Annotated in this window: 55 protein-coding genes, 1 rRNA gene and 1 pseudogene (1 of these 57 only partly in view); 21 read left to right on the forward strand and 36 right to left on the reverse strand. The window is 51.5% G+C overall.

The annotated features are described in order from the left end of the window. Window positions 1-3 precede the first annotated feature (3 nt). Window positions 4-119: ribosomal RNA gene (gene rrf, locus CWI83_RS06735) — 5S ribosomal RNA — on the forward strand. A 62-nt stretch (window positions 120-181) separates the two neighbouring features. Here rrf and CWI83_RS06740 read toward each other — a convergent pair. The 5 genes from CWI83_RS06740 to cyaY are packed head-to-tail and all read right to left on the reverse strand — an operon-like array spanning window position 182 to window position 4476. Then, window positions 182-1333: a heme biosynthesis HemY N-terminal domain-containing protein gene (locus CWI83_RS06740; protein ID WP_126827438.1), complete on the reverse strand. Its 1152-nt coding sequence runs from the start codon at window positions 1331-1333 to the stop codon at window positions 182-184. Next, on the reverse strand, window positions 1330-2448 hold the full coding sequence (locus tag CWI83_RS06745) for a uroporphyrinogen-III C-methyltransferase (protein ID WP_126827440.1): 1119 nt from the start codon (window positions 2446-2448) through the stop codon (window positions 1330-1332). Before CWI83_RS06745 ends, CWI83_RS06740 begins: the two co-directional genes overlap by 4 nt. After that, window positions 2423-3196: a uroporphyrinogen-III synthase gene (locus CWI83_RS06750; protein WP_126827442.1), complete on the reverse strand. Its 774-nt coding sequence runs from the start codon at window positions 3194-3196 to the stop codon at window positions 2423-2425. The genes CWI83_RS06745 and CWI83_RS06750 overlap by 26 nt, the downstream gene beginning before the upstream one ends. 12 nt (window positions 3197-3208) lie before the next feature. After that, window positions 3209-4150 (reverse strand): hydroxymethylbilane synthase, encoded by a 942-nt coding sequence (gene hemC, locus CWI83_RS06755; protein ID WP_126827444.1) that lies wholly within the window; start codon window positions 4148-4150, stop codon window positions 3209-3211. Between the two features lie 2 nt (window positions 4151-4152). Next, window positions 4153-4476, reverse strand: a complete 324-nt coding sequence (gene cyaY / locus CWI83_RS06760) for an iron donor protein CyaY (protein ID WP_126827446.1) — start codon at window positions 4474-4476, stop codon at window positions 4153-4155. Window positions 4477-4607: 131 nt separating this feature from the next. Between cyaY and lptM the strand changes: the two genes are divergently transcribed. Genes lptM through uvrD form a run of 6 tightly spaced genes read left to right on the forward strand, consistent with a single transcriptional unit; the run spans window position 4608 to window position 10124 of the window. Next, window positions 4608-4727, forward strand: coding sequence for an LPS translocon maturation chaperone LptM (lptM, locus tag CWI83_RS06765; protein WP_241969902.1), 120 nt, complete (start codon window positions 4608-4610; stop codon window positions 4725-4727). Continuing rightward, a complete protein-coding gene (gene dapF, locus CWI83_RS06770; protein WP_133306996.1) occupies window positions 4724-5551 on the forward strand; it encodes a diaminopimelate epimerase in 828 nt (275 codons plus the stop codon). Before lptM ends, dapF begins: the two co-directional genes overlap by 4 nt. Beyond that, window positions 5541-6236 (forward strand): DUF484 family protein, encoded by a 696-nt coding sequence (locus CWI83_RS06775; protein ID WP_126827452.1) that lies wholly within the window; start codon window positions 5541-5543, stop codon window positions 6234-6236. The genes dapF and CWI83_RS06775 overlap by 11 nt, the downstream gene beginning before the upstream one ends. After that, complete coding sequence (gene xerC / locus CWI83_RS06780; RefSeq protein ID WP_126827454.1) at window positions 6223-7125, forward strand: tyrosine recombinase XerC; 903 nt, start codon at window positions 6223-6225, stop codon at window positions 7123-7125. The genes CWI83_RS06775 and xerC overlap by 14 nt, the downstream gene beginning before the upstream one ends. Beyond that, window positions 7122-7859 carry an HAD-IA family hydrolase gene (locus CWI83_RS06785; RefSeq protein ID WP_126827456.1) on the forward strand — a complete coding sequence of 246 codons (738 nt, stop codon included), beginning with the start codon at window positions 7122-7124 and terminating at the stop codon, window positions 7857-7859. Before xerC ends, CWI83_RS06785 begins: the two co-directional genes overlap by 4 nt. 51 nt (window positions 7860-7910) lie before the next feature. Further along, window positions 7911-10124, forward strand: a complete 2214-nt coding sequence (gene uvrD / locus CWI83_RS06790) for a DNA helicase II (protein WP_126827458.1) — start codon at window positions 7911-7913, stop codon at window positions 10122-10124. Here uvrD and rarD read toward each other — a convergent pair. Continuing rightward, window positions 10100-10999 (reverse strand): EamA family transporter RarD, encoded by a 900-nt coding sequence (gene rarD / locus CWI83_RS06795; RefSeq protein ID WP_126827460.1) that lies wholly within the window; start codon window positions 10997-10999, stop codon window positions 10100-10102. The two genes, uvrD and rarD, sit on opposite strands and share 25 nt — an antisense overlap. A gap of 133 nt (window positions 11000-11132) precedes the next feature. Between rarD and recQ the strand changes: the two are divergent. The 3 genes and pseudogenes from recQ (at window position 11133) to CWI83_RS06810 (ending at window position 16241) form a co-directional block, all read left to right on the forward strand. Continuing rightward, window positions 11133-12950 (forward strand): annotated as a pseudogene (gene recQ, locus CWI83_RS06800) (DNA helicase RecQ). Between the two features lie 154 nt (window positions 12951-13104). Further along, window positions 13105-14445: a HipA domain-containing protein gene (locus CWI83_RS06805; protein ID WP_126827888.1), complete on the forward strand. Its 1341-nt coding sequence runs from the start codon at window positions 13105-13107 to the stop codon at window positions 14443-14445. Window positions 14446-14549: 104 nt separating this feature from the next. Continuing rightward, window positions 14550-16241: a methyltransferase domain-containing protein gene (locus tag CWI83_RS06810; RefSeq protein ID WP_126827462.1), complete on the forward strand. Its 1692-nt coding sequence runs from the start codon at window positions 14550-14552 to the stop codon at window positions 16239-16241. Here the strand turns inward: CWI83_RS06810 and CWI83_RS06815 are convergent. After that, the gene (locus CWI83_RS06815; protein WP_126827464.1) at window positions 16238-16915 is read right to left on the reverse strand and encodes a HEPN domain-containing protein; all 678 of its coding nucleotides are present in this window, start codon (window positions 16913-16915) and stop codon (window positions 16238-16240) included. The genes CWI83_RS06810 and CWI83_RS06815 overlap by 4 nt on opposite strands. A 183-nt stretch (window positions 16916-17098) precedes the next feature. On the opposite strand from CWI83_RS06815, the gene CWI83_RS06820 reads away from it, so the two are divergent. Both CWI83_RS06820 and CWI83_RS06825 read left to right on the forward strand, forming a co-directional pair. After that, the gene (locus CWI83_RS06820; RefSeq protein WP_126827466.1) at window positions 17099-17515 is read left to right on the forward strand and encodes a hypothetical protein; all 417 of its coding nucleotides are present in this window, start codon (window positions 17099-17101) and stop codon (window positions 17513-17515) included. Continuing rightward, the gene (locus CWI83_RS06825; protein WP_157980376.1) at window positions 17508-18551 is read left to right on the forward strand and encodes a helix-turn-helix transcriptional regulator; all 1044 of its coding nucleotides are present in this window, start codon (window positions 17508-17510) and stop codon (window positions 18549-18551) included. The genes CWI83_RS06820 and CWI83_RS06825 overlap by 8 nt, the downstream gene beginning before the upstream one ends. Here the strand turns inward: CWI83_RS06825 and CWI83_RS06830 are convergent. Further along, window positions 18548-19171, reverse strand: a complete 624-nt coding sequence (locus CWI83_RS06830) for a LysE family translocator (RefSeq protein ID WP_126827470.1) — start codon at window positions 19169-19171, stop codon at window positions 18548-18550. The genes CWI83_RS06825 and CWI83_RS06830 overlap by 4 nt on opposite strands. Before the next feature lie 97 nt (window positions 19172-19268). Here CWI83_RS06830 and CWI83_RS06835 point away from each other — a divergent pair, with 97 nt between their 5' ends. Further along, complete coding sequence (locus CWI83_RS06835; protein WP_157980377.1) at window positions 19269-20342, forward strand: transporter substrate-binding domain-containing protein; 1074 nt, start codon at window positions 19269-19271, stop codon at window positions 20340-20342. Here the strand turns inward: CWI83_RS06835 and CWI83_RS06840 are convergent. From CWI83_RS06840 to trhP, 6 genes are all read right to left on the reverse strand, one after another. Continuing rightward, window positions 20339-20722 carry a diacylglycerol kinase gene (locus tag CWI83_RS06840; protein ID WP_126827474.1) on the reverse strand — a complete coding sequence of 128 codons (384 nt, stop codon included), beginning with the start codon at window positions 20720-20722 and terminating at the stop codon, window positions 20339-20341. The two genes, CWI83_RS06835 and CWI83_RS06840, sit on opposite strands and share 4 nt — an antisense overlap. A gap of 9 nt (window positions 20723-20731) precedes the next feature. Next, the gene (locus CWI83_RS06845; RefSeq protein ID WP_126827475.1) at window positions 20732-21778 is read right to left on the reverse strand and encodes an ACP S-malonyltransferase; all 1047 of its coding nucleotides are present in this window, start codon (window positions 21776-21778) and stop codon (window positions 20732-20734) included. Then, entirely contained in the window at window positions 21775-23982 is a 2208-nt protein-coding gene (locus CWI83_RS06850; protein ID WP_126827477.1) for a thiamine pyrophosphate-dependent enzyme, read from the reverse strand. The genes CWI83_RS06845 and CWI83_RS06850 overlap by 4 nt, the downstream gene beginning before the upstream one ends. 36 nt (window positions 23983-24018) lie before the next feature. After that, complete coding sequence (locus tag CWI83_RS06855; RefSeq protein WP_126827479.1) at window positions 24019-25194, reverse strand: acyl-CoA dehydrogenase; 1176 nt, start codon at window positions 25192-25194, stop codon at window positions 24019-24021. An 84-nt stretch (window positions 25195-25278) separates the two neighbouring features. Beyond that, window positions 25279-25473, reverse strand: a complete 195-nt coding sequence (locus CWI83_RS06860; protein WP_126827481.1) for a YfhL family 4Fe-4S dicluster ferredoxin — start codon at window positions 25471-25473, stop codon at window positions 25279-25281. Beyond that, window positions 25457-26785 carry a prephenate-dependent tRNA uridine(34) hydroxylase TrhP gene (trhP, locus tag CWI83_RS06865; RefSeq protein ID WP_126827483.1) on the reverse strand — a complete coding sequence of 443 codons (1329 nt, stop codon included), beginning with the start codon at window positions 26783-26785 and terminating at the stop codon, window positions 25457-25459. Before trhP ends, CWI83_RS06860 begins: the two co-directional genes overlap by 17 nt. Window positions 26786-26883: 98 nt before the next feature. Here trhP and CWI83_RS06870 point away from each other — a divergent pair, with 98 nt between their 5' ends. Beyond that, window positions 26884-27510 carry a class I SAM-dependent methyltransferase gene (locus tag CWI83_RS06870; RefSeq protein WP_126827485.1) on the forward strand — a complete coding sequence of 209 codons (627 nt, stop codon included), beginning with the start codon at window positions 26884-26886 and terminating at the stop codon, window positions 27508-27510. Here the strand turns inward: CWI83_RS06870 and hemN are convergent. The 4 genes from hemN to CWI83_RS06890 all read right to left on the reverse strand — a co-directional run bounded on the left by hemN (window position 27507) and on the right by CWI83_RS06890 (window position 30559). After that, window positions 27507-28883 carry an oxygen-independent coproporphyrinogen III oxidase gene (gene hemN, locus CWI83_RS06875; RefSeq protein WP_198677262.1) on the reverse strand — a complete coding sequence of 459 codons (1377 nt, stop codon included), beginning with the start codon at window positions 28881-28883 and terminating at the stop codon, window positions 27507-27509. The two genes, CWI83_RS06870 and hemN, sit on opposite strands and share 4 nt — an antisense overlap. Before the next feature lie 68 nt (window positions 28884-28951). Beyond that, a complete protein-coding gene (locus CWI83_RS06880) occupies window positions 28952-29335 on the reverse strand; it encodes a YbaN family protein (RefSeq protein WP_126827488.1) in 384 nt (127 codons plus the stop codon). Next, entirely contained in the window at window positions 29332-30036 is a 705-nt protein-coding gene (fnr, locus tag CWI83_RS06885) for a fumarate/nitrate reduction transcriptional regulator Fnr (protein ID WP_126827490.1), read from the reverse strand. The genes CWI83_RS06880 and fnr overlap by 4 nt, the downstream gene beginning before the upstream one ends. 76 nt (window positions 30037-30112) lie before the next feature. Then, a complete protein-coding gene (locus CWI83_RS06890; RefSeq protein ID WP_126827492.1) occupies window positions 30113-30559 on the reverse strand; it encodes a YaiI/YqxD family protein in 447 nt (148 codons plus the stop codon). An 86-nt stretch (window positions 30560-30645) separates the two neighbouring features. On the opposite strand from CWI83_RS06890, the gene CWI83_RS06895 reads away from it, so the two are divergent. From CWI83_RS06895 to CWI83_RS06910, 4 genes are all read left to right on the forward strand, one after another. Then, window positions 30646-31365, forward strand: coding sequence for an SGNH/GDSL hydrolase family protein (locus CWI83_RS06895; RefSeq protein ID WP_157980378.1), 720 nt, complete (start codon window positions 30646-30648; stop codon window positions 31363-31365). Then, window positions 31353-31838, forward strand: coding sequence for a protein disulfide oxidoreductase (locus CWI83_RS06900; RefSeq protein ID WP_126827496.1), 486 nt, complete (start codon window positions 31353-31355; stop codon window positions 31836-31838). The genes CWI83_RS06895 and CWI83_RS06900 overlap by 13 nt, the downstream gene beginning before the upstream one ends. Before the next feature lie 17 nt (window positions 31839-31855). Continuing rightward, the gene (locus CWI83_RS06905) at window positions 31856-33085 is read left to right on the forward strand and encodes an NADH:flavin oxidoreductase/NADH oxidase family protein (protein WP_126827498.1); all 1230 of its coding nucleotides are present in this window, start codon (window positions 31856-31858) and stop codon (window positions 33083-33085) included. 482 nt (window positions 33086-33567) lie between these two features. Then, window positions 33568-35139, forward strand: a complete 1572-nt coding sequence (locus CWI83_RS06910; RefSeq protein ID WP_126827890.1) for an LTA synthase family protein — start codon at window positions 33568-33570, stop codon at window positions 35137-35139. A 7-nt stretch (window positions 35140-35146) separates the two neighbouring features. On the opposite strand, the gene CWI83_RS06915 is transcribed toward CWI83_RS06910, so the two are convergent. The 11 genes from CWI83_RS06915 to pilM all read right to left on the reverse strand — a co-directional run bounded on the left by CWI83_RS06915 (window position 35147) and on the right by pilM (window position 44937). Beyond that, window positions 35147-36328: a BaiN/RdsA family NAD(P)/FAD-dependent oxidoreductase gene (locus CWI83_RS06915; protein ID WP_126827500.1), complete on the reverse strand. Its 1182-nt coding sequence runs from the start codon at window positions 36326-36328 to the stop codon at window positions 35147-35149. Next, window positions 36315-36992, reverse strand: coding sequence for a class I SAM-dependent methyltransferase (locus CWI83_RS06920; protein ID WP_126827502.1), 678 nt, complete (start codon window positions 36990-36992; stop codon window positions 36315-36317). The genes CWI83_RS06915 and CWI83_RS06920 overlap by 14 nt, the downstream gene beginning before the upstream one ends. Continuing rightward, entirely contained in the window at window positions 36989-37435 is a 447-nt protein-coding gene (locus CWI83_RS06925; RefSeq protein WP_126827503.1) for a GNAT family N-acetyltransferase, read from the reverse strand. The genes CWI83_RS06920 and CWI83_RS06925 overlap by 4 nt, the downstream gene beginning before the upstream one ends. After that, window positions 37432-38298 (reverse strand): Dam family site-specific DNA-(adenine-N6)-methyltransferase, encoded by an 867-nt coding sequence (locus CWI83_RS06930; RefSeq protein WP_126827505.1) that lies wholly within the window; start codon window positions 38296-38298, stop codon window positions 37432-37434. Before CWI83_RS06930 ends, CWI83_RS06925 begins: the two co-directional genes overlap by 4 nt. Before the next feature lies 1 nt (window position 38299). Then, complete coding sequence (gene aroB / locus CWI83_RS06935) at window positions 38300-39409, reverse strand: 3-dehydroquinate synthase (RefSeq protein ID WP_126827892.1); 1110 nt, start codon at window positions 39407-39409, stop codon at window positions 38300-38302. 44 nt (window positions 39410-39453) lie between these two features. Continuing rightward, on the reverse strand, window positions 39454-39972 hold the full coding sequence (aroK, locus tag CWI83_RS06940) for a shikimate kinase AroK (RefSeq protein ID WP_126827507.1): 519 nt from the start codon (window positions 39970-39972) through the stop codon (window positions 39454-39456). A gap of 127 nt (window positions 39973-40099) precedes the next feature. Then, window positions 40100-42181 carry a type IV pilus secretin PilQ gene (locus tag CWI83_RS06945; RefSeq protein WP_241969903.1) on the reverse strand — a complete coding sequence of 694 codons (2082 nt, stop codon included), beginning with the start codon at window positions 42179-42181 and terminating at the stop codon, window positions 40100-40102. Next, window positions 42181-42723, reverse strand: a complete 543-nt coding sequence (locus CWI83_RS06950) for a pilus assembly protein PilP (RefSeq protein WP_126827509.1) — start codon at window positions 42721-42723, stop codon at window positions 42181-42183. Before CWI83_RS06950 ends, CWI83_RS06945 begins: the two co-directional genes overlap by 1 nt. After that, window positions 42720-43316, reverse strand: coding sequence for a type IV pilus inner membrane component PilO (locus CWI83_RS06955; RefSeq protein WP_126827511.1), 597 nt, complete (start codon window positions 43314-43316; stop codon window positions 42720-42722). Before CWI83_RS06955 ends, CWI83_RS06950 begins: the two co-directional genes overlap by 4 nt. Beyond that, entirely contained in the window at window positions 43313-43879 is a 567-nt protein-coding gene (locus CWI83_RS06960; protein ID WP_126827513.1) for a PilN domain-containing protein, read from the reverse strand. Before CWI83_RS06960 ends, CWI83_RS06955 begins: the two co-directional genes overlap by 4 nt. After that, the gene (gene pilM, locus CWI83_RS06965; protein WP_126827515.1) at window positions 43867-44937 is read right to left on the reverse strand and encodes a type IV pilus biogenesis protein PilM; all 1071 of its coding nucleotides are present in this window, start codon (window positions 44935-44937) and stop codon (window positions 43867-43869) included. Before pilM ends, CWI83_RS06960 begins: the two co-directional genes overlap by 13 nt. A gap of 205 nt (window positions 44938-45142) precedes the next feature. Between pilM and CWI83_RS06970 the strand changes: the two genes are divergently transcribed. Then, entirely contained in the window at window positions 45143-47602 is a 2460-nt protein-coding gene (locus CWI83_RS06970) for a penicillin-binding protein 1A (RefSeq protein WP_126827517.1), read from the forward strand. Here the strand turns inward: CWI83_RS06970 and metL are convergent. Beyond that, on the reverse strand, window positions 47599-50070 hold the full coding sequence (gene metL / locus CWI83_RS06975) for a bifunctional aspartate kinase/homoserine dehydrogenase II (RefSeq protein WP_126827519.1): 2472 nt from the start codon (window positions 50068-50070) through the stop codon (window positions 47599-47601). The two genes, CWI83_RS06970 and metL, sit on opposite strands and share 4 nt — an antisense overlap. Before the next feature lie 207 nt (window positions 50071-50277). Here metL and metJ point away from each other — a divergent pair, with 207 nt between their 5' ends. Then, window positions 50278-50607, forward strand: coding sequence for a met regulon transcriptional regulator MetJ (gene metJ, locus CWI83_RS06980; protein ID WP_126827521.1), 330 nt, complete (start codon window positions 50278-50280; stop codon window positions 50605-50607). Here the strand turns inward: metJ and argH are convergent. Genes argH through argC form a run of 5 tightly spaced genes read right to left on the reverse strand, consistent with a single transcriptional unit; the run spans window position 50602 to window position 56432 of the window. After that, complete coding sequence (gene argH / locus CWI83_RS06985; RefSeq protein ID WP_126827523.1) at window positions 50602-52443, reverse strand: argininosuccinate lyase; 1842 nt, start codon at window positions 52441-52443, stop codon at window positions 50602-50604. The genes metJ and argH overlap by 6 nt on opposite strands. Further along, window positions 52440-53660: an argininosuccinate synthase gene (locus CWI83_RS06990; RefSeq protein ID WP_126827525.1), complete on the reverse strand. Its 1221-nt coding sequence runs from the start codon at window positions 53658-53660 to the stop codon at window positions 52440-52442. Before CWI83_RS06990 ends, argH begins: the two co-directional genes overlap by 4 nt. Window positions 53661-53662: 2 nt before the next feature. Further along, the gene (gene argF / locus CWI83_RS06995) at window positions 53663-54571 is read right to left on the reverse strand and encodes an ornithine carbamoyltransferase (protein ID WP_126827527.1); all 909 of its coding nucleotides are present in this window, start codon (window positions 54569-54571) and stop codon (window positions 53663-53665) included. Between the two features lie 41 nt (window positions 54572-54612). Beyond that, complete coding sequence (gene argB, locus CWI83_RS07000) at window positions 54613-55395, reverse strand: acetylglutamate kinase (RefSeq protein ID WP_126827529.1); 783 nt, start codon at window positions 55393-55395, stop codon at window positions 54613-54615. Continuing rightward, complete coding sequence (gene argC, locus CWI83_RS07005) at window positions 55392-56432, reverse strand: N-acetyl-gamma-glutamyl-phosphate reductase (protein ID WP_126827530.1); 1041 nt, start codon at window positions 56430-56432, stop codon at window positions 55392-55394. Before argC ends, argB begins: the two co-directional genes overlap by 4 nt. Window positions 56433-56598: 166 nt before the next feature. On the opposite strand from argC, the gene CWI83_RS07010 reads away from it, so the two are divergent. Continuing rightward, on the forward strand, window positions 56599-57033 hold the full coding sequence (locus CWI83_RS07010) for a response regulator (protein WP_126827532.1): 435 nt from the start codon (window positions 56599-56601) through the stop codon (window positions 57031-57033). On the opposite strand, the gene CWI83_RS07015 is transcribed toward CWI83_RS07010, so the two are convergent. Beyond that, a protein-coding gene (locus CWI83_RS07015; RefSeq protein WP_126827534.1) for an ATP-binding protein crosses the window boundary here: on the reverse strand, window positions 56998-57237 show its 3' portion. The gene runs 2184 nt beyond the window's last position; 240 of the gene's 2424 nt are visible here — the last part of the coding sequence; the start codon falls outside the window, past its right edge; the stop codon is at window positions 56998-57000. The two genes, CWI83_RS07010 and CWI83_RS07015, sit on opposite strands and share 36 nt — an antisense overlap.

Below are 57237 nucleotides of genomic sequence, written 5' to 3' on the forward strand. Positions count from 1 at the left end.
TTGCCTGGCGGCCATAGCGAAGTGGAACCACCTGACTCCATTCCGAACTCAGACGTGAAACGCTTCCGCGCCGATGGTAGTGTGGGGATTCCCCATGTGAGAGTAGGTCACTGCCAGGCTCCTATCCTAATCCCTCGTCCTTACGGACGGGGGATTTTTTATTGCCTGTTATTTGGTGTTTCTACTGCTGACTCTTGCGGATAGCTTCAAGGGCGCCCGTTGGGTTCCCGGCGCCTTGTTCAGCGCTGGCAAGGTCGAGCCAAACTTGGGCTGACGGTGCAAGCTCAGCGGCACGTTTTAAGGCACGTTGGGCAAGCGTGAAATCCTTCACTTCAAGTGCCAGCTGACCGAGAGCATGAAGCATTAAGGCATTGTCAGCATTGCGCTTTAAGCCGTCTTGCAAGTAATCTCGGAGCGACTGATCGGCAGCAATCAATTGCCCTTGAATTAACTCGCCTAACTCAAGTTCACCGCGTTTTAACCCCCGCGCTGCGACCTTGCCGGCAACCTCATTTAGGCCAAAACGTTTGAGTGCACCGATATAGGCTTTACGGACGGGGCCTTGGCGACGGAGATCTTTACTGAGGCCGTCCCAGTAATTTTTCAGGTCGTCTTTACGGTTCGCACCAACTTGCAGCATCACTTCTTTATAAGCTCGCTCAGTCAGCTCGGCGACGTCGCTGCTGGTGTAAGTGGTGTAGTCAGCCAAACGCGGCAGGATCTCGATAAGCGGACGCCATTGATGATGTTCAATATAGCTGCGCGCCGCCATCCGCAGGAGTTGAGGATGATGCGGGTATTGCTCCAATAATTTTTTGAGCTGCTGCATTTTGCCAGGACTCAACTCGGCCTGGGCGTTCAGATCAAGCAACACACTTGCAAGTTGTAACTGTTCGGCTTGGCCACCTTTAGCGAGCCAGTCCTTTGCCGCTTTATGATCGCTGACTTGGCCAGCGCTATAGGCCGCGAGTAAGGCATTGGTGCTGGCTTTGTTCAGCTGCCAGGCGCGAGCGAAAGCTTTGTGGGCGGCGTTATAATCCTGCGTGAGTAAGGCTTCAAGAGCGCTCGTTTGAGCTTGTTCAGCTTTGCTTTGCCGACGTCGGCCAAACCATTTAATGCCCCATGAGGTGCCCCGCACCAGCGCCGCGATACCTTGCCCTAGTTTTAATAAAATGAAGCTCACCAGCACCAGTAAAATAACCGCCGCGACCAAACTTAATTCGATACTTGTTTGGCCAAAGGCAATCAGAACATAACCCGTGTTGCCCGACCAAAACGGCCCGATAATAAGCCCGGCAACGATCAATAAGACAATAGATAAAGCCAGCTTCATGGTGTCTCTCCCGCCGCATCATTTAACAGTTTTTCGGCTAATCGAGCGACTAAAGCAGGGCTTTGCAAGCTATCAGGGTAGCTTGCTTGCAAAGTTAAATCGGTTAATGCGTTCAGTTGCGATGCCAGCGTTGTGACGCGAGTATCGTCTATCCCATCGAGTTGAGCGACCAACTCGGTTGCTTCATTTAAACTCAGCACATAAAGCGTCTGATCACCACTTAGCGCGGCTTGTTGGGCCAACTGGAGTTGCAATAAAAGACGTTGCTCCGCCAGCAAAGTGAAGCTGTGCGAGAGCAGTGGTTCAACCGGCTGTTCGTGTGTTTGGATCCGAATAAACTGGTCACTGAGTGCGAGCGCAGAGCGTTTTAAGTTGCTCAGCCAGTCATCCCCAAGGTCACGCTCAACCGGCTTAGCAAATGACGACTGCGGCGTTTGAGTCCAATCAATTTCGCTCACCAAGCTGCGTAAGCTCGCAAGGCTCAGTGCGGCATCCAAGTGTTGCGCAGCAGGTAAGGCGCGGAGGGTCTGGATATCGTTCTGTAGGGCTTGGCGCGCCGTCAAATGAGCTGGATTATTTAACTGCGCAAGCTGGTCATGAGCAAGTTGCAGCAGTTGTTGGGCTGCTTCAGGTTCGCCTTCGACCCATAGTTTAACCGTCGCTCTTTGGGTAAATTGATGTGCTTCGATAATCCGCCAGTTGGCCTGGGCAGATAAATCAAGCAGGCCAATTTCAGTTTGCAGTGCCGCGAGCGCTTGTTGGGTTGCGCGAAGTTCTTGGTAAAGCTGCGCCTGACTTTGTTGCATCGCATCAACTGTTGCATAGCGCGCTTGGTCCGCATTAAGTTGCGACAGCTGCTGTTGCAAACCATTCACACGTTGATCGAGTTGCTCAAGTTTGGCCGTGACCGGGGTTTCAGTAGCTGCGGCAGTGGGTTCATCTTGGAGGAGCTTTTGGAAGCTTGGCCAAACATAAAAATAGGCAGCAGCGATAGCCCCGGCAATCACTAGCAGGATGAAGAGCCCGGCAAACCAACGGCCTGTGCGCGAGGACTCGACAGGAGCTTCGGTGGTGTCCGTTTCAGTTGCTTCAGGAGTGTGCTTTGCCTTCGCCATATTGCTTCCTCTGTACCTGTTGCCATGCCTCAATCAGCGCATGGGGAGTTGCACTGCCAGCGACCGTTGCTCGGCTTTGCAAACCGACCGGCAGTAATGCTTGTAATCTGTCACTTGCCACAATCCATTGGCATCGCTGTAACCAGCTTAGTCCGTCAGCAGGGATAGCGGCAAGAAAATAGCCCAGTTGTTCTGCACTACTGACCATAATGCAATCAACTTCGGCTTGCCAGTTTTGAATCATATCGCTGCCCAGTTGCGTGGGCATCCGGCGATACACGTCAAGGTAATGCACTTTGGCACCCCGCGCTCTGAGGGTGTCGGCAAGAAGCTCACGGCCGCGCTCACCGCGCACAATAAGCCACTCCTGTCCTTTCACATTTTGCAGTGGTTTTAAGCGAAGTAAACCCTCACTATTATGCTCTGAGAGAGGACAGGTGACCGGCCCCTGCACGATTTCAGCGATAGCTCGTGCGCTTGTTGGGCCAACACTAAACCAGTTCATCTTGGGTAAGTGGAGGCCCAGTTGTTGTTGACTTTTCGCCAAAAAGTGCGCCGCATTCACACTGACCATAATGCCGCTGGTAAATGGGATCTCGAGCAATTGTTCGAGCTGCTCAACAGCCGTGTCACTCGGTTCGACGCTTACCATAGAGTGCTGCAACACCTGCGCGCCATGTTGCTGTAACCGATCCAGCAAGGGCTCGGCTTGGTCGGCTGGACGTAATATCAGGGTTGCTTTGCTCATCTAGCAGCGCCGTTAAGAATGTAGTTCATTTTGCGCGTAGACATCCCGCAAAATCACATCAGCACCGCGCTCTAGCAAATACTCCGCGAGTTCGATACCCAGTTGTTCCGCCTCATCGCGATGACCACTGATCTCCCCTTCAAGAATCTCGTTGCCATCTGGGCGACCGACTAAGCCACGCAGGTGCAATTGATCCCCTTTGAGTTCAGCATAAGCCCCGATTGGAACTTGGCAGCCACCTTGTAAGCGCCGATTCATCGCACGTTCGGCTAACACGCAGCTGCGACTGTCAGGACAGATAAGGGTATCGAGTAGTGCTTTGGTTTCGGCATCATCACTGCGACATTCGATCCCCAGCACCCCTTGACCATTTGCCGGCAGACAAATATCGACCGGAATCCGCTGTTTGATGCGCCCTTGTAAATCCAACCGAATCAAACCGGATGCGGCGAGAATAATGGCATCATATTCACCGTCATCGAGTTTCCGTAACCGGGTTTGCACATTGCCGCGTAAGTCATGAATCACTAAGTGCGGATAGCGCGCCAAGAGCTGACACTTGCGGCGTAAACTGCAGGTCCCGACAATTGCACCTTCCGGTAACTCATCAAGGGTATTGTATTGGTTCGAAACAAACGCATCGCGCGGGTCTTCGCGTTCGCAAATGCCATATAATTCGAGCCCATCTGGAAACTCAACCGGCAAGTCCTTCATCGAGTGCACGGCTAAATCGGCACGGCCCTCGAGCATCGCCACCTCGAGCTCTTTCACGAACAACCCTTTACCGCCAATTTTAGCGAGCGGCGTATCTAAAATGACATCGCCACGAGTACTCATCGGCAACAGCTCAACCGTTAAACCGGGGTGCGCTTGCTCGAGCCGAGCTTGGATATGCTCCGCTTGCCACATGGCCAGCATGCTCTTGCGGGTGGCAATCCGTAACAGCTTTTTCATTATTAGGCTCCTGGCGCCAAGTTTAGTGGTTCACCTGCTTGTTTCTCGCCGGCTTCGTTGAGCAGCGCCCAGAGTTCCACCCCAGTGCGGTTATCGATCCAAGCGCCATCGCGGTATTCGAAATGGTGCCCATTAAATTTGGTCGCGACCCAAAGTTGCATCAGAGGAGGCTGCTTATTGATCACCATTTTGGTGTTATTCGGGAAGGTCAATTCAAGAATATCGCCACCGGACTCTGTATCGATATCGACGCCACAATTTTCGACCGCTTCTTCAATTGCTAAAATCGTGTTCTCGGCCAATTCATGGTACTCATGTTCTTGCATAGCAACTCCTAATAATGACATTTGTTCGCAGCGATGCGATGATAAGCGCATATCCGCACTTGGTGCACTTACGCTTGCATATCCACGCTTGCATACATAGGTACAGTTTAACGATGTTTCAACAGAATGTAATGCGAATCGCTGTTTTAATCGCCGCATTAGCGCTATTTGGCTGTGGTCAAAAGGGACCACTGCAACCTCCGGCCGAGCCAGTTGAGCAACAACAGCCAGAGGACGCCCCAGAATCATGAATTTTGCCAAAATGCATGGCTTAGGAAATGACTTTATGGTGCTCGATGGCGTCACCCATAATGTTTACATCAATCCTGAGCAAATTCGTGGCTGGGCAGACCGTCATCGTGGCGTTGGTTTTGATCAAATGCTGGTGATTGAACCACCCTATGACCCCGATTTGGATTTTCATTACCGGATTTTTAATGCCGATGGCAGCGAAGTTGCTCAATGTGGTAACGGTGCGCGCTGTTTGGCAATATTCGCCAAGCGCAAAGGGCTAACCAATAAGAATCACATTAAGGTCAGCACGAAGGCGGGCAAAATGACCCTGCACGTTGAGCGCGATGGACGGGTGACGGTTGAAATGGGGGTACCTCAATTTGCCCCAGATCAGATCCCGTTTCGGGCGAATAAAGAAGAGCAAACTTATTTGTTGCGCGAAAACGACCAAACCTTAATGTTTGCGGCTATGAGCCTTGGCAATCCGCATTGTGTGCTTGAGGTCGACAGCATCGCCAGCGCAAGCGTTGCTGAGACGGGCGCCCTCCTCGCGACCCATGAGCGCTTTCCGGAAGGAGTGAATGTTGGCTTTGTCGAATATCTCGACCGTAGTCATATTAAACTACGGGTGTATGAGCGTGGCGTCGGCGAAACCTTAGCCTGTGGCAGCGGTGCATGTGCAGCAGCGGTGCTTGGCATGCGCCAAGGTAAATTAGATGAGCAAGTCGAAGTCGAGCTGCCAGGCGGTAAATTGACCATTCGCTGGCAACCGGGGCAGACGGTGCGGATGACAGGTCCAGTAGAATATGTGTTTGATGGATATTTAAAACATGAGCGATGAATCAGCAAAAGTCTTAACCGATGCCAAAGTCGATGATGCCTTAATTGCCGAATATCTGGCCGAGAACCCAGATTTTTTTGAGCACCATCCGCAGCTTTTACAACAAATGCGCTTGCGCCATTCAGCCCAAGGGGCGGTGAGCTTAGTGGAGCGACAGCAGCAAATTTTGCGCGATCGGGTGCGTCAGCTTGAAGAAGAAATCACCGACTTAATGGTGACTGCGCGCCGCAACGAAGAGCTATTTAAATGCTACAACGCACTATACAGTGCGCTGCTCGATTGTGGCTCGGTCAGCGCAGTGATGGATACGATCCAAGCGACCTTTGCCGAGCAATTACAGATGCCTGCGGTGACCTTGAAGTTCTTTGATAGCCCCTTGCCATTAGCCGAGCAATACAGCTTTACCGCAGATACCCACAAGCAGTTATTGAGTAAACGCTTCAAAGATAGCCGGATTTATTTAGGTCGCTTGAGTCAAGAAGAGCAGCGCTTACTGTTCCCTGATCAGGCTGTCGCATCGGTCGCTTTACTGTTACTCGGAAAAGACGGCGAGTTAGGAATGCTGGCGATTGGGAATCACGATCCAAGCCACTTTGATCCGGCTATGGATTCGCTCTTGATTACCCAACTGCAAGCCCTGTTAAGCCACCTATTGCCCACCTTGATGGCCCATGAAGCTGGTTGAGGCACTGCCCAAGTTTATTCATCATCTCGCCGGCGAGCGCGGGCTCGCCGAGCACACCCTGAATAGTTATCAACGTATTTTAAGCGAAGACATCGCAACGTTTGCCGAGCAGCACATTACTGATGTTGAACAGGTGCAGTTAGAGCAAATGGAGCGCTTATTTGTTTCGTGGCGTCGCCGTAACCTGGGTGATGCCTCGCTGGCACTGCGGCTAGCCGCTTGGCGGACGTTTGCCAGCTATTGGTTGCGGCAAGGTTGGAGTCACGATAATCCGGCAACCGCGATCAAAGCCCCTCGCAAAGCGAAGCGACTGCCGAAAAACCTCGATGTGGATAGTATTAGTCAATTACTTCAGTTACCCACAGATGACCCGCTAGCGATTCGTGATGCCGCCATGATGGAGCTGCTTTATTCTAGTGGCTTACGCTTGGCGGAGTTGGTGCAACTCGAGGTGGATAGTTTTAACAGTCGTCACCGAGAGTTACGGGTGATCGGTAAAGGCAATAAAATGCGTATCGTTCCATACGGTCGGTATGCCGCAGAGGCGATTGAGCGCTGGCTACCGATACGGGCACAGTGGCTCGGCAGCCGACTAGATGAATTAGCCTTATTTATCAGCCAGCGAGGCCAGCGCATCAGCCCGCGCACAGTACAGCAACGGCTAAATCATTGGGGCAAACTGCAAGGGTTAAATGGCAATTTGCATCCGCATAAGTTGCGTCACAGCTTCGCGTCGCACCTGCTGGAATCAAGTGGCGATTTGCGTGCTGTGCAAGAATTATTGGGCCATGCCAATTTGAGTACCACGCAAGTGTATACCCATCTTGATTTTCAGCATCTGGCCAAGGTTTATGACAGCGCCCATCCGCGCGCTCGGAAGAAGAAATGAGTCTACGTTTGTATCGACGCTGGCGCCCGATTCGCGCCGTGAGTTTTGATTTAGATGACACCCTTTATGACAACGTGCCGGTGATGCGACGCGCGGAACAGGCGGTGCATGCCTATTTAGTCGAGCACTTCCCGCAAACCGCACACTGGACGATTGCTGATTGGTCTGCGCGGCGCAGTGCGATTATGGATCGTGATGCGGAGCTTGCCAGTGACATGAGTGCCCTGCGCGTTGCAACCGTCGCTGAAGGTCTGCGTGAGGTGGGTGTTGCCAATGCCGAGCGCGAAGCCGAAGCGGTCCTTGCGGAGTTTTTACGCCATCGTAACGCCGTCGAAATTCATCCATCGACGTTTGCCGCGCTGGATAAATTGAGTCGTCACCTTCCGCTATATGCCTTAAGTAACGGTAATGTCAGTATTCCTGAAATTGGCTTAAGTCGTTACTTTAAAAAGACTTGGCAGCCGCAAACAGGGCGCCTCGGTAAACCTCATCTGGACATGTTCCATGAAGCACAAGCTGAGCAACCCGAGCTATTGCCACATGAATGGCTGCATGTTGGTGATAGCCCTACTGCAGATATCCTCGGTGCACAGCGCGCCGGCTGGCAAAGTGCTTGGTTTAGTGGTGGCCTATACCAACACCATGACTTACAAATCTTACCGACCTTAAGCTACGATCATTTGAGTGAATTGGTTGACTGGATACTGGTTGCATATACAGTGCCCGACCAGTAAACTTGCCTTATATATCAAAACACCCACAGCTTTAACGCGTAGCGAGATTCTATGGATACCCAGCACCCGCTTTTGGCCAGCCTTAACCCGAAACAGCAACAAGCCGTTGGCGCTGACGAGCGGAATATGCTGGTGTTGGCGGGCGCCGGGAGTGGTAAAACTCGGGTGTTAGTGCATCGTATCGCTTACTTATTGCAGCATGAGCAGCTCTCGCCGTTTAGTATTCTTGCGGTAACCTTTACCAATAAAGCCGCCGCCGAGATGCGTGGACGGATTGAGCAGCTGATCGGCAGTTCCACTCGAGCGATGTGGATCGGGACCTTCCACGGTCTTGCCCACCGTTTATTGCGGGCACATTACCTTGAAGTGGGTTTACCGCAGAGTTTTCAGATCCTCGATAGCGATGATCAGTTGCGCATGGTAAAGCGCATCATCAAAGACATGAACCTTGATGAAAAGCGCTGGCCGCCTAAGCAAGCCATGTGGTACATCAATGCCAAGAAAGACGAAGGCCTGCGCCCTCATCACATCGATGGCTATGACCTGACCGAACAAACTCTCAAAGCGATTTATGATGCCTATCAAGTGGCGTGTGATCGGGCTGGTCTCGTTGATTTCGCCGAATTACTTTTGCGTGCCTACGAACTGCTACGGAATAACCGCTTTGTTCGTGAGCATTACCAACGGCGCTTCCGCCATATCTTGGTGGACGAATTCCAAGATACCAACGCCATCCAGTATGCCTGGATCAAATTACTCAGTGGTGTCGGAGTGCCTGATGTTGACCCAGCCGATCGCAACTATGTCACCATAGTGGGTGACGATGACCAGTCGATTTATGGCTGGCGCGGCGCTCGGGTCGAGAATATTCAGCAGTTTATTAAAGACTACGATGATGTGCTGACCATCCGTTTGGAGCAGAACTATCGCTCGACCGACGTCATTTTGCGCGCCGCCAACCAAGTCATTGCCAACAACAATGACCGGCTCGGTAAAGAGCTCTGGACCGAGGCGGACGGTGGTGAGCTGATTGACCTTTACACCGCCTTCAACGAACTCGATGAAGCGCGCTATATCGCTGGGCAAATCGAGCGCTGGCACGAACACGGTAATGCCTTGCAAGATGTCGCGATTCTTTATCGCAGCAACGCCCAATCGCGAGTACTGGAAGAAGCTATGCTGCATGCGCGTATTCCGTATCGTATTTATGGCGGTTTGCGCTTCTTTGATCGGCAAGAGGTAAAAGATGCGCTGGCGTATTTGCGCTTAATTTCAAACCGCGATGATGATGCCGCCTTTGAGCGTGCCCATAACACCCCAGCGCGTGGCATTGGCAACACCACCTTGCAGAAAATCCGCGATCATGCCCGCAACGAGCAGATTTCGCTGTGGCAAAGTGCCAAGCAGCTGATTCAAGATAAAGTCTTAAATGGTCGCGCCAGTAACGCAGTCCAAGCCTTTCTTGATCTCATTACTGGGCTTGAGGATGAAACCAGCGAATACTCGCTTGGGCGTCAAACCGATACCGTGATCAAGCGCAGCGGTTTGATGGCCATGTATGAATCCGAGAAGGGTGAAAAAGCTCAAACCCGAGTGGAAAACTTAAAAGAATTAGTCAGTGCCTGTGACAACTTCGACAGTTTTGATGACCACGAGGAAGATCTGCCGCCATTACAAGCCTTCCTCGCTCATGCCGCGTTGGAATCAGGCGAGACCCAAGCCGACCAGCACCAAGATGCCGTACAGATGATGACGCTACACAGTGCTAAAGGGCTGGAATTCCCGCTGGTATTTATGACTGGGGTTGAAGAAGGCATGTTCCCGTCGCAACAATCGATGGATGAGGCCGGTCGGTTAGAAGAAGAACGCCGCTTGGCTTATGTGGGTATGACCCGCGCTATGCAAAAGCTAGTGATTACCTATGCCGAACAGCGCCGCGTCTATGGGCAAGATATGTTGCATCGTGCCAGTCGGTTTATTGGCGAGATGCCCTCAGATGCCCTCAACCCAATTCGGATGGGCCGAGTGGCCCGCAGTAGTGAAAATAGCCAACCGGCGATGGGCCGCTTTCATAGTGGGGCAAGCCACGAGACCTTCCAGCAGACCGGGTTCTCGCTTGGGCAGCGGGTTAGACACGTCAAATTTGGCGAGGGCACCGTGCTGAACTACGAAGGCAGCGGACCGCAAAGCCGCATCCAGGTCAACTTCGACGAGGTCGGAGCGAAATGGCTGGTGGTCGCTTACGCTCGTTTAGAGCGCTGCTGAAACACCAGGTTATCGATCACATAAAGCGCCAAGGCACACCAGATCATTGCAAAGGTCACCAACTTATCGAGCGCCAGGGGCTCGTTATAAAGCCAAATCGCTAAGATAAACATCAGGCTTGGACCGATGTATTGGAAGAAACCAAGAGTGGCATAGCGCAGCCGTTGTGCCGCCGCGGTAAAGCATAACAAAGGCGCGGTAGTGATCACCCCAGCAGCGACCAGCAAGGTGTTCAGTTGCCAGCTGTTTAAACTCAAATCAATCGCTTCTGGGCGCGCGAAAAAGGCGATATAGACCAGCACTAGCGGCATGAGCAACATGGTTTCAAGCCAGAGCCCAGTCAGCGAGTCGACCGGTAAGCGCTTACGAATTGCACCATAGGTCGCAAAGCTGGCGGCTAAGGTGAGGGCAATCCAGGGCACTGAACCGAAAGTTACGATTTGAATCACCACCCCTGTGACCGCCAGGCCAATCGCCACCACCTGCAATTTGCGCATGCGCTCTTGGAAAAACACCATCCCAATCGCAACGTTTAGCAGCGGATTAATGTAATAACCCAAACTAGCATCCAAAATACGGTCGTTATTCACCGCCCAAATAAACAAAAACCAGTTCCCCGCGAGCAGTATCGTCGCCAGCGCAAGGCGTAACATGAAAGCGCGATTGGTTAAAATCGGTTTAAGTCGGTCGAGTCGCTTTAAGCCGAACATCAACGCGAAGACTAAGAAAAAAGCCCAAAAAATACGATGACCGAGGATCTCAAGCGGTGGAATCGCTTGCAGCAATTTAAAATAGACAGGTGCGATGCCCCAAATACTGTAGGCCAGAATCGCAAAAATCACCCCTTGCTTGGTGCGGGTTGCAGCGTCTGTCATAACCATCCTCAGTCAGAAAAGTGCCAATAGGCAGGGATAAAATCGCGCATTTCACCCCATCAGGGTAGTGCATTGGACGCGGGATGCATACAATAGAGGCAATTCTTTTTAGGTGCAATTCGGAGTGTGATTTTTGCCACCAACAGCCTTGTCAGAAGTGCTTGCCAAAGTCTTTGGTTATACCGAGTTTAGAGCCGGTCAAGCCGAGGTCATTGCCGCCGTGCAAGCAGGCCGTGACGCGCTAGTGCTGATGCCCACTGGGGGCGGAAAATCACTGTGTTATCAATTGCCAGCGATTGCCAGCGACGGCTTGACCGTGGTGGTATCGCCCTTGATCTCGCTGATGCAAGACCAAGTCGAAGCCTTGCAAGCCATGGGCGTTGCCGCTGCTGCACTGCACAATGGGCTGGCGCCTGAGCAAGCCCAGCAAACTATGGCAGAGCTTGCCCAGCATCGTATTCGATTACTCTATGTCAGCCCAGAGCGAGCCATGCAACCCTACTTCGTCCGCCAGTTGCAAAGCTGGCCGGTGGCATTGGTGGCGATTGATGAAGCCCATTGTATCTCGCAATGGGGACATGATTTTCGACCGGATTATGGGCAACTGGGTAGCCTGCGCGAAAGTCTGCCACAAGTGCCTTTTATGGCACTGACCGCTACCGCTGATTTAGCCACCGAAGCGGATATCAGCCAGCGCCTGCATTTACATGATCCGGTTGTGTATAAAGGTTCGTTCGATCGCCCCAATATTCGCTATGTAGTCGAAGAAAAATATAAACCCCAAAAGCAATTGCGCGATTATATTGCCAAGCAAAAAGGCGCCTCGGGGATAGTCTATTGTGGTTCGCGCAAACGCGTGGATGAACTGAGCGAACGTTTGCAAAAGGATGGCTTACGTGCTGCTGGCTACCATGCCGGAATGGAGCCTGGTGCGCGAGAGCAGGTGCTCCGGGGGTTTGTCCGTGATGATATCGATGTGGTGGTCGCCACCGTTGCCTTTGGTATGGGCATTAATAAGCCCAACGTGCGTTTTGTCGTGCATTAGGATATCCCCCGCAGCATCGAGGCCTACTATCAAGAGACGGGTCGGGCCGGACGTGATGGCTTGCCCGCCGAAGCGGTCTTGCTGTATGACCCAGCCGATGCCGGTTGGATTCGAAGCGTGATCATGGACCACCCCGACCCAGAGCGAGGCAAAGTCGAACAACATAAATTTGCCGCCATGCAGGCGCTCGGTGAAGCGCAAACCTGTCGCCGCTTGGTGCTACTGAATTACTTTAATGAATATCGTAATGAAGCTTGTGGCAACTGTGATATTTGCTTGGATCCACCGCGCCAATTTGACGGCACGGTCGCGGCCCAGAAGGTGCTCAGTTGCGTCTATCGGGTCGGTCAGCGCTTCGGCACCAACCATGTGATTGATGTGCTGCGCGGCTCTAAATCCACCAAGCTGACCGATCTCGGCCACGACAAACTATCCACCTATGGGCTCGGCAAAGAGCACTCCCATGAATACTGGCTGAGCATCATTCGGCAGCTGATTCATCGCGGGATGTTGATTCAAAACATTGCCCAATATGGGGTATTGCAGCTGACCGAAGCTGCGCGCCCGGTGTTAAAAGGCGAGATTGAACTGCAGCTGGCTGAACCGCGCATCAATACGGTGATGAAGAAGCCCCGCGTGGCAGACCGCAGCGACTACGATAAAGTCTTGTTCCGGCGCCTGCGCAAGCTGCGTAAATCGATTGCCGATGCCGAAGAAGTCCCGCCCTTTGTGGTCTTTAACGATACCAGCCTAGTTGAAATGGCGATCGAATACCCCACCACGCACCAAGCCTTCCTCGAAATCACCGGCGTCGGCCAGAAAAAACTCGAGCGCTACGGCGACGAATTTATCGCCGCCATCACTTCATACCTCGATGCCGATGTTGAGCCGATGGGGGTGTTTTAACATCTTTTAAACTTCGCTAAACGCTTTTAAGTTAATTGTGCTATAATTGCACTATTAATGGAGGTTTCTTTTGATTAAATATATTAAAATCAGCGTCTTATTCATCTTTAAACCCGTTCATTAACCTGTTCAATTTAGTTCGAAGGAGGTGTTTATGCGGAGAAAATTACTGCAGTTTTTATCGCTGCAACCTGCTTCGGCGTCTCAGTTAGCAAGTGAGCTCGAAGAAAGTCGTGCGACGCTCACTCGTCATTTGAAGGCAATGACAGGTGAAGTGATACAGGTCGGCCGTCACCGTGGAGCCAAGTGGTTTAGATTGCGGTATAGCAGCAATAATGGTGCGGGAGGTTGGCCGATTTATCGTGTTTCGGCAGACGGCGAAGTTGAGCACTTTGCTGATATTTATGCTGTATATCCTGACGATAACTACCTCGTAAACTACCTGATTGACTATCCAGATGATTATTTAATATTTGATTCTTTGCCTTGGTGGATGACTGATATGCGACCACAAGGGTTTCTTGGACGCAAACTTGCAGAGAGTCAACAAGTTAGAGCATTTCAGCTAGATCTTGATCCCGACCGCTGGTCAGAAGACCAAGTGCTGCGAGTTCTTACGAATATTCCTCACGACACCGTAGGTAATTTATTGTTAGGCGATCGCGCCTATCAGCATTGGTTGCATACTGAAGCGCGAAGCTATCAGCGCAGCGATCTTGAGCAGTTAGTTTATGATGTCGTACATGGAGAGAGTTGGCACTCAACTCCTGGTGGCGAGCATGCCAAATTGTCAATTACCCTTGAAGGTGTCCCCTCAATTATAAAGTTTTCAGCGCCCCTTGATGGCAATCAAACTGCGACACGATGGGCTGACTTGTTGCATTGTGAGGCTCTAGCGAGCGAAGTTTTAAACCAATTTGAGGGAAATCTTGCAGCAAGGAATATCAGCTTTGTCGAACAAAATAGAGCATATCTGATGTCACAAAGGTTTGATCGCATCGGTTCACTGGGGCGAATTGGAGTCGTTTCTCTGAAAGCGCTCGATGCCGAATTCTGTGGCTTAGGTCGGGCGGACTATCCCCAACTACTCGAAGCGTTAACGTATTCGAGCGGAACATTAACTGAGCAGGCTTACCGTAAGGGCATGATCGCATTCACCTTTGGTACTTTAATTGGTAACAACGACATGCACTTTGGAAATTTGTCTGCGTTGCATGAAGGTTCGCGACCACTAGAGTTAGCGCCAATCTACGATTGCTTGCCTATGGCATATGCACCGCGCAGAGATGGAAGCTTGTTGAATGAGCCGTTGGTATTTGATATCGCAGCGCCTCGAGTGACTCGCATGTATTGGCAGGTTGGCTACGAACTTGCGCAGGAATTCTGGCAAGCTGTCATCAAACATCCGCAAATTAGTGACGACTTTAAAGCGCTCGCACGGCAAAATCATGAACGTGTGCTGGCGCTCAAACCAATTATTGAGCGCATGGCGTGACAGGTTATTTATCGATTTACTATTGCACCTTCTTCCATATCAAGTACCCTCGTAGATGTTGCTAAAAAGTTAAGCGGCATAAACGTATAATCGAGAATACTACCATGGCAGGTGACCCGAAAACTCTGAACTACTACAGCGCGCATGCTGAGGATATCTTTAACCGCTACGAGCAGGTCAGTGGTGGGGTCAGTGATTTCTTTGCGGCAAGTTTCCCAACTGGGGCGCGAGTTTTGGATATTGGTGCCGGCTCGGGGCGTGATTTGCGCCGTTTACTGGAGCTTGGTTATAACGCTTATGGGGTCGAACCCACCGATGCGTTACGCGAGCGTGCCATAGCAACCTACCCAATTTTAAAGGGTCGTTTTGAGAAAGGCACTTTACCAGACAGTATTCCCTTCTATGGTGGCTTTGATGGCATTCTTTGTTCTGCCGTATTAATGCACCTACCGAGCAATCAGCATTTCGATGCATTGGTTGCGATGCGAAACTTACTCAACGACCACGGCCGCTTATTGATTTCTATTCCTGCCGAACGACCGGATATTGAGGATAATCGCGATACTGCCGGGCGGCTGTTTGAGACGATTCCCCCAGAACAATTAAAGCTGCTGTGTCAGCGTTTAGGGCTTGAGTGCATTGATGAATTTAATAACGATGATGCCATGGGGCGGCAGGGAACGCGCTGGGCGACTTTGTTGTTCGTCAAACGCAGCAAGCTTGGCCAGCCACTCGATCGAATTGAGTCGGTGCTCCGCAACGATAAAAAAGTTGCGACGTATAAATTAGCTTTATTACGAGCGCTCTGTGACCTTTCCGAGCGTGACGAACGCGCTGTGAGCTGGCGCCAGAATCAACGCATTGGCATTCCAATTCAACATATTGCCGAGTGCTGGTTGCAGTATTACTGGCCTTTGGTTGCTTCACCGCAAATACTGCCGCAAATTCAAAGTGAAGCGAAAGGCGGTAAGCCGATAAAGTTTCGTGCAAGTCTGAGCGCGCTTATTCGCGCCGCGCAACAGCATTATGGCGTGATTCATGAACCCGAGCTATTGAGTCTATTTATGTTGCAATGGCGTCGTGGGCAGTTGCCAGATGAGCTGATGAATTTGACGCAAAAGACGCTACGAAGCATTGCTACTGCGATTAAAGATGGTCCGATAAAATATGCAGATGACGGCACCATGTTTGCTTATGACAAGGCTTCCAAACAGGTGCTCATTGATGCCGAGTTATGGCGCGAATTTTGCCTAACAGGCTATTGGGTTCGTGATTCACTGCTATTGCGTTGGGCTGAACTCGTTGAACGATTTGCACACAAACATCTACCAGCCGTTAGCCAAGGCATTGTAATGGAATTACTGCTGCAGCAAACAAAGGTCGGTCGTGAGCAAAGTTTCGCGCGCAAATTGTATTTGCAAAAATCTGATCTCCGCTGCGTTTGGACCGAGCAGCCGCTCCCCGCTCGGGCTATGGACGTTGATCATGCGTTGCCATTTGCGCTTTGGCATAACAATGATTTGTGGAATTTGCAGCCCGCCGCAAAGCGAGTCAACAATCAAAAACGTGATGGCGTTCCGCAGCCGAGCTTATTGCGGGCTCGTCGTGATGCGCTAATTGAAAATTGGGACTATGTCAGAGAGCAGGAACCGACTTTGTTCGCGCACGAAGTACAACGCACGCTCGGTGCATTTTCACCAAGTCGTTGGCAAGACGATCTGTTTAACCATATGAAACTCAAAGCCGAGCAAGCCATTTACTCGCGCGGAGCGGTGGCGTGGGAGCCAAGATCCTAGCCTTTATCCCCAACAAAATACCCCGCATCTCCCCAAACTAAATGCGCGTTATCCATCATCAGTTGAATCACCACCGGCATTAATTCGCCGAGCAGGCGCGTGGCATCGCGCAGCTGGTCACGGTTCCAACTGCCATTCCAGGTGGCGCCGCCATGAATCAGTTGGTTTCGCAGGGTGTAGAGGCGATCCATCACAATCGACCAGACGGTTACGACATCTTGCTTGGCAAGGGCGCGCTTGGCGACTTCTTTGGCTTGTTCAAACGATTCCTGCCAGCAATCTGGCTCGCGTTTGCCGATTTCGCAGTCCCAGAAAGGTTGGTAAACATATTGGTTATCGAGCAGACTGCGAACGGTACTCGAGTATTGGCCCCAAATAATATTATAAAGTTTGCGTTCGTCATCGAGGCCGACGAGACGTTCGAAAAAAGTCGTGTAAAGGTCACGGGTTTTGTCACGACTGATGGCATCGTATTCATTAGCATAGGCGGCGTTAAAACTTATCCACAAGAAAATGAATTCAGCATCGCTATCGCCTTCATCGAGCGCCTGGCCTCGCTCTTGCTCTGCTCGAGCCAACCAGCTAATCGCCCGATGCACCCGCAAACTCAGGCCTGCTCCCCAATTATCGCGATGGGCGCGTTGGAATTCTTTCAGTTTTGTCGCTTCGCTCATGTCACATCCTTTGTGCTTGCTTACATGGTATTACCATCCCTCAGTCAGCAAAGTTCGTCAAGCGCGACACTAAATGTCGCCCCTATTTGTTAAGGTTTCTAATGTTGCTACGGCAACAGTCACAGCGCCGATTTACCACAACTTGCGGGCGCTTTTTAAATTCAGCTAAACAGTGAGGCTACCATGAAAGTACCTTTTAATTACGACCCTAAAACGGCATCTATTGCTTATTTAAAACGGGTTTATGTCCGAGATACCCCGAAGCGAATCACTATTTGTGCCATGTTGGGGTCTACTTATACTGAAACTATAGATATGCAGGATGAAATAGCAGATCTGCTTGGTCCTGATCGTGACGACACCGTGCGTCGCGCAATTAAAAAAGATTACGGAACGCCGCCTCATCTATTGTACGGTGAGGTAAAGGCTTATATGTTGGTGATTCAACGAGTTGTAATTGCTACCTATGATGCGCGCGGTGAGTTCATGATGACTGCGCCGATTGAGCCGCTGTACCCGGTCGAGTGCTCGGCAGAAATAGATGGCAAGTTTGTGCAAATACTCCAATCAAAGGAAGACCAAGGAGGCAAGGATGAGTAACTCGCGAGGCAGCAATAAAGAAGCTGTGATTCGTTGTGTTTACTATTTGCTGGCCCTTTACGAAGGGCCTCGAACCATAACCAATCTACTCGAAGTCATCGCCGAGAACGACTTAAAAGAAGTTTCGCGGCGCACCGTGCAACGTGAAATGAAAGCGCTTGATGGTCATTTTGGCGTGTATCGAGATGAGTATTCCATCGATACCTGGAGGATGGATCAAACGGATTTTGAACGGATGCTCGAGATGCAAGATTCGGTGGCACTGGCATTGGTGGTCGCCGAGCGCCATCTTGATCATATTGGTCCTGATAGTGTGATTGAACCTGCGCGTAAGCTGTTTGCGCGGGCCAAGCGGCAGTTGCAGGCGCGTGATACACCCGCAGCAAAATGGCTGCAGCGCGTAGTAGTTGAATCCGCTTCTCATCGGTTGCAAGCCCCACAAATTAATAAACGCCTGCATGAGTTTGTGCTCGACACGGCCTTGCGCCAAGTGGTGATCATGCTCGATTACCGCCGCCACAAAGGCAAGCCGCCTGAACCGTTAACGGTGACCTCGTTAAGTATGTTCTATAGAGGTAACGTTCCGTATTTGATTTGTCGAGATCATAGCGACGATCGTATTCGACAATTGCCATTGTCACGGATTGATAACGTGCGTGAATCGATTGTCAGTGCGGCACGGGTGCAAGATTTTGATCTTGATGCTTATGCTGCAACAGGGGCGTTGGCGTTCCGCTTTGGTGAGCCATTTCGATTACAGCTCGAGGTATTCCAGTCGGTTCGGCGTGAAATTGAAGATGCGCCGCTTGGTCAAAATCAGTATCTCGGTGAGATTCCTGGGCGCCCCGATTTAATGTTGGTCGAAGTGACGGTACCCTACACCCTGAATTTGGTGCAGTGGTTGATGGCGCGTGCACCTTACTTAAAAGTACTGGGGCCAGCTGATTTTCGTGAGAGCTTTTATGAAGAGCTGCGGCGCGGTCTGGCGAACGGCGCACATGACCATGTCGAGGTGCCTAAAGAGCGGTCGTTTTAGACCGCTCGGGCAAAATAGAACTGCCACAGCTCTTGCAGTACCGGTACAATCGACAGCACCAGAATAAGGCCCATGCTGATATTGAACGCTCGGTGCAAAAAGTGACTTTTAAGTAGGTTGCGAAGCAGCCGGCCGAACACCAACCAAATCCCAACGCAAGGGAACGCCATCAGCAAGAATGCGAGGGTAATGGCGAGTACTTCAAACACGGCACTACCGGTGACTGTGGTATACGCAGCAACCGCTCCAGTTGCCATCATCCAAGCTTTGCCATTAACCCACTGAAACAAAGTTGCTTGCCAGAAGGTAAAGGGTTTGCGGTGACCTTTTTCAATCGCTTTCGGTTCAGCGGACGCAATTTGCCATGCCAACCAAAGCAAATAGGCAACCCCAAGCACCTTAATCAGCTGATGCAGATTGGGGAAGTACTCAAATACCGCCCCAAAACCAAGCCCCACTAACAGCACCATCAACGGAAATCCGAGGCAAATACCAAGATAGTGAGGCAGGCTGGCTTTAATGCCGTAATTCACTCCCGACGACATGATCATCACGTTATTTGGCCCCGGCGTGATGGTCGTGCTGAACGCAAAGAATAATACGGCAATAAAGATATCCATGGGGCACCTCGGTGAAATTGAACAGGCTAACCATACACCTGAAAAGCCGTCCCAAACAAGCTATAGTAGGTGGGTCATTTGTAAGATGGGAATTACCATGCGTCAGCTCATTACTGCTTTGTTATTCTGTTTGACCATGCCCAGCATGGCGCAACCTGCAGAGCCTCTGCGGGAACCGCTTGAAATTGGGGTGCGGGTGAGTCCGCCCTTTGTGATCAAAGAGGGCCCAGCCTTGTATTCTGGGTTAACCATTGAGTTGTTCGAGCATATTGCCGCTCAAAATGGTTTGGATTATCGCTACCACGAGGTGGATGATATTGGTGAGCTATTCGACCGGGTCAGCACGGGCGACTATGCCATGGGCTTGGGAGCACTCTCGGTCACGGCAGACCGTGAAGCTCAGGTCGATTTTACCCAACCGTTTTACAATGCAGGTCTTGCCATCGCAGTACCGAATCGCGGCGAGTCGAATTGGTGGTATGTGCTCAAACGCTTTGTCAGCCTCGAGTTTTTGAGTGTGATGCTGGCGCTATTTGCGATTTTGCTGTTGGCGGGATGGGCGCTGTGGCTATTCGAGCGACGCCGCAACAGCGAACAGTTCAGTGAAGCTTACGGTCGTGGCATCGGTGCTGGCTTTTGGTGGGCAGCGGTCACCATGACCACCGTCGGCTATGGCGATAAATCACCGATTACACTTGGTGGACGGATTGTGTCGTTTATTTGGATGTTCACTAGCGTGATTATTATTTCAAGCTTTACCGCCTCGATTACCTCATCACTGACCGTAGGGCAATTAAGCCATAAGGTCGAGGGGCCGCGGGACTTACCGAATGTGCGTGTTGCAAGTGTCCCCAATTCATATAGCGCGACGTGGTTGGCACGGGAAAATATTGGCTATCAACAGCAGCAAAGTCTGTTTGCTGCGCTCACTCAAGTTGATAGCGGCCGAGCGGACGCGGTGGTTTATGATGCGCCGCTGTTGCAGTATCAGATTCGCCAACAGAACCTTGACTTAACGGTGCTTGAGAAGCGCTTTGCGCCGCAGGACTATGCCCTTGCGCTACCGCAGGGCAGTGCCATGCGCGAGCAACTGAATCGGGAACTCTTGCGCTATATCCGCACCGCTGAGTGGCGAGCATTGGTAAATCAATACTTGGGTGAAGAACTTTAATTGGACACTAAGCTGAGCAACCAAGGGCCGAGAATCAGCAGGTTGCTCACGCCTAAGTTAACCAAGGCAAAAAACACCGCGGCAGAGGCGACATCTTTAGCCTTGCCGCTTAACTCATGACGCTCTGGACCGATTCGGTCAATGGCTGCTTCGATTCCTGAATTCAAAAGCTCAACCATGAGTAAGATCAGCACCGCAGCAATTAAGACCACCCGTTCAACGGTGGTGATCGGAGCAATACAGGCGATAATAACTAACACCGCCCCGAGTATCATGTCTTGCCGAAATGCGGCTTCTGATTGCCAGGCAAGGCGGATGCCTCGCAGCGAATTACGCGTCGCTGAAATAATGCGCTTAACGCCTGTTTCACCGGGTTTCATGCTGTGTCCTTATGCGTCACTTGCCACCACTAAGCGGCGTTGTTCGGGTATCCCCATAGACAACACGTAAGGCGTTGGAGTTTCTTGCCGCGTAACAAAATCTGCTTTATCGCGCAGGCCCAGCCAGTTCTCGGCAATCATGGTTTGCGCAACGGCTCCGCCAAGACCCGCTCCTGGGCCCAGTAAAATGACGTGATCCGGCGCGAATTCTTTCAGTGCGACCGTAATTGCGCGACTAAAATCGTAGGTTTCCGTGACTTGATGACCAAGGGTATAGTGTTTGAGTGCCGCGGCATCACTCGCACTGGTCGGCCAAATCTTACCGCGACCATCCACTAGTGGAATCTCAGGCGCTTTAAAGAGGACTTCCGGCCAATGCTGCAGCGCTTGTTGTGACGCTTCGGCCATAAGCTGGGTATGAAATGCTGCGTGACCGTGCAGCAATAAAGGAAAACGCTCGTCCACAGGTGGGAGCGCCGCCATCGCCGCCTGACAGGCCGCTTCGGTGCCGGCCAATACCGCGTATCCACCGTATTGAATCGACATCTGCAAGTCGCCACCGTGCTGCTTGATTTGCGCTTGGACCGCGCCGATGTAGTCAGGGTGTGGGCGCCAGTCGGCATCAACTAGTGGGTAAATAAACTGTGCACCGGCGCCACCGGCCGTGCGCTGTGCCATGTCGGTTACAATTCGAATGGCGGTGTCACTATCCCAGCTTTGTGCGCACGCCATGGCGGTATACCATCCCATCGAATTCCCCGTGATGGCAACGATCTCATATTGCTCCCGATCTATCGCCATAAAGTCGCTATAACCAGCACCATAAATTAAGGTCGCGGCATTATCTGGGTGTTGATGTACGCGTGTTTTAAATAGCGGTGCTTGGTCTAACTCGGTTAAAGTTGGGCACCCTAAACTTTCACGAACAGTATCGATATTGGCGATAAAATTGCGAATATTTGCATTATTTTCGCCGATATTCGCATAAATACTGCCAAGTTCAGGTTTGTTATAGGTGCCACGTCCAGGGCATACCACAAGTGCAGTTTTCTTCATCCCTCGGCTCCTTCTATCATGTGCTTGGCGGCCACTGTGATGGCTGCTGCCGAAGGCAAGGTTAAGTAGGCGGCTTTCCCTAGCGGGATAAAGCTATCGTCCGCAGTAAGGCGCTGCACTTGGAATTGATCTGGATAATTTTCGTGCAAGCTTGTGAATAACTCTTCACTTAACGAGCCGCGGCGGCGACATTCATCCACAATCAGTACTTTTTTTACCCCGTTAAACTGAGCAACCAGCTTATCGGTGTGCAGCGGCACTAAGCAGCGGATATCCAATATTCGTACTTTGTGCCCTTGTTCGCGCAGTTGCTGTTCGGCTTGGCGACTTAAGTAATAGCCATTGCCGTAGGTCACAATCACCAGATCTTCCGTCGCATTATGCGCACTAAAAACCTCAGGTTCGCCGAGCTCTGGAATAGGCTCATCAGGGTGTGGATAGTCAAATAACCAGCCGTTATCGCCTTCGCTGACCAGATCGCGCGTCATATACAAGGCAATCGGCTCGAGCATCACCACCACGCGTTGCTGGCGCTCGGCCAGCTCGATCGCTTGGCGCATGAGTAACGCGCCATTGCGACCATGCGATGGGCACAACACAATCACGCCGGGGATATCACGGAAGACCGCAAACGAGTTATCGTTATGGAAGTGTCCGCCAAAACCTTTTTGATAAGCAAGGCCAGCAATGCGGATCACCATAGGGTTGGTATATTGACCATTAGAGAAGAAGCTTAAGGTGGCCGCTTCCCCACGAATTTGGTCTTCGGCGTTATGCACATAGGCCAAGAATTGAATCTCAGGCACTGGCAATAAACCTTGCTGCGCCATGCCGATAGCTAGGCCCAAAATACTTTGCTCATCAAGCAAGGTATTCAGTACTCGGTTGGGTCCAAATCCTTCAAACAAATGCTGGGTTACCCCATAGACCCCACCTTTTTTCGCGACATCCTCACCGAACATGACCATCTGGCTGTGCTTCGCCATTAAGTCATGGAGCGCCCAATTTAACATTTTAGCCAGATGCTGGGGCTTATTGCGGTTGTGTTTATCAAACTGAAAAATCGCCTCACGGGTTGGCTCGGGTACGGCTTGGGGGGCAGGTTTTGGATTTGCCGGTGGCACAATCGATGCCATCACCTGCGTCGCCTCGGTGAGCTTAGGTCGACTCGCCGCCACAGCGGCAATGCGAGCGATCCGCTGCTGTTGGCTGGTGACATAATCGAGCAAGCCGGGTGCGTCAAAAATATCTCGCTGAAGCAGGGCTGCCGCACTATGCAACACAGGGTCTTGCTCCGCTTCTTGGGCAATCGCTTCTTTGCGCCGATACGAGCTTTCAACATCCGCTCCAGCATGTCCGAACAGGCGAATGGTACGCAGATGTAATACTGCGGGTTTGCGCTTTTCTCGGACATAGTCGGCAGCGGCTTTCGCGGTTAAATAGGTTTCGGTCAGGTTGGTGCCGTCGGCTTGAAAGTACTTTAACGCTGGGCGTTGTTGTAATTGCTGTTGAATCCAACCTTTCGGGGTATGGGTCGAAATTCCCAGGCCATTATCTTCACACACTAATAGCAACGGCATCGGAATGTTTTGATATGCGGTCCAACTCGCTGCATTAAGCGCACCGACGGTGGTGGAGTGGTTCGCTGAGGCATCGCCAAAGCTTGCCATAGCAATCGCATCGTGCGGCCAATTGCCCTGATGATGCAGGCGTTTACTCAAGCCAATTGCAAATGCTGCGCCCATGGATTTCGGTAGATGGGAACCAATGGTGCTGGTTTGTGGTGGAATATTGAGTGCTAAGCTACCCAGCACTTTATGTCGACCGGCGGCAATGGGGTCTTCGCTACTGGCGGCAAAACTTAACAGCATGTCGTAAAGCGGCGTCGAGCCGGGCACTTGCTTGGCGCGTTGGATAAAAAAGGCGCCACTGCGGTAGTGCAAAAAGGCCGGGTCGGTTGGTCTTAAAGCTTTAGCTACTGCGGCATTACTCTCATGCCCGGCACTGCCGATGGTATAAAAACTCTGCCCCTGAGCCTGCATCAGACGGGACTGCAAATCGAGTAAACGACTGCTGAGTTGGGTATCAAAAAGTTCGAGTAGCTCAGCGTCGCTAAGGACGCCCCCGGCAAGCCCCGGGGGAAGACGTTGTTGTTCAATCCGCTGGATAAACTCCACCAGCCATGGATGCATTGAGGCAGCCATATCACCCTCCTTGAAGGTGCGCCGAAGCGCTGCTGGTTAACTAAAAGCCTGCAACCCAGTTTGGGCACGCCCAAGAATCAAGGCATGGATATCATGGGTGCCTTCGTAGGTGTTGACCGCCTCGAGGTTCATTACGTGGCGAATCACATGATATTCATCGGCAATACCGTTACCGCCATGCATATCACGCGCGATTCGAGCAATATCAAGTGCCTTACCACAGCTGTTACGTTTGATCAGAGAGATTGTTTCAGGTGGCAGTCGACCTGCGTCCATCTCACGCCCCGCTTGCAAGCAGCCAAGTAGGCCTAGGCTAATTTCAGTTTGCATATCGGCGAGTTTCTTTTGCACCAACTGAGTCGCCGCCAGGGGGCGGTCGAACTGGTGCCGATCGAGCGTGTATTGGCGCGCAGCATGCCAGCAGAACTCAGCCGCACCAAGTGCGCCCCATGCGATGCCATAACGGGCTTTATTCAAGCAACCAAATGGACCTTTTAAGCCTTTGACGTTGGGTAACAAGGCATCTTCTGGCACTTCGACGTTGTCCATTACAATTTCGCCGGTGATGGATGCCCGCAGCGAGAATTTGCCTTCAATTTTTGGCGCCGATAAGCCCTTCATCCCCTTTTCAAGGATAAAGCCGCGAATTTCTCCGTCGAGTTTCGCCCAAACCACAAACACGTCCGCAATCGGTGAGTTAGTGATCCACATTTTGCTGCCTTTAAGCACATATCCACCGTCGACTTTTTTGGCGGTGGTGCGCATTCCAGCAGGATCAGAGCCCGCATCAGGTTCGGTTAGACCAAAGCAACCGACCCATTCGCCACTGGCGAGTTTGGGTAGGTATTTTTCGCGCTGGGCTTCAGTGCCGTATTCGTGGATTGGGTGCATCACCAAACTTGATTGCACACTCATGGCGCTGCGGTAACCACTGTCCACGCGCTCTACTTCGCGCGCAATCAAGCCGTAGCAGACATAGTTCACACCGGCACAGCCATATTTTTCAGGTAGGGTTGCACCAAGCAGACCGAGTTCACCCAGTTCATTCATGATCTCACGATCAAAGCGCTCATCACGGTTGGCAGTGAGCACCCGCGGCATCAGTTTTTCTTGACAGTAACTATGGGCGGCATCACGGATCATGCGCTCTTCTTCCGTGAGCATCCCGTTTAATTGAAATGGATCTTGCCAGTCAAAGCTTGGACGAGACATATAAACCTCAATGTGGTGTTTTTATTGTAATAATGAATATAAACCACATTAATAGAAATAATTGGAAAGTTAAATAGCCTGACCCTAGTCGGCGACTAAGGTCATGCAGTCAACTGGACACACAGGTATACAGGCTGGCTCATCGTAAAAGCCTTCGCACTCAGTGCATTTAGCGGTATCTACAACATAATGTTCTTTGCCCATCGAAATGGCTTCGTTAGGACATTCGGGGACGCATAAATCACAATTAATACAATCACTATCAATGACCACTGGCATGGGCAACCTCCTGAATGGCAATTGCGGGCGCATGGCGCTGCAACTGAACGAGCATGGCAAAGCCTTCGTCTTCAGGCTTTAACGGCTCGGGTAAATTAATTTGCACCACATGGCCGGAGCCAGGTGCGCGTTTCATCGCTTGACCGTTGTCGTCGTGCATACCGGTCAATTGAAATTCAATATTCCCTGAGGGCTTCATCAGCAACAGGGTATCGCCGACGCAAAAGGCATTTTTGACATCAATCTGGGCGCGGATACTTTGCGCTTGGCGCACTTCGCCGACCAGTAACTGCTCGCCTAAGCTGTGGCTGGTGTCGTAGTTTTGCGTTTCGCTGGGAATGTGCCGGCGCAAGAAGCCTTCGGTAAAGCCACGGTTCGCCATCCCGGATAATTCATCGAGTAAGGCTGGGTTGAAGGGTTTGCCGGCCACTGCATCATCAATGGCTTGGCGATAGATTTGTGCGGTTCGGGCAACATAATAGGGCGATTTGGTTCGACCTTCGATTTTCAACGAGTGCACGCCAATTTCAGCCAGTGCCGGCACATGCACAATACCGCGCAGGTCTTTGGAGTTCATAATATAGGTGCCATGGATGTCTTCATCCATCAGCATGTATTCACCCGGACGTTGTGGCTCTTCGAGCAGCACGGGTCGATCGATGGGCTGAAATTGACCGACGTCATCCTCTTGCGCATCAGAGACCCGATAAGGCCAGCGACAGGCATTGGTACAAGCGCCTTGGTTTGGGTCGCGTTTATTGAAATAACCCGATAGTAAGCAGCGTCCAGAGTAGGCCATACACAAGGCGCCATGGACAAACACTTCGAGTTCAATTTCTGGGCAGCGCTCACGAATTTCGGCGATTTCTTTCACATCGAGTTCGCGCGACAAAATGATTCGGCTAATGCCCTGCTGATGCCAAAACTTAACTGCCGCCCAGTTCACTGTATTGGCTTGCACACTCAAGTGTAAGGCCTGCTGCGGGAAGTGCTCACGAAGCAGCATGACAATCCCGGGGTCGGACACAATCAAGGCATCAGGCCCGAGTGCAACCAGCGGCTTCATATCTTCAATAAAGGTCGTCAACTTTGAGTTATGCGGGGCGATATTCACCACCACATAAAACTTTTTGCCTTTGGCATGGGCTTCGGCAATGCCGATGGCTAAGTTGGCTAAGTCAAACTCGTTATTGCGGACCCGCAAGCTATAACGCGGCTGTCCGGCATAAACGGCATCGGCGCCATAAGCAAAGGCTAAGCGCATGGCTTTTAGGCTACCTGCCGGCGAGAGAAGTTCTGGGCTAAAGGTCATGCTGTGCTACCCTGTGCGAGAATTTGATGTTGGCATTGTAGTCGGCTTGATTAAAGTAAAGCTTGATCACGATCAAAGAAGCAGTCAGAGGGGGAGTTATGCAGGCAGAGTTTTGGCACAACCGTTGGCGCAACATGGAGATTGGTTGGCATCGGAGCCGCGTTCATGACCAACTCGAGCAGTGGGGTAAAACCGCGTTGCCTGAAAAAGGGACAATTTTGGTGCCTTTGTGTGGCAAAAGCTTGGACCTCATTTGGTTGCTTGAACATGGCTATCATGTGGTTGGAGTCGAATTAAACCGCGCAGCTGTTGAGCTATTCTTCGCAGAGCATGATGTGACACCAACGATTGCCCAAAGCGGCCAGTTTACGATTTTCCAAGCACCGCAAATCGAAATTTGGGTCGGCGACTTTTTCGCACTTGAGCCTGCGATGTTGCCGCATTTTGATGGCTGGTATGATCGCGCGGCGATGGTCGCGTTGCCGGGTGAGGCGGATGACAGTGATATGCGCAGTCGGTATCAGCAGCAACTCATGCGGCTGCTTCCAGTTGGCGCAAAAGGCTTATTAATTACCATCGAATACGAGCCAGGTTTCCGTCAAGGCCCGCCCTTTTCAATCGAGAAAGACGAAGTTCTTAGCCGCTGGCAAGGTGCGGGTGAGGTGACCGATTTAGGCCCAACCACCCGCCAATGTGAACACCCTTATGCAGTGGTGCGTTATTAAACCACTTTTGAGTAACGCACCGTTTGGGTTTGGGTTGCGCTGAGATACGCATCAAAGCATGCGCAGATGCTGCGTACCCACAAGCGCCCTGATTCAGCGACTTGAATCCGCTGCCCATCGATCACCACTAATTGGTCTTCGATAAAGGGCGCTAACTTGCTTTTCGCTTCGGCAAAGTAATCCCAGAAATCGCCGAGCTGCCAGCTTTGCGCAAAAGCTTGGGTATCGATTTGGAAATGACAGATCAATTGGCTGATGAGCGCCGCACGGATGCGGTCATCACGACTTGGCAGATAGCCTTTTTCAACGGGCAGTTGGTTCTGCTCGAGGGCTTCACCGTAGGCGCGAACCTCTTTTGCATTTTGCCACATCACACCGTCAATTTGGCTTATCGAGGAAGCGCCTAAGCCTAGCATGGCATCTTGGCCATGCGTGGTATACCCTTGGAAGTTGCGTTGCAAACGGCCTTCGCGCTGAGCAATAGCGAGTTCGTCATGGGGTTTAGCAAAATGGTCCATACCAATAAATTGATAGCCTGCCTGAGTAAAGGTTTCGATGCCTAGTTGCAATAGACTTAACTTAGTGGCCGGATCCGGTAATGCCCACTCAGGAATTTTCCGCTGCGCCGCAAAGCGCTCAGGTAAATGAGCATAACTAAACAGCGAAATCCGATCAGGATTAAGTTTTAATACCGCATCGAGGGATTTTTTAAAGCGCTGTGGAGTTTGATGGGGTAAACCATAAACCAGGTCAAGATTGATCGATTCAAATCCCAAAAAGCGACTGTGTTCAACCAGCCGCGAGACCATCTCATAACTTTGAATGCGGTTAATGGTTTGCTGCACTTCTTCATCAAAATCTTGCACGCCGTAACTGACCCGATTAAAACCAAGGCTGCGCAAACATGCCAGCTTGTTTAACGAGCAGCGGCGCGGGTCAATTTCAATACTCATTTCACACTCTTCAGTCACACTGAAGTGAGTACGCACCAACCCTACTAACCTTTTTAGCTGGGCTTCATTTAAAAAAGTTGGGGTGCCACCACCGAGGTGAATCGAGGTGACTCGGTTATCCGCAGCAGGACCAGTATAGTGGGTCATCTCGAGTGCCAAGCGGGTGATATAGTCATCGCCTTTATGCTGATGGCGAGTGACAATTTTATTGCAGCCACAGTAGTAGCAGAGCTGAGCACAATAAGGAATGTGGATATACAGACTCAACTCACCCTGATGGCGATTAAGACTGGTCAGTGCTTGCTCTGCTTGGAAGTCCTCATGCAGTGATAGCGCGGTCGGATACGAGGTATAACGCGGACCATTAATATTGTATTTGGCGATTAGTTCAGGGTTCCAGAGCGGTTGTGACACGACCATTATCCTTACGTGGCAAGTTTTAATGCCGATACACTAGCGCAAAGCCACCGCTTAAATGCTGATCTGGATCAATCCTCGGGGATATGTTCAGGGCGCAGCCACAGCCAGGTGGCAACGGTGACCATGATGGCCAAAATAGTGAACTTGAGCCACAGCGGAATGGTGTCGAGAAACATCATGATGGTGGCGCCACCACTCATCATTAAGGTGGTGACGATTTTTACATTGCGACGTACCACTCCATAGCGGCGCCATTCGATAATGGGCGGGCCATATTTGGGGTGCGCCAAGAGTTTCGCTTCGAGCTTAGGCCAGCCTTTTCCGCCTGCCCAAGCCGCGACAAGCAAAAATGGTACGGTTGGCATAACGGGTAGGGCCAAGCCGACTAAACCGAGCAAAACAAAGGTGATGGCCACGCTGCGCCAGATAATCATGCGCAACAGTTCGGTCATCCAGCGGCCTCCATCAGCCCGGTGATATTATCGATGTGTACTAGCTTTTGTTCGACTCGGATAATGCTTTGGTCTTGCAGGCTCGAGAGAATTCGACTCACCGTTTCAACACTTAAGCCCAGGTAACTAGCAATATCTGCGCGAGTCATGGTCAGTCGAAATGAACTGGCAGACAAACCGCGTGCGGCAAAACGTTGGCTCAAGCTGTATAAGAAAAATGCTAAGCGTTGCGGCGCGGTTCGATTATTCAGCGTATTGACCAGTTGCTTACCATTAAACAGTTCATCACTCATCAAACGCAGCATTTGCCGACGCAAGGCGGGCAATTGCACCGCTAGGTCATCGAGCGAGTCGATAGGGATCTCGCATAGCATGGTGGTTTCAAGCGACTGCGCGAAACTGCGGTGTTGGCCCGTCGAGAGCGCATCAAAGCCGACTAAGTCACCGGGTAAGTGAAAATCGATGATTTGTTCGCGGCCATGTTCGTCAATAATATAGCTTTTCAGTGATCCGCTGCGGACGGCATAGAGCCATTTTAACGGCGCACCCGCGCGGATCAGAACATCGCGCTTATGCAAAGGTTTGTGCCGTTGAATAATCGTATCAAGTCGCTCAAGCCCTTGTGGGTCGAGGTGATGGGGCAAACAAAGTTCGCTCATACTGCAATCTTGGCAGTGGATGTGCGGGTTTTTCTCACTCATGTATCAAACCAATGCTGTGTTAATAATTTGTGCGCATCCCTAGTATACGCAGGATTTTGCCGTTGTGAAATGACTCTTATTTAGATTTAGCTAAAATACTGTCGAGTTGATTGGCAAATTGCATGCGATCGCGTTGACTCAGCGGGGGCGGCCCGCCACTTTGCACCCCACTGGCGCGCATGGTATCCATAAAATCACGAATATTCAGGCGTTGTCGAATGGTCGCGTCAGTATAGAGTTCACCGCGCGGGTTTAATGCCAAAGCCCCTTTCTCAATCACTTCCGCAGCAAGCGGAATGTCGGCGGTAATGACTAAATCGCCAGCTTCGCAGAGGCGCACAATTTCATTATCAGCAACATCAAAACCGGCGTTGACCACCTTGCTCGAGATAAACCGCGAGGGCGGCGTGCGAACTGCGCTATTGGCAATCAGGATAAGTGCGGTTTGGGTGCGCTCGGCAGCGCGAAACAGGATCTCTTTGATCACATTCGGGCAAGCATCGGCATCAACGTATATTTTCACAATAACTCCAGCTCAGCGAGGTGAGCTATTCTGTGTTGCATAGACAGATGGTATGCTCAGGGCATGAGAATCACAAGGAACAATCGATGAAGTTACTGACCTTATTGCTGGCGCCTTGGCTTATCGTGCAAGGCAAGCGCGTGCGAGCGAATACCGTCAGATTGCCCGAAGCTAAGGGGCCTCGCCACGGCGCGCAGGGGCATGGCGAGTTATTACGGGTGTTAGTGCTCGGTGATTCGGCTGCGGCAGGGGTCGGTTGCGAGTGTCAAACTGAAGCGGTCAGTGGACAATTAGCACAGGCACTTGCACAAACTTACCATGTGCAGTGGCAACTTATTGCTCAATCAAGTCTCACCTGTGCCGGGGTATTGGATTTACTCAAGCGCTCGGTTGTTGCCTTAAACGACCCGATTGATGCGGTCTTGGTGTCGGTTGGCGTGAATGATGTCACCCGACGCACGACAGTGAGCCAGTGGCGAGACGACTTAAACGCACTTAGCCGCTATCTCACTGAAACCTTTCAAGCCCGCCAAATTATCTATACCAGTTTACCGCCAATGCATGTGTTCCCGGCGCTGCCACAGCCATTACGTTGGTATTTGGGGCAACAGGCACGGCAACTGGATAAGCATTTGCAGCACCATTGTCAGACTATGACCAATGCCGTTTACTTGGATTTAAACATGCCTTTTGAGCCCCAATTTATTGCAACAGATGGCTATCACCCGTCTGCTGCGGCCGCCACAATTTGGGGTCAAGCCGCTGCCGCCTTGGTTCAGCGCGGGGGTGACCAATGCAGTGGTTAAAACAAGGGCTGATTTACCTCGTTCTGATCCTTATCGTGGTGACCATTATGGATTTGTGGCGCGGTAAAGACCTGCCCAAAGGTGTGCTGACTGAGCAAGTGTGGCAGACCACTCAAGGTGAGCAGGTGAATGTCGTCGCCCAGAGCTTTAAAGAACCTGTGATCATTTATTTTTGGGGCACTTGGTGCCCAGTCTGTAGCGTGGTCACGCCAAGTGTCGATTGGCTCGATGGTATGGCCCCTGTAGTCAGCGTTGCGATGCAATCAGGCACCGATGCGAGCCTACGCCATTATGCGGCGGAACATGGCTACACTGTGGCGATGGTCAACGATGCAAGTGGCAGTTTAGGGCAAAGTTGGGGCGTCGCAGTGACCCCCGCTTTTGCAATTGTCCGCAATGGTGAAATTGAGAGTTTTACTGCAGGTTTCACCACGCCGTTTGGACTTTATATTCGCTGGCTTTTGGCCCACTAATAAAAAGAGAGAAACCTATGTCCAGTTTAGTTTTTGAATCCTTTACGTTTGCCAATGGCCAAACCATCAAAAACCGTATCGTTAAGGCCGCGATGGAAGAAAACTTAGGCGCTGAGGGCAATATCCCCGGCGGCCAGCTCTTCACTCTTTACCAAAATTGGGCACAAGGAGGCGCGGGCCTGTTAATCACCGGCAATGTCATGGTTGATCAACTGGCGATGACTGGACCGGGTGGTGTTGCACTGGAGGCCGAGACAGAATTGCTGCCATTCGCGGAGTGGGCGCGAGCGGCGAAAGAGAACGACACTAAAGTGTGGATGCAAATTAATCATCCGGGTCGGCAAGTGTATAAGATGCTAAAAGGGCGTGCTTGGGCACCGTCGGCTGTTGCCCTTGATCTCGGTCCGCATAGCAAACTTTTTGCTGAGCCGCGGGCGATGACTGAGGCCGATATTAATGAAGTGATTGACCGCTTTGTAAAAACCGCTGAACGTGCCAAAGAGGCCGGTTTTGATGGTGTTCAGATTCATGCCGCACACGGTTATCTGTTATCGCAGTTTTTATCCCCACGGGTGAATCAGCGTACTGATGAGTGGGGTGGTTCACTCGAGAATCGTGCACGGTTGCTGCTTGCCATTGTGCGTCATGTCGTGGCACTGCGCGATGAAAGTTTTGCCGTTTCGGTGAAAATTAACTCAGCTGATTTTCAGCGCGGTGGCTTTGATATTGATGATGCTAAACAAGTGGTGAAATGGCTTGAGGAGATTGGCATTGATTTAATCGAGATGTCCGGTGGCACCTATGAAGCACCGGCCATGCAACGCCGAACTGCCGATGATCGGACGCTGTCGCGAGAAGCATATTTTCTCGAATTTGCTGCGCAAGTGGCGGCAGAAACTGAGCTTGCGGTGATGACCACAGGCGGTATAAAACGTCTTGAAGTCGCCGAGCAAGTGCTCAGCAGCGGCGTTGATCTGGTCGGGATTGCCAGTGCCCTTGCGTTCGAACCTGACCTACCTAACCAGTGGCAGACCAACCCTGCGGCGGTGGCGAATGTGCAAACCGCGGACTGGAACAACAAAACGCTCGCGAGCCTTTGCAATATGGCGCTGGCGAAGCGGCAGATGCGGCGCTATAGCAATGGCGAGCAAGGCAATATTGAGTTATCGCCAGTGGTCACGCTGCTGCTGAATCAATGGCGCATGAAACGCATGGCGAAGCAGTATAATGCGCTGATTGGCGGGTAACGCGATACCGTTAAGAATCGCTTAAGTTTTGCTCGGCATACTTCACCTTATCGTTATTAAGACATATAAGGTGAAGGCTGACAGTGACGTATCGGCAACAACTAGCGAGAACCTTTGCGCCCTTTATTTATGCGGGCGTAATCACGCTTGGACTGCTGAGCATAGCGCGACTTGGGCTCATTGCCTGGCAATGGCCTCGAGTTGAGACGCTCAGCGCAGCAGTTAATATTTTAGTTAATGGGATACGAGTTGACCTCAGTACCTTAGGGTACGTATTTGCTATCCCGGCGCTGCTCCATCCATGGTTAGTGGGAACCCGCGCCGATAAAATATGGCACGCTGTACTGAAAGTTTGGCTATTTATCGCAACGATTAGCGTGCTGTTCTTTGAGCTAGCTACCCCTGCTTTTATTTACGAATATGGGCTGCGCCCGAATCGTCTTTTTATTGAGTATCTCGAATACCCTGCCGAAGTCGGCAAAATGTTGTTGAATGGCCACTTGCTTGAAATCGTGCTGGTCTCTTTCGTGTTGGCTGGCTGCGCAAGACTGCTCTGGCGTTTTTACAGTCAATATTTAGGCCGAAGTAGTGCGCTTGAGCAAAGTCATATCTTGGCTCGGGTCAGTGGTTTTGTTGTATTGGCATTGGTGGTGACGCTCATGGCGCGCGGTACCGTAGGGCACCGGCCACTGAATCCAGCCCTAGTCTATTTCTCCACCGACCCACTGGTTAACTCTTTGACACTCAATTCAATTTACAGTGTGGCGCATGCCTACAAGCAAATGGGGGATGAGAAAAATGCGGCTAAACTCTACGGGCAGATGCCTGAAGAACAAGTGATCGAGCTGGTTCGAAGCTCTACTCGGCAGCCACTTGAAGCATTTCAACATCCTACTTTGCCGACTTACCATGCGCGTTCACCTCTGTACCAAGGTCGACCAAAGAACTTAGTGATCGTGCTTGAAGAAAGTTTGGGAGCACAATTTGTTGGCTCTCTTGGTGGTTTACCCTTGACCCCCGAGTTTGATCGCATTCAGCAACAAGGTTGGTCGTTTAAACGGCTTTATGCGACCGGCACGCGCTCCGTCCGCGGTATCGAGGCGGTAATTACTGGCTTTACCCCTACGCCATCGCGTGCAGTGGTGAAACTTGATAAATCCCAACAAGGTTTTTTCACTCTTGCCGCTTTGTTACAGCAGCAGGGCTATGAAACCCAATTCATCTATGGTGGAGAAAGCCATTTTGACAATATGAAGAGCTTCTTTTTAGGCAACGGATTCACTGATGTGGTTGATTTTGCCGATATCGAGAACCCAGACTTTGTCGCCTCTTGGGGCGCAAGCGATGGTGATTTGTTTCGCCAGGCAGATCGTGAGCTAAGCCAATTACATCAACAAGGTAAGCCGTTTTTTAGTTTTATTTTCACCTCCAGTAACCACGATCCATTTGAGATCCCAACTGGGGTGATTGAGCCAATTGAGTACACTGACGAGCAGCTGGCGCAATATGATGAAAATGAACTGCGGCGGCATCAGGCAATCCAGTATGCTGATGCAGCTTTGGGAGATTTCATCGCGACCGCAAAAAACCGTGATTACTGGGATGATACGATCTTTTTGCTGGTCGCAGACCATGATGCCAAGGTGTTTGGGCGTGATTTAGTGCCAATTGATAACTTTCATATCCCCGGGGTGATTTTAAATGCCGATGTTCCGCCTCGCCAAGACCCGCGGATTGTGAGCCAAATTGACCTTGCGCCCACCTTGTTATCATTGATGGGAGTCGAGAATCGTTCACCTATGCTCGGTCATGACTTAAACGATTCCGCGGCAGGAGGCCGTGCATTGATGCAGTACGCCAATAACTTCGCCTATATGGTTGAAGACGAGGTTACAATTTTACAGCCGGGCAAGCCGCCAAGCTTTTTCTTCTATGATTACGACAGTGGCACCCTGAGCCCGAAACAGCCGAATTTAGGCCTTGCCGATACCGCTCTTGCGATTCAGCTGTGGGGCAGTATGGCTTACGAGCGCGGTTGGTATGGTACCGAGTAAGCAGCGATCAAACACTCTGCCCACAGACCCAGCCGCTCGACCATGCCCATTGGAAGTTGTAGCCGCCTAGCCAACCGGTGACGTCGACGACTTCACCGATAAAATATAAGCCTGGCTGGCGCTTACTTTCCATGGTTTTTGAGCTGAGTTCATCGGTGTCGACTCCACCAAGAGTGACTTCTGCGGTGCGATAGCCCTCGGTGCCATTTGGTCTGAGCGACCAGGCATTAAGTTGCGCAGCGACCTCATCGAACCGGTTATTGCTGCAATCCGCAAGGTTCGCATTGGGCCATTGGTGGATCTCGCTCAAGCTGGTGACTAAGCGCTTGGGCAACCATTCTTGCAGGGCACTGTGCAAACCAAGCTTAGGCCGTTGCTGACGGAGTTCTCTTAATGCACTGGCGACATTCGTTTGCGGCAATAAATTTATTGCCACGGCTTCACCTGGTAGCCAATACGACGAAATTTGCAAAATTGCCGGACCGCTCACACCACGATGAGTAAATAGCATCGCTTCTTTAAAATGCGCGCGGGCATTACTTGCCTCCACATCTACCGATAACCCCGAAATTTCAGCAAAGACTTCTTTCTCTTGCGGTTGCAAGGTAAAAGGCACTAATCCAGCACGCACCGGCAGCACGGTATGGCCAAACTGCTCGGCCAGTTGATAGCCAAGTGGTGTTGCCCCGAGTTTTGGCATCGATAGCCCACCGCAGGCGACGACCAATTTGCTCGCGCTATAGGTGCCGGCAGAGGTGGTCACATGGTAGTTCTGTTGCTGGGAATCAACCGCTAACACCTCAGTTCGTAATTGAACTTTGGCACCGGCTTGCTGACACTCTTGTAGCAGCATCCGCACAATATCTTTTGCCGAGTCATCACAAAATAATTGGCCCAGTGTTTTTTCGTGGTACGCAATGCCATGCTTTTGCACCAGCGCGATAAAGTCCCACTGGGTGTAGCGGCTGAGTGCTGACTTACAGAAGTGCGGGTTTTGCGAGAGATAATTCTCAGGGCTGGCATACATATTGGTGAAATTGCAGCGCCCGCCACCCGAAATCAGAATCTTTTTACCGGCTTGTTTGGCGTGATCGAGCACCAGCACCGACTTGCCCCGATAGCCTGCAGTGGCCGCGCAGTGTAGACCTGCCGCACCGGCCCCAATCACAATTACATCATAGTGGGCCATGCCAAGATGCCCTCAAATAAATGTCAAAACGGTGCTTTTTACTTTTCACTTGTGCATCAGGTTCAACCCCGGCCAAGAACTCTGCGTGATTTGGCCGCTTCACCACCACCCGATGCTGGGCGAGCGCACGGGCCGGTTCAAGTAGCGCATCGGCATCAAGATCGGCGCCGACCAGGTGTTGAAACATCTGCATATCTTTTTTGACCGCGGCTTTGTGTTTGCGATCGCCTTTTGGGTACATAGGGTCAAGATAAACCACATCGATCGGCTGCCGTGGTTGGTAATCGCCCGATAGGCAATGGTCGCCAGCGAAATACAGTCGTTCAGCCAGCTTTGGGTCATCGCGTTGTAAGCGTTGCAGCGCATCTTTAAGCAGTGCTTGCACGGTCGCTTGGCGCTCGTTGAGACCGACCGTTGCGCCCAAGCGTGCGAGCACGAGCGCATCCCGACCGAGTCCAGCTGTGCCATCAAGAATGTGCGGATGTTTAAGCTTGGCCATACCGCAGGCCCGGGCAATGGCTTCATCTTTCACTTGAGCATGCAGTGCGCGATAGGCATTTGCGCCCTCACAAAAGTCGATCACCAAGGGGTGCATTTCTGGGTGCGCATGCCACTGCAGACCAAGCCCGTGTTCAGTCTCGACTAGACTAAACTCACTGCTCATGCAGGGCGCTCCATATCGACATGGGGGATATCATCTTCAAGGTATTCGGCGCTGATTTCGACAAAGCCAAAGCTTTGATAAAAGCGGCGCAAATAAACTTGTGCGCCCAGCCGAATAGGGGTGTTTGGAGCGGCTTGTTCGCACCAAGCAATCGCTCGCCGCATCAGCTCTTGGCCAAGCCCTTGGCCACGCACTTTGCCCGCGCTAATTACTCGCCCGATGCGGGCATAAGGGGTTGCTGTAGTTGGCATAAACAAGCGCGCGTAGGCAACCATATCGCCTTCGTCGTCTGTAGCCCAAAGGTGCATGGCCTGCTGGTCTAAGCCATCGGCATCGAGATAAGGGCAGGTTTGCTCGACCACAAACACTTCCTGACGCAATTTAAGAAGGGCATAGAGCTGCTCTAAGGTCAGTTTGTTAAATGGTTTGATTTCCCAGATCATAGCGCTTTTTTCTGTAATTTATCGGTAATATCGATGACGTTCGAGGCATTTGGCGTGTAAAGCGCCAAGACTTCGGCGACCTTGCCACGGCTTGAGCCCTTTTGACTGATAAAGCGCGTCACTTGCAGTTTATGAATGTCGGCATCGCGATATAGCACGCGGGTTAGGTCGGTATCGTGATTGCTAATCAACACCGGGATGCCGCGCTTATGCGCTGCGTGTGCTGCGCGCCGCGCCAATTCATGCTGATGCTCAAGGTTAAAGCCGCCACTGGCATAACTGGTAAAGTTGGCCGTGGTCGTCAGCGGTGCATAGGGCGGATCACAATAAATCACATCACCCTGTCGCGCCCGGCGAAAAACTTTTTCGAAGCTCATACAGGTAAAGGTGGCGCGCTTGGCTTTCTCGGCAAAGGCCTCTATTTCAGCCTGCGGAAAATAAGGGCGCTTGTACTGACCGAAGGGGACGTTAAAGGCACCGCTTTGGTTATAGCGACACAAGCCGTTGTAGCCATGTCGATTAAGATATAAAAACAGCACCGCACGCTCGTAACTATCATGACTTTGGTTAAACCGTTTGCGCAGCGCGTAATAGGCATCAGCGTGGTTGTTGCGCGCTGAGAACAAGCCCATGGCGTCGTCAATAAAGGTCTTAGGGCGGCGTTTGACGGCTTTAAACAGGCCAATCAGATCAGGGTTCACATCATTGAGCACATAGCGCTCATAATCGGTATTTAAAAATACCGAGCCAGCGCCAACAAAGGGTTCAATTAAGGTGCGGCCGGGGGGCAACAAGCTCCGAATCGGGTCGACTAAACTGTATTTACCGCCTGCCCATTTCAGAAAGGCGCGTTGCTTGTTCATGCTATGACTCAACTTCGCTTGCGTGGATTGCTTGCGCAATCAGGGACCAGTCGCTTTCGCTGCGAACTTCGGCCTGACCGATAGCGGTGGGCAGAATAAAGCGTATCTGTCCTGCTTTGACTTTTTTATCACGTTGCATCAGCTGCTGCCACTGCGCTAGGTCGAGCTTAGGCGCGCGAGTTGGCAGCTTGAATGCTTGCAACAATTGCTCGATACGCTCGACCGCCTGTTGTGGAAGCTCACCTTTAAGCTGCATTAAGCGCGCAGCAATCACCATACCGACTGCAACGGCTTCACCATGGTGCCAACTATGGTGGTCGTTGCGCTGATGAAAAGCGGTCTCAATGGCATGGCCAAAGGTGTGGCCTAGGTTGAGCAGCGCCCGTCGCCCTTGTTCGCGTTCATCTTCAGCAACGATTTCCGCTTTGATCTCACAGCTGCGCCTAATAGCGTAGGTCAGTGCAGTCGTATCGCGGGCAAGCAGCGCCGCTTGATTTTGCTCCAGCCAGGAGAAAAAGTCGGCATCAGCGATGATTCCGTATTTCACTACTTCAGCGAGCCCGCAACTGAGTTCGCGATTGGCCAGTGTGGTAAGGCATTGAGTATCGATTAATACGGTCTGCGGTTGGTAAAACGCACCGACAAGGTTTTTGCCGCCTTGTAAGTTAATTGCCGTTTTGCCGCCTACTGAGCTATCTACCTGTGCAAGTAGAGTGGTTGGGATTTGATAGAAATCGACGCCACGTTGGTAACTTGCCGCAATAAATCCGGCTAAGTCGCCAACGACACCGCCACCGAGCGCAACGACCGCACAATCACGATTAAACCCTAAGCTACAGAGTCGTTCGAGTGCTTGTTCAAACCACTCCATCGATTTGGCGTGTTCGCCATCTGGCACTTCAAATACTTCGATCTGATGCGCAGCTAAGGCGCGTTGGAGTGGTTGTAAATAATGAGCGGCAACCGTGGCGTTGGTCAGCACAAATACTTGCTTCGGTAAGGCGCTGTGTTGATGTGGGTTATGCAGTAGGGTTGCGGCTTGGTCTAAAATACCGGCGCCAATATGAATGGGATAGCTGCGCTCATTTAACCCGACAAGCAAGGTCTGCAGTGAGGTGGTCATGAGCGCTCCTTTAGCTAGTGAGCTGTAGCCTCCTACAGCCCGATTTTTTCAATAATTTCATCGACCACGACTTTCGCGCCCTGGTCATCGGTGTGAACCGTCACATCGGCAATCTCTTCGTACAAAGGATTACGCTCTTCAGCAAGATTTTCAAGCACTTCACGCGGATTATCTGCTTCGGCAATCAGTGGTCGACGTTTATCACGCTGGGTGCGCGCCACTTGCTTGTCGATAGTGGTTTGCAGGTAAACAACAATCCCGCGGGCTGAGAGGCGATTACGGCTCTCTTTGCTGAGGATCGAACCACCGCCGGTGGCAAGCACGATACCGCTTAATTCGGTCAACTCTTCGATGACTTTCTCTTCACGAGCACGGAAGCCTTCTTCTCCCTCGAGCTCGAATACCCACGCAATATCTGCACCGGTACGGCGTTCGATTTCAGCATCAGTATCGTAGAATTCGAGATGGAGTTGGCGTGCTAATTGACGCCCGATGGTGCTTTTGCCTGCCCCCATGGGGCCAACTAAGAAAATATTACGTTTTTCAGCCATGTTGTTGCTTACATCACTCGTTAAAATAGCTGTGACTCACGGAATCCGGAGTGTCTTTTGACCTTCCTTAAACCAACCAATAAAAAAGTGGGCGGATTATCGCAAGTCACAACTTTTTAAGCAAGAACTAAGGCATTTCTGTCACGATTCGAGGTGTAACAAAAATCAACAATTCGCGTTTTTCGTTAATTTGGCTCTCATTACGGAACAATACCCCCACATAGGGAATATCACCTAGCAGCGGAACTTTCGAAATATCGTTCAGAATTTGCTGTTGATAAATTCCGCCAAGCACAATCGTTTCGCCGTTTTCAACCAAGACTTGGGTGCCAATTTCTTGGGTATCGATCGACACTGCCGGGCCAGTTGGCGTAGAAACGGTATCCCCTCGGGTATTCTGGGTGATCACCAAATCCAAGATAACGCGATTATCAGGAGTGATTTGTGGTGTGACCTCGAGCCCCAACACCGCTTTTTTGAACTGCACCGAGGTTGCTCCAGAAGAGGCACTCTCAACATACGGGATCTCAGTCCCCTGCTCGATATAAGCCGACTTTTGGTTGGCCGTGGTAATCCGTGGACTGGCAATGATTTCACCTTTGTTCTCGCGCTCTAGAGCCGAAAGTTCAAGGTCAAGTAAGCGGCCATCGGAGAGTTTGGCAACTTGGAATCCGAACGTGGCCGCCGGGTTCGCAATCGGTAAGTTGACGTTATAGAAACCACTGGTATCGGTCCCCGTCCCTGCCGGTACAATCCCATCTGGAGCGACTTCAGGATTGCTCAAGCCCCACATGATCCCCAGTTCATCACTGATATTATCGCGCACAGTCACCATCCGTGCTTCAATAATGACCTGTTTTACGGGCACATCAAGCGCACGCACCATTTGTTCGACAATCTCGATTTGCCGTTCAGTATCACGAACCAACAAGGTATTGGTGCGGTCATCGACGGTTACAGCGCCGCGTGACGACAATAGGTCTGAACTATCGGTCCGTAAGATCCCTGCAATTTCACTCGCTTTTGCATAGTTTACTTGAATATAAGCACTGGTTAGTGGAGCAAGCTCTGCCAAACGCTGCGACGCTTCAAGTTGCGCCGCTTCACGGTCGGCGAGTTCATCCGATGGCGCCACAATCAAAATATTGCCGTCAATTCGCTTATCTAAACCACGAACGCGCAAGATAGTGGCTAAGGCGCGCTCCCACGGAACATTTTCAAGGCGCAGGGTGATATTGCCGGTGACAGATTCACTTGCGACGAGGTTGAGGTTGTTCTCGTCGGCAAGAATTTGCAGTAACTGGCGTACTGGCACGTCCTGGAAATTGAGCGAGATCGGCTGGCTATCGTTTGCGCCAGCTTGCTCTGCCATTAAGGCGGCACGGTCACGTAACGTCAGTACCAGTTGCTCGCCAACTTGCTCGAGCTGATGCACGAATGGAGCTTTACCGCGCAAGACAATACGGACGTCATCTTGTTCACGGAAGGTCTCAATATTGGCGATTGGCGTCGCAAATTGGCTAACGTCTAAGACGTACAAAAGATCGTCCGGCAAGGTGACGTCATATAGGGTCAACTCGAGGCTTTCACCACGCGCTTGCACTTGGTGCTCAACCTGGTCAGAAACTGCGATACTTAAACGACCGCTATCGTCCAAGCCCCGCATAAAGTTAATATCCGTTACCTGAGTAGAAAAGTTAGCGACAGGCTGCGCAGAGCGAGTGGTCACTTGGGCAACTTGTTCTGGCTCAACAGCGGCGGTTGGCTGCTTTGCAGGCTCTTGCGCTGGTGCTTGGCGAGGTGCTGCTTGAGCTGTTTTGGCGTTAGCTAGATCCGCGGCGACGAAAACCAAAACCATCACCTTATCAGAGCGACTCAGTAGGTGTTCGACCGGCTGCTTCGTCCGCACTTGCACCAGTAAGTCTTCACGCTGACGCTCGATGGAAACAGAATCCAGCAGTGGGTGACGACCTACATCTAGGGTACCTTCGGCATAATCGCTGGCCGTGCCTAACAACAAAAATTCATGCACCAGCGGGTCGCTACTACGACGCACAACCGGCGCATCAACCCGCTGACTGAAGTGTGCTTCGAGATTAAAGCGCTTGTCGCTTAAACCAATTTGTTCAACCCGCTGCAGTTGGTTTGCCGCAACCGATAATGGCAGTAATACAGTCACAACCATTAGGATTCGATAAATAAACTTCATTATTCTGAACTCCCTTGCGCAGTCAGCAGGTTAATCTTGGTTTCGCGGCGTTGCCAGCAGCCATCGCCAGTCGATATCCACTCATTAAGGACAATTTGATCAGGCGAAATCGCGATGACTTCACCTTGGTCGATGCCAATGTAGTCGCCGCGCTTGACGCGATAAAGGCGACCCTCATTTGAAATCAATAGGGCGAGATAGCCATCATCGCCGTTACGAATCGTGCCCGAGAACGTCAGTTGGTCTAGAGCAAAGCTCTCGAGTGGATGCCGAACTCTGCGCACATTGGGCTGTGGACAGCTTGCCGCACTTATCGTTTGGGTTTGCGCTCGCATCGCGGTTTGAATAAATGGGTCGCGTGCCTGCTTACCACTGTAGCTGACGCGCTCTAATTCTGGGATTTCTGGCGCAGGAGGTAACGGCGGCGCGGGCAGTTGTTGCACCTCTGCAGTGTAGGCTTGTAAGTCGCTTAAGTTCGCTTGGCTACAGCCACCGAGTAATAATCCGATCGTTGCTATCAGCACAAACTTCAAAGGCTTCATGGTTGCGCCCTCAAGGTCTGTTGTTGATAGGTTTCCGCATTCAAGTTGAGGGTCAAATTATCCCCCATCGAATTGAAGCGGAGAGTGAAGTTGGTCACGCTAACGATGCGGTGTAAGCTCGCGATATCACCGATAAATTGGCCAATTTGGTGATAATCTCCTTTCAACTCGATGCGCATCGGTAGTGCGGTATAGAAATCGCGCGATTCAGCGGGGAGCCATTCGATCCGATCAAAGCGCAAGCCAACTTTAGTGCCCACCAAGGTAATATCATCGAGCAACTTTGGTGTTTCATCGGTGTTTGGCAGCATGGCTAATAGGGTTTCGAGGTCTGTATTAAGCTGTTCAAGCTGCTCACGATACTTCGGTAAATTGACCGCGGTAAGGTATTTACTGCGATATTCATCTTTAAGTGTCGATTCCTGCGCAACAGCTTTTTGATAGGCCGTCCATTGGTCAGCGATAATAAAATAATAGCCACCGACCATCACTGCGATGGCAATAATTGCGTGGGCGATTAGCCGAAATGGTCGAGGCCAGAACGGCAAGTCGTTAATATCAAGTTCTTTCAGTTGGTCTGCGGAGAAACTCATGGATTTGCCTCCTCTACAACTTCAACCAGGGTAACTGATAGCACAAACTTGCTGTTGCGTTCATTGCGCTCGGCGGCCTTATCTGCAACGACCTGGCGTAACTCAGGGTTTTCAAACAACGGCGATGCGCGCAGTGCACGAAGAAACTCTGCGACCGCTTGGTTGGAGACGGTACTTCCTCCGATGACCAGCATGTCATCACGCTTCTCGACATTTTCAAGGGCGACACCACTGGGGGTGCGTTCAGCGAGCTCATTCAGAATACGAATCGCAGTGTTGCGATCTTGGTGCAGCGACTGGATCAGCTTCATGCGATTCAAAATCTCTGCTTTTTTCTGGTTAATACGCTGAATTTCCGCAATTTTGCCATCCATAATGGTAATTTGGTCTTGCAGATATTTATTCCGCGTTTGCTGCGCCTGCTTCAGGTTATCCACCACGACATAACTCAACGAAACGGCGATCAAAGCGATGACAACCGCCACCCCAGCTTGAATTCCGAAGCGTTTTTTCGCGCGTTGTTCTGCCATCTCGCGCCATGGCAATAGATTTACGTGTGCCATGGAGTAAAGCTCCGCAGTGCGAGACCTAATGCTTCAACGAAGCGGGGGCCGTGTGGATGGAGATGCGCTGAACTCTCTGGCAGCTCAAAATGATCAAACGGGTTCAATGGCAGAACAGGGTACTGCACATTGCTCTTAAGCGTCTCTAGCACGGCTGGGACCATGGCTCCGCTATTCACCACCACCATTGCCGCAAAACCCGCCTCGAGTAGATTATTTTTGTAAAGCTGCACCCCACGACTTATTTGCGTCCACAAGCCGCTTAAGTAATCCGCGATAAATAACTCTGGGAAACCATCAAGCTCATTGGCTCGAAACTTCGCAAACAACTCGCTGTGCGAGATGCTTTTGTCTTCGTCCAGGCCATTAAATAGCCGCTCGAGTCCTTCCGATTGATAGCGGGTATAACTAATTTCACCCTGTTCGACAATCATCATGTGCAAACCGGTCACGCTCAAATCGATGATCAGCAGAGGTTGTTCATTATCGACCAAGTCTGGGGCGAGATGAGGCAGCAAGTGATTACAAGCGCGGAGAATAGCTTGCGTATCCACATCCATGATTTTCACCTCAAAACCACCTTGCTCAAGTGCTTCAACTCGCGTGTCGACTGTGACCGTGCGGGTTGCGGTCACGAGCACGCGCTGTTGACCGGCAAGGCTTGGATGGGGTCCGAGACTTTCAAAGTCGTAACGAACTTCGTTGATCGGGAAGGGAATCAAGGCTTCAGCTTCTGCTTCAATTTTCTCAGCGATGGCCTCATCGTCGAGATCTGCTGAGACCGCAATTTGTTTTGAGATCGCTTGATTGCCCGATACCGCTGCGACGACTTGTTTGGATTTGCTGCCGAGCTTTTTCCGCAACTTTTCGAGTTGCTTACCAAGGCGCTCCACATCAGTAATGTCGTCTTCGGTGATCAGGTTTTCTGGCAATTGCAGCTCGGCCAACTGACTGATGGTGTAGCTCTCACCATGCGCAGTCAGCTCTAGCGCTTTGATGGTGTCGACCGATAGATCAACACCAAGGCCGGGCGCCTTACCCAGACCAAACAACCCCATAATGCTCTCCCAAATTCTGTTTTTGGCATGATATTCATATCATAATATGCCGAACGTCATATTACGCTGAAATGTAAGGATAGTGCAAAGGTCTTTACTCGATGGCTTTGACTTCCACAATACACTTCATGATTTCGACCATATCTGCGTATAATATGAACTTATTAGAGGCAACTGGCAAGGCTCGCGGACAAGGGGCAAAGCGTTGAAATTACTGAAACGAGTGCTATGGGTGACAGGCGTCGTCGGAGTTCTAGGACTGCTGACGGTCGTGATCCTGTATTTCATCATGAAAGATGACCTGCCAACTGTCGAAGAAATTCGCGATGTTCGGCTGCAAACGCCGATGCAGGTGTACTCTGCTGATGGCGAGTTGATTGCCCAATTTGGTGAAATTCGACGTATTCCGCTGCGCTTAGAAGAAATACCGCAACCGTTGATTGATGCATTTCTGGCAACCGAAGACCAACGCTTTTACGATCATTTCGGCATTGACCCTATTGGCGTTGCGCGCGCTTTATTTTTACTCGTCAGCTCGGGTGAGATTCAAGGTGGTGGCAGTACCATCACCCAGCAGTTGGCCCGAAACGTGTTCTTGACGCTTGATCAGACCTTTACCCGTAAAGTCAAAGAAGCCTTTATTTCGCTGCGACTTGAAGCTGCGCTGAGCAAAGATGAAATTCTCGAGTTGTACCTCAATAAAATTACCTTTGGTAATCGTGCTTACGGTGTAGGCGCTGCTGCGCAGGTTTACTACGGTAAAAACATTGACGAGCTAACCCTTGGCCAAATGGCCATGATCGCTGGACTCCCGAAAGCGCCCTCGACCATGAACCCGATTTCAAATCCTGAGCGGGCGCGAGAGCGTCGGGCCGTCGTACTTGGGCGGATGCTGGCTGAGAACTTTATCACCGAGACACAATATCGTACGGCACTCGCTGAACCTGTGAAAACCCGCTACCACGGTCCGGAAGTGACCATGAGCGCGCCTTATTTGGCCGAGATGGTACGCAGCCGCATGGTGGAAATGTATGGCGAAGATCGCGCCTATAACAGTGGCTTTAAAGTCTATACAACCGCGAGTGCAACCCAACAACGCGCTGCCCAGCGGGCTCTGCAAGACAATCTGCATGAATATGATGAGCGTCATGGCTACCGTGGTCCTGAAGCCGTGTTGTGGGAGCCTGATGCGACCCCCTTGAGTCGGGAAGAAATCATTGCTCGACTCGCGCAGGAGCTAAGTATTGGTCAGACAGAGCCGGTCGCGGTACTTGCCGTCGCTGAGCAAAGTATCACCGTGCTGCGCGATGACGGCAGCGAGATAGAGATAGGTTGGCCGGGTTTACGTTGGGCTCGCGCTTATCTTAATCACGAGCGCCAAGGTCCAGCGCCGAAAACTGCCGCAGAGATCGTCGCTGTGGGCCAACAAGTTCGGGTGCGTGAAACGGCCCGCGGCTGGCGTCTTGCTCAGATCCCTGAGCCAGGTGCTGCGATTGTGGCCTTGCGTCCTGAGGATGGCGCGATTGCTGCTGCAGTGGGCGGGTATAGTTTCCGTCTAAGCCAATACAACCGTGCGATTCAGGCGGAGCGCCAAGCTGGCTCGAACATTAAACCCTTTATTTATTCTGCCGCCTTAGAGAACGATTTTACCCTAGCCACCCTGGTAAACGACGCACCGATTAACCAATGGAATCCGGGCAGTGGTATTGCTTGGCGTCCGCGTAACTCCCCTGATGTTTACGAGGGACCTATTCGGGTTCGCGAGGCGCTGGCAAAATCGAAAAACGTGGTGTCGGTGCGATTAATTCGGGCTTTAGGGGTAAACAAGGCCGTCGAATATCTCACTCGTTTTGGTTTTGATTACGATACCTTACCGCGCAACGAATCGCTCAGTCTTGGCTCGGCCTCGATGACGCCACTACAAGTCGCGCGAGGTTATGCGGTCTTTGCTAATGGCGGTTTCCTAGTCCAGCCTTACTTTATCGATCGGATTGAGAACAGCGAAGGCGAGGTGGTATTCCGGGAGATTCCAACGGTGGTCTGTGCCAGTTGCGATCATGGCGGGCGTGAGGTGGTGCAAGCACCGCAAGTGATCACTGAGCAAAACGCCTTTTTGGTGACCGAAGCAATGAAGTCGGCGGTCTGGGGTGGCGGCAGCTGGGCCCATCGTACCGGATGGAATGGCACCGCGTGGCGGATTCAGCGCTCAGGACCGATTACCCGTAAAGCGGGGCGCGAAGTGGTCGGTAAAACCGGAACCACCAATGACGTCAAAGACACCTGGTTTTCGGGCTATGTTAGTGGTTTAGTCACCACCGCCTGGGTGGGCTTTGACAATCTTGAGCGCGAGCTTGGTCGCACCACCATGAACGAGAATCTAAGCAGTGCTGAGCAACCGATAAGTGGGGTTGAAGCCGGTGCGAAAACCGCCTTGCCGATGTGGATCAAGTTCATGGAAGAGGCGATTGCAGAAGTGGAAACGGCACCATTTGAAGTGCCGCCAGGTTTGGTTTCTGCGCGCATCGATGTGGAGACCGGGAAACTGAGTCGCAAGAGCGATCACACTACCCGCTTTGAGTATTTCTTGCCGGGTACTGCGCCGACTGAGTACGCCGAAGAAAAATCGACGCCGAATATCTTCGGCGACGATGATTCGATCTTCTAACTGTCTTTATGTGATAGGCGGCTGAGGAGCTGATTCAAATCAGATTGGACGCCGCCTGCAGTTACTTCTTTACCTGCCCCCGGGCCACTAATGACCAGCGGCATTTCGTGATACCAGTCGGTATAAATCACGAAAATATTTTCGCCGGGGATCAAATTCGCGAGCATATCGCCCTCTGGGATATACTCAATTCCGACCCGCGCCCGCACCGACTCATCATCTTGCCGAGCGAAACTCGCTAACAGGCGTGGGACCTTACCCGTGCGCTGGGCATCTTCATATAAAGCGGCCATGTCGGTATCAATTTCGTCTAGGCGTTGCATGAACTCATCAAGTGGTAACTCGCTTAGATGTTCAGGCAGTAGGCTTTCGACATCAATATCCTGCCAATCCAGTTTGAGACCAATCTCGCGCGCTAAAATCAGCATCTTGCGGACAATATCCTGACACGATAAGTCTTCGCGTGGGTCCGGTTCGGTCAGACCGCGCTGCTTGGCGTCGCGGACTAAATCACTAAACTTCACCTCTGGAGTGAAATTTTCAAACAGCCAGCTCATGGTACCTGAGAAGATCCCCGAGATGCTCCGAATCTCATCCCCCGAGTTGCGTAAATCATTCAAGGCATAGTTCAGCGGTAAGCCGGCTCCCACTGTGGTGTTGTAGTACCACTCCCGCTTATATTCGTGCTGAATCGTCCGAATCTCGTTGTATTGACCTTCTTCGGCTGAGCCACCGCGCTTGTTGGCACTGATGATGTGGACGCCGTTAGCAAAGAAACTCGGATATAACTGAGCAACGGCTACGGCATCGGTCAAATCGAGCATCACCAGCTCATCATAAGGGGCGTTCGCTAGCTCTGGGATCAATTTACTCAGCTCATACGGCCGTGCTAACTGCTCAAAGCTCTGCTCCCAGTCGGTTAATTCAAGTCCAGCGTAATCGAACCACATCCGTTTGGAATTCAAAATACCGATGATGCGGACATCCATTTGTTCGTTGATTCGCTCGCGTAAGCGGCGGAATAATGCCAGCCAGGCCGAGCCAATGTTGCCGCGCCCGACCACCAATACGCCAAGGCTCCGGCGGTAATTGAAGAGCTGACTATGGACTCGGTTGAGCAGGCCGTTATCGAGTTTCTGTTCGAGGATTGCGACCGCTGAATTTTGCTCCGGTGCCACACTAAAGTGGCGCAGAGTTTGGGTTTTCAATTCCTCTGCAAAGGTCTGATAGTGCGCGCACTCTTTAATACGATGGCCCACCAGTGCAATCATCGAATAACCCGACAGCGGGGTAATGGCATCGCGATCAGCTGGCTCCAACTGCTCTAGCCAGCGCTCCATATAATCCAAATGGTTCTGGTGGTAAGCATAAAAGGCATGCTGTTGCGGAATTTCATTCCAACTAATGAGCGGCGTGAGTTCCAGTGCCTCGATTTGCTCCACCAAATGAGCATTATTCATATCAACCCGGAATAAGACCACTTCACCAAGCCCCGTGAGGACTTTACCTTGTGGCTCGGCATCGCTGTATTGACCAATTCGGGTTTGTTGATTCTCAACTTTTAAACTAGAACGAACCGCAATCACCATACGCTCGCGATTGACCGGTTGGAAGGTGCGTGGGTGCAATACCGGGCTACCAAGCCGAGCAAGCTCCTCGGCTTCTTGCCAATCGAGACTGGCTAAACTTGAAACCCGTTTCACTTTGCGCGGATCTGCTGAGTAGACCCCGGCTACGTCTTTCCAAATGGTGACCTGCTTGGCATCGATTAAGCTACCGATCAGCGTGGCTGAGTAGTCACTACCGTTGCGTCCTAAAATTAATGAATTGCCATCCGGATCGGCACAAATAAAGCCGGTCACCACAAAGCGGGTACCCGCACGTGGAGCAATGATCTCGAGCAAGGCGCGACGCGAACTATCAACGCGAATATGCGGTTCGGGTGCATCGTCAGCGGTTAAAAAGGTGCGCGCATCGATGTAGTCCGCTTGAAAGCCCTGTTGCTGCAATAACGCAGAGAGCAGTCGCGCCGACCATAATTCACCATAGGACAGCAGTTCCGCGCGGCGTTCGATGATTTCCTTGCCATCAAGCCAAGCTTGCCAGCGCGCGAAGTCGTGATTGGACTGCGCGAGTATCTCGGCGCACCGATCACCGGTGAGTAAGTCTTCAATCAGGCCTTGCTGGTATTTTTTTAATTGGTTCAGCAACACCTGTGCAATTCCGGTCCCGTCGCCGGTTGCCTGTGCTTGCTGGTGAGCATCAATAATGGCCAAAATACGGTTGGTAGTATCGCCCGCTGCAGACACCACCACCAAGTCGCTGGCGCCGCCATATTCAGTGACAATCCGAGCCACCCGACGATAACAAAAACCATCAGCAAGACTGCTGCCGCCAAACTTATGCACTTGAACTTGGTCAGCTACGATTTGAATCTGCTCGGCGCTAGGCGCGGTGCTTGATGCCATGATGCGTTGGCGTTCCTTCTACTAGGTCAAGAATGTGACAAATACCGCTGATTATAGAGTCGCGCGGGCAATGAATAAAGCAGACTGACAGATTCTTCACAAAAAAGACGTATAGATAGCTAAAAGTTGACTGTCACCACCAGCACAGTACAATCCATTACAACAGCTGCGGGTATTCGCTTAACGAGTCTAACAACGGGGTGGAGCATGAAGTGGAATGGTGATTATATTTATCCCTATGTGGAGCATGGGCAGAAAAGCGAACATGTGAAAAAAATCACTGTCTCGATTCCAACTCGAGTGCTGAAAGTGCTCACCGACGAGCGTACTCGTCGGCAAGTGAAGAACCTTCGTCACGCTACCAACAGCGAATTGCTTTGCGAGGCCTTCTTGCATGCGTTTACCGGACAGCCACTGCCAACCGATGATGACCTGCGCAAGGATAACCCAGAGCGGATTCCGTTAGCGGTGCGAGAAGAGCTCGAGCGGCGTGGTTTGCCATTACCCGAGCTCGATCCAGATACTGACGAGTTATAGCCGATACTCGAGCGCTACTTCGTCACAGTTGTGCTTACGTGGACATAACTCGCAATCTTTCATGACTTTTTCCGGTAGCTTATCTTTCGAGGTGAGCTTGAATTTCAGCTTCTCGAAAAAGTCCGGCACGCGGGTTAACGCGATCACGCGCTGAATTTCTAACTCGCGCGCTTTCCACAAAAGCCAAGCCACCAGTTCTGCGCCAAGGCCTTTCCCTTGTGCGGCCGGGAACAAGCCCAGTGAACGAATTTCTGCTAGCCCAGTAGAATAGACATACAAGGCTGCACAACCCATCACTTGGTCATTGATTTCCGCCACCGCAAAGGTGTGAATGGCCTGCATGATATCTTCGCGAGATCGCGGCAAGTTCTCGCCTTTTTCCGCCCAATACGTCGTTAATTCGACGATTTTGTCGACATCAGATAGGCGCGCTTGGCGGATATGCTTGCTTGCAGCTTCAGCCGCGTGGAGCCAATCTTTAGCGTGCTTCAAAGTTACTTTAACTGCTGCCGGAGCAGTACCGCCCTGAGCGCAGCGCTGATTCAGGCCGTAGCTTAAATCCAACCATGCGTAAACGTCATCGCTAATCACCGCACTGATGTGTTGTAGCTCAGTCAACGGCATTTGCTCGAGCGGGAGTTGTTGTTGCTGAGCTTTCACCACCGCAACGCCGGTTAGATGATGCGCATCGCGAAATGGAATCCCCTTACTGACGAGATAATCAGCCAATTCAGTCGCATTGCTATAACCGAGCGCCGCTTGTTTCGCGGCATGCTCGCGCTGCACGGTGACTTCAGGAATGGCAAACGCCAACATGCTTAGACACTGCAAATAGGTCTGCAAGGCATCAAATAGGCCCTCTTTGTCCTCTTGCATATCTTTGTTGTACGCCAGTGGTAGCCCTTTTAAAGTCATCTGCAGGGCATGCTGATGGCCAATCACTCGCCCTGCTTTACCGCGCAGCAATTCAAATAGGTCAGGGTTTTTCTTTTGTGGCATCAGGCTCGAGCCGCTACTGATGCGGTCGCTCATGCTGAAACAACCTGATTCGCCCGAGCAATAAAAGATCAAGTCTTCGGCAATACGCGATAGATGGACCATCCCGGTTGCTGCAACATTGAGTAAATCCAGTGCAAAATCGCGATCTGAAACCCCATCAAGGCTATTGTCATTGGCATGTCGAAAGCCCAGTTCGTGTGCTAAAGCCTCGCGATTAAGCGCAGCTGTGGTACCCGCTAGAGCGCCACTGCCGAGCGGGCAAATATCGATCCGGCGAATCGCTTCGCGCAAGCGGATGACATCACGCTGCAACATCTGCACATAGGCCAGCGCCCAATGCCCAGCAGTAATCGGCTGGGCCCGCTGCAAGTGGGTGTAGCCCGGTAACATGGCATCGTAATACTGCTCGGCAAAGCCGACCAAGGCCTCGATTGCGGCTAAGTTTGCCGCCAAGATTTGCTCGGCTTGCTTCTTGCAATACAGACGCAAGTCAGTCGCGACCAAATCATTGCGGCTGCGTCCGGTGTGCAATTTCTTGGCGGTATCCCCGATTTTCTCGATCAGCTGGGCTTCCACCCAGCTGTGAATATCTTCCGCATCGGTACTCAATGGCAGTTCAGGATTTGCCTGAACTGCTTGTTGCAACTCCGCGAGTGCGCGTTGCAGTGCGGCATTTTCATCTTGGCTCAATAACTCTGCTTGATGCAGCGCATTGGCCCACGCCCGTGAAGCCTGCAGATCATAGGGTGCGAGCACATAATCAAACCGCAATGAGTCGTTAAAGTGTTTGAACTCAGCCGCGCTGGGTTCACTGAAACGGCCACCCCACAAGCTCATGACTGTTCTCCGGCTTGCTGGTGTAAGGCACGGATCCGACTCGCAAGACTATAAAGGCGAATAAAGCCTTCGGCATGTTGCTGGTTATACACCTCATCTTCATCAAAGGTCGCAAATGCACTTGAGTACAAACTATTCGGTGAACGCTTCTGGGTCACCGTAACGGTCCCTTTATAGAGCTTCACCACCACATCGCCAGTAAGCGGTTCAGCAATGCTTTCGGCCGCCGCCAGCATGGCGTGGCGGAGTGGAGTGAACCAACGCCCGTCGTACATGAGCTGAGCAAACTCATGACCTAAGCGGATCCGATAATCCAGTACTGAGCGATCTAATACGAGACTTTCAAGTCCTTGCAATGCCGCCATCAACACCGCTCCTGCTGGAGTTTCGTAACAGCCCCGTGATTTCATTCCGACCAAGCGGTTTTCGACCATATCCAAACGCCCCACACCATGCGCACCAGCGACGTGATTAAGGTGTTCAATCGCCGCAACCGGCGCATAAGGGGTGCCATCAATAGCGGTCAGCTCACCGTTAGCGAAACTCAGCATCAGGTTTTGCGCTTGATCTGGCGCTTGCTCAGGATCAGTGGTCCAGGTCCAAACTTGCGCCGAAGGTGGATTCCACGGGTCTTCAAGCTCGCCACCTTCGGTCGAAATATGCCACAAATTCGCATCACGACTGTAAATTTTGGTGATCGAAGCAGAGCACGGAATGTTGCGCTCAGTTAAATAGGCCAGCAATTCAGGCCGTGAGCGCATGCTCCACTCCCGCCATGGGGCGATGACCGTTAACTCAGGCGCAAGTGCGGCAAACGCTGACTCGAAGCGAACTTGGTCGTTACCCTTACCGGTACAGCCATGGGCGAGCGCATCGGCACCGACTTTTTTCGCAACTTCGACTTGCGCCTCAGCAATCAGTGGTCGTGCTAAGGCCGTCCCAAGTAGATACTGGCCCTCGTAAATTGCGCCGGTTTTCAAGGTGGGATAAATGACTTCCTTGGCAAAGCGCTCTTTCAAATCAACGATATGGCAACTGCTCGCGCCAGAGGCAATCGCTTTCGCTTCAACGCCTTCGAGCTCTGCTTCCCCTTGGCCTACGTCGGCCACAAAGGCGACCACTTCACAGTCATAATTTTCTTTTAACCACGGCACAATCGCGGAGGTATCTAAGCCACCAGAATAGGCGAGGACAACTTTTTTAACAGACGATTTCATGCTCAGACTCCTGCAAGAAGGGTAACTAAAATTGCGTTTTGTGCATGTAAGCGGTTTTCCGCTTGCTGCAACACCAAAGATTGCGGTCCATCCAGTACTTCTGGCGTGACTTCGCGCCCGCGATAAGCCGGTAAGCAGTGCATAAAGTACTGCGCACCGAGTTGTTTCATCAGCTGGCTATTGACCTGATATGGGGCAAAGTCCGTCATCACTTGATTACTGTCGCGTTCTTGTCCCATTGAGAACCATGTATCGGTGTAAATGACATCCGTCTTGCTGGCTGCACTTAAGTCGTGGAGCACGGTAATTTCAGCACCACTTTGCTGTGCTTGCGCTTGTGCAGCAGCGGTTATTGCTGGATCAGGTGCATAACCAGACGGAGTAATCACCTGTAAATTCAGGCCAGTGAGTGCAGCACCCGCCATCAAAGCTTGCACCACATTATTGCCATCGCCGATGTAAGTCAGCTGCACTGAGTTTAGGTCACCGAATTGTTCTTGCAAGGTCAGCAAGTCGGCCATGGCTTGGCAGGGGTGGCAGACATCACTCAAGGCATTCACCACAGGTTTCGGTGAGGCTTCGGCAAGCTCAGTCAACGTAGCTTGATGATAAACCCGCGCCACAATCGCATCGTGCCAAAGCGCGAGGTTTGCGCCGACGTCACTGGCCGGCTCGCGGCTGCCCATGATATTGGCACCATCAAGATAAATACTGTGGCCACCGAGGCGGTTAATACCTGCGGCAAAGCTCGCCCGCGTGCGCAGCGAAGGTTTCTCAAATAGCAGCGCAATACTCTTGCCCTGCAAAGCCGTTGCATAGGCGCTTGGGCGCTGTTTGATGGTGTGACTCAGTTGTAAAATCTGAGCTGTTTCAGTGGCGCTTAAGTCCGCCATCTTCAATAAATCTTGCATGGAAAATTCTCTTATAAAATGCGCTAAAAAATAGGTCGAAATCAGAATTCGATGCGGGTGCCAGCGGCGCGACCTTCAGCTAAATCAAGTAATGCTTGAGGGTCTTGCCAACTCGCCACCGCGATACTTCGTCGCGACTTTTGCGCGACCGCCAGTGCTGCTTCGAGTTTGACTTGCATGCCATCGCGGACCACCGAGGATTCAATGTAGTGGGCGGCTTGGGCAGCATTGATGGAAGAAATAAGTTGTTGTTGCTGATCAAGAATGCCGGCGACATCGGTTAATAACACCAGATCCGCATCCAGCAGTTCAGCAATGCATGCAGCAGCAAGATCTGCGTTGCAATTTAGCCGTTGGCCATCGCGACTCAGACCGAGTGAGCTCATCACCGGCAAGTAGCCTTGCTCGAGCAAGCTAACAAGTAATTGTTTATCGCCGGGTTGCGGGATACCTACAGCGCCGCGACTGGCGTCGACGTTGGCATAGGTGCTGCCGCCCGCGAATAATGGCAAACCGACACTGCGCAGACCAAGCTGCTGAGCAAGCGCGGTAAGCTGACTATTCACATCGCCAGCTAATACTGCGGCAATATAGGGAATATGTGCGGCAGGCGTAACGCGCTGCCCGGCAACTTTTTCGCTGCTCAAACCAAGTTGTGCGAGTAAGGCTGACACTTGATCGCCACCCCCATGCACCAGCACCACAGGGCGACTTTGCTGGATGTTGAGCACGGTTTTCAGCAGTGGCTGTAAGGCCTGCATATCGTCTAAAGCCCGCCCGCCGAGTTTAATAACGAGCGCTGTAGGTAACTGGAGTAGGTTCATAGCACCGCACTCCGATTCAGTAGACCGGTGCTATCAGGCATACCAAAGTAGCGGTTTGCGACTTGCAAGGCCTGACTCGCTGCACCCTTCAATAAGTTATCGATGGCCGCGGTGATGACAATGGTTTGACTGTTTGCAGAACGCACCAGTTGCCAACCGATATCGCAGTATGGCGTGCCGACCACCTGCTGCAGAGCAGGCGTTTGTTGCCAACACAAGCGCACCAGCGGCGAATCCATATAAGCAAAATCGAACGCTTCGTCGACCATCGCAGCGGTCACATCAGTCCCCACTTGCACGTAAACAGTTGCAAGTATGCCCCGTTTAAAGGCACCTAGGTGTGGGACGAAGACCACGTCACAGCCAAGGTTTTGTGCGATTTCAGGTTGGTGCCGATGACTGCCAACCCCGTAAGCTTGCAAACTCACCTCACAGAAACTGGTTTTCAGACTCGCCGCCCGACCTGCCCCAGACGTACCACTTACGGCATTCACCATAACCGCTGAATGAGGTGTTTTAAGCTCAAGCACAGGCTTTGCAGCAAGGGTCGCCGCGGTTGGGTAGCACCCGGGTACCGCAATGAGGGACTCAGAGCCGCTCAAGGTGAGATACTCAGCAAGGGCATAAGGGGTTTCACCAATGCCTGGCGGGCGCACGAAACCATACGCACGCTCATGTTCGGCTACGTCGGTCAATCGAAACGCGCCAGAGAGATCAAATACGACAAGACCGCGGGCAATCAATTGCGGTGCTAACTGGGCACTGACTTCGTGGGGTAAGGCAAGAAAACACACGCGCACTTGCTTGGCAACATCATCAAGTAAGTGTGCATGCCAAGGCTCCAATAATACCTCGCAACGCCCCTGTAATTGCGGATAAAGGTTCGCGAGAGGAACCGCTTCACGTGCGCCTGAACTAAAGCAATGAGTCAGTTTAAACCTAGGGTGTTGGTGCAAGAGCCAACTGAGCTCGACGCCACTATAGCCACTCGCGCCCCATACTGCGCAGGGGATTTCGATGGATTTTTCTTGGTGCACGACGATGATACCTGACTCAAAATGCGACAAAATTATTTTATTGCATAAAAATGCACGAATCAAGCATAAATAGTCGTTATTTTGAGTGTTTTTGCTTGCTCAAACCTTATCCACATTCTAAATTAGAGCACATATATCAATCGTCACATTTAGAAAGAGAAATAAAATGGCTTTTCAGCGGAAACGTAAATCATTTTTACCGACTAACGCAGATGTCCTTAAAGGGCGAAAAATTCTATTGGTTGAAGACCATCAAGTGAGCCAGCGCATGACCAGTTTCATTGTTGAACAAGAGGGAGTGGACTGCGTTGCGGTTGGTACGGGTGAGGAAGCGCTCGAGCAATTTGCGACTAACGATTTTGATGTGGTGTTGATGGACATTAACTTGCCCAAAATGTCTGGTGAAGATGCAATTATCGGTATCCGCGAATTTGAAGAAGCAAACCTCAAAAAGCGGACCCCAATCATTGTTGTAACAGGCACCCAAGCGGCCCCGAAAGGCCCGGAAGTTAGCTTGTTCCATGGTGCTGAAGCGGTTGTGATTAAACCTTTTACCCGCTATGAGTTACTCGACAAGATGACCAAAGTGCTCACCCGATAGCGGTAGGCGGACTTTAAAGGTGGTGCCGTGGTTGAGCTTACTCGAGCAACTGATGTCACCACCTAATAAGGTCACCAACTCGCCAACAATCGCAAGTCCAAGCCCAGTTCCTTTAATTTCATTATTTGTGGAGAGTGTGCCGCGTTGATATGGGTCGAAGATTTTTGCGACCACATCAGGCGTCATACCCGTCCCAGAATCAGC

The sequence above is a fragment of the Pseudidiomarina taiwanensis genome, from assembly GCF_003987435.1.
GTDB lineage: Bacteria > Pseudomonadota > Gammaproteobacteria > Enterobacterales > Alteromonadaceae > Pseudidiomarina > Pseudidiomarina taiwanensis.

Coding starts and splice junctions, on each gene's coding strand:
- CWI83_RS06930 (WP_126827505.1), bottom strand. CDS start 38,298: ATGAACAAGCAACGCGCCTTTCTGAAATGGGCAGGCGGTAAATACAGT.
- CWI83_RS06955 (WP_126827511.1), bottom strand. CDS start 43,316: ATGAGTTTCTCCGCAGACCAACTGAAAGAACTTGATATTAACGACTTG.
- CWI83_RS06820 (WP_126827466.1), top strand. CDS start 17,099: ATGAAAGTACCTTTTAATTACGACCCTAAAACGGCATCTATTGCTTAT.
- metL (WP_126827519.1), bottom strand. CDS start 50,070: ATGGCATCAAGCACCGCGCCTAGCGCCGAGCAGATTCAAATCGTAGCT.
- CWI83_RS06960 (WP_126827513.1), bottom strand. CDS start 43,879: ATGGCACACGTAAATCTATTGCCATGGCGCGAGATGGCAGAACAACGC.
- CWI83_RS06825 (WP_157980376.1), top strand. CDS start 17,508: ATGAGTAACTCGCGAGGCAGCAATAAAGAAGCTGTGATTCGTTGTGTT.
- argB (WP_126827529.1), bottom strand. CDS start 55,395: ATGAACCTACTCCAGTTACCTACAGCGCTCGTTATTAAACTCGGCGGG.
- trhP (WP_126827483.1), bottom strand. CDS start 26,785: ATGACCTTTAGCCCAGAACTTCTCTCGCCGGCAGGTAGCCTAAAAGCC.
- lptM (WP_241969902.1), top strand. CDS start 4,608: ATGCGAATCGCTGTTTTAATCGCCGCATTAGCGCTATTTGGCTGTGGT.
- CWI83_RS06810 (WP_126827462.1), top strand. CDS start 14,550: ATGGCAGGTGACCCGAAAACTCTGAACTACTACAGCGCGCATGCTGAG.
- CWI83_RS06900 (WP_126827496.1), top strand. CDS start 31,353: ATGCAGTGGTTAAAACAAGGGCTGATTTACCTCGTTCTGATCCTTATC.
- hemC (WP_126827444.1), bottom strand. CDS start 4,150: ATGAAAAAGCTGTTACGGATTGCCACCCGCAAGAGCATGCTGGCCATG.
- argF (WP_126827527.1), bottom strand. CDS start 54,571: ATGCAAGATTTATTGAAGATGGCGGACTTAAGCGCCACTGAAACAGCT.
- CWI83_RS07010 (WP_126827532.1), top strand. CDS start 56,599: ATGGCTTTTCAGCGGAAACGTAAATCATTTTTACCGACTAACGCAGAT.
- CWI83_RS06845 (WP_126827475.1), bottom strand. CDS start 21,778: ATGAAGAAAACTGCACTTGTGGTATGCCCTGGACGTGGCACCTATAAC.
- CWI83_RS06950 (WP_126827509.1), bottom strand. CDS start 42,723: ATGAAGCCTTTGAAGTTTGTGCTGATAGCAACGATCGGATTATTACTC.
- CWI83_RS06895 (WP_157980378.1), top strand. CDS start 30,646: ATGAAGTTACTGACCTTATTGCTGGCGCCTTGGCTTATCGTGCAAGGC.
- CWI83_RS06915 (WP_126827500.1), bottom strand. CDS start 36,328: ATGGCCCACTATGATGTAATTGTGATTGGGGCCGGTGCGGCAGGTCTA.
- CWI83_RS06830 (WP_126827470.1), bottom strand. CDS start 19,171: ATGGATATCTTTATTGCCGTATTATTCTTTGCGTTCAGCACGACCATC.
- CWI83_RS06880 (WP_126827488.1), bottom strand. CDS start 29,335: ATGACCGAACTGTTGCGCATGATTATCTGGCGCAGCGTGGCCATCACC.
- CWI83_RS06905 (WP_126827498.1), top strand. CDS start 31,856: ATGTCCAGTTTAGTTTTTGAATCCTTTACGTTTGCCAATGGCCAAACC.
- argH (WP_126827523.1), bottom strand. CDS start 52,443: ATGAGCTTGTGGGGTGGCCGTTTCAGTGAACCCAGCGCGGCTGAGTTC.
- CWI83_RS06855 (WP_126827479.1), bottom strand. CDS start 25,194: ATGTCTCGTCCAAGCTTTGACTGGCAAGATCCATTTCAATTAAACGGG.
- dapF (WP_133306996.1), top strand. CDS start 4,724: ATGAATTTTGCCAAAATGCATGGCTTAGGAAATGACTTTATGGTGCTC.
- CWI83_RS06740 (WP_126827438.1), bottom strand. CDS start 1,333: ATGAAGCTGGCTTTATCTATTGTCTTATTGATCGTTGCCGGGCTTATT.
- CWI83_RS06925 (WP_126827503.1), bottom strand. CDS start 37,435: ATGATCTGGGAAATCAAACCATTTAACAAACTGACCTTAGAGCAGCTC.
- CWI83_RS06910 (WP_126827890.1), top strand. CDS start 33,568: ATGTTGTTGAATGGCCACTTGCTTGAAATCGTGCTGGTCTCTTTCGTG.
- CWI83_RS06815 (WP_126827464.1), bottom strand. CDS start 16,915: ATGAGCGAAGCGACAAAACTGAAAGAATTCCAACGCGCCCATCGCGAT.
- metJ (WP_126827521.1), top strand. CDS start 50,278: ATGAAGTGGAATGGTGATTATATTTATCCCTATGTGGAGCATGGGCAG.
- uvrD (WP_126827458.1), top strand. CDS start 7,911: ATGGATACCCAGCACCCGCTTTTGGCCAGCCTTAACCCGAAACAGCAA.
- fnr (WP_126827490.1), bottom strand. CDS start 30,036: ATGAGTGAGAAAAACCCGCACATCCACTGCCAAGATTGCAGTATGAGC.
- rarD (WP_126827460.1), bottom strand. CDS start 10,999: ATGACAGACGCTGCAACCCGCACCAAGCAAGGGGTGATTTTTGCGATT.
- CWI83_RS06870 (WP_126827485.1), top strand. CDS start 26,884: ATGCAGGCAGAGTTTTGGCACAACCGTTGGCGCAACATGGAGATTGGT.
- aroK (WP_126827507.1), bottom strand. CDS start 39,972: ATGGCTGAAAAACGTAATATTTTCTTAGTTGGCCCCATGGGGGCAGGC.
- CWI83_RS06785 (WP_126827456.1), top strand. CDS start 7,122: ATGAGTCTACGTTTGTATCGACGCTGGCGCCCGATTCGCGCCGTGAGT.
- cyaY (WP_126827446.1), bottom strand. CDS start 4,476: ATGCAAGAACATGAGTACCATGAATTGGCCGAGAACACGATTTTAGCA.
- CWI83_RS06750 (WP_126827442.1), bottom strand. CDS start 3,196: ATGAGCAAAGCAACCCTGATATTACGTCCAGCCGACCAAGCCGAGCCC.
- CWI83_RS06920 (WP_126827502.1), bottom strand. CDS start 36,992: ATGAGCAGTGAGTTTAGTCTAGTCGAGACTGAACACGGGCTTGGTCTG.
- CWI83_RS06945 (WP_241969903.1), bottom strand. CDS start 42,181: ATGAAGTTTATTTATCGAATCCTAATGGTTGTGACTGTATTACTGCCA.
- CWI83_RS06775 (WP_126827452.1), top strand. CDS start 5,541: ATGAGCGATGAATCAGCAAAAGTCTTAACCGATGCCAAAGTCGATGAT.
- xerC (WP_126827454.1), top strand. CDS start 6,223: ATGAAGCTGGTTGAGGCACTGCCCAAGTTTATTCATCATCTCGCCGGC.
- pilM (WP_126827515.1), bottom strand. CDS start 44,937: ATGGGGTTGTTTGGTCTGGGTAAGGCGCCCGGCCTTGGTGTTGATCTA.
- CWI83_RS06860 (WP_126827481.1), bottom strand. CDS start 25,473: ATGCCAGTGGTCATTGATAGTGATTGTATTAATTGTGATTTATGCGTC.
- CWI83_RS06745 (WP_126827440.1), bottom strand. CDS start 2,448: ATGGCGAAGGCAAAGCACACTCCTGAAGCAACTGAAACGGACACCACC.
- CWI83_RS06990 (WP_126827525.1), bottom strand. CDS start 53,660: ATGAAATCGTCTGTTAAAAAAGTTGTCCTCGCCTATTCTGGTGGCTTA.
- CWI83_RS06835 (WP_157980377.1), top strand. CDS start 19,269: ATGCGTCAGCTCATTACTGCTTTGTTATTCTGTTTGACCATGCCCAGC.
- CWI83_RS06850 (WP_126827477.1), bottom strand. CDS start 23,982: ATGGCTGCCTCAATGCATCCATGGCTGGTGGAGTTTATCCAGCGGATT.
- CWI83_RS06805 (WP_126827888.1), top strand. CDS start 13,105: ATGCGGAGAAAATTACTGCAGTTTTTATCGCTGCAACCTGCTTCGGCG.
- hemN (WP_198677262.1), bottom strand. CDS start 28,883: ATGGTCGTGTCACAACCGCTCTGGAACCCTGAACTAATCGCCAAATAC.
- CWI83_RS06840 (WP_126827474.1), bottom strand. CDS start 20,722: ATGAAACCCGGTGAAACAGGCGTTAAGCGCATTATTTCAGCGACGCGT.